The following is a 57671-nucleotide window of genomic DNA, read 5'->3' on the forward strand; positions in this document are numbered from 1 at the left end:
TGAGTCCCCTGAAGGGCCGTCGAAGACTACGACGTTGATAGGTTGGGTGTGTAAGCGCTGTGAGGCGTTGAGCTAACCAATACTAATTGCCCGTGAGGCTTGACCATATAACACCCAAGCAATTTGAGTCGAAAGGCCAGATTGCGGTGTGTGAAGACGAGATGAACCGAAAGTTCGACGCTCACAAAACACCGAAAGCTGTCACATACCCAATTTGCTGAAGCGAAGCCAACTGGCTACGACTCAGTACCCGAATTTCTTGACGACCATAGAGCATTGGAACCACCTGATCCCATCCCGAACTCAGTAGTGAAACGATGCATCGCCGATGGTAGTGTGGGGTTTCCCCATGTGAGAGTAGGTCATCGTCAAGATTAAATTCCAAAACCCCTGATTGCTAACGCAATCAGGGGTTTTGTTTTGGGCGGTCGAAAAGTGTGGGCACGCAATGTATCAAGCGTTTCCCTGTTGCAGCCTGCCACCGCCTTCAATGCTAAAGTCCATGCCTCGATTTTGCTTTTCCCAAGGAAGCCGTTATGCCGGATGCGACGTCCCTCAGCGCTGGATTCATGGTGGTTCACGGCAACCGCCTGGACGAACTGCGCAGTCTGGTAGTCAGCTGGATGCGCCGTTATCCCCTGGCTCCTCTGGAAAACGAAATTGCCTTGGTCCAGAGCAACGGCATTGCCCAATGGCTCAAGTTGGCCTTGGCAGAGGATCCGGAAGAAGATGATATGGGCGGCTGTGGCATCGCTGCGGCTATCGACGTGCAACTCCCCGGCAGCTTCATGTGGCAGCTCTATCGCATGGTCTTGGGGAAGGATGAAATCCCGCCCAAATCCCTGCTCGATAAGGCCCCGCTGACCTGGCGCTTGATGCGCTTGCTCCCGGAGCTCATCGATCAACCGCACTTCGAGCCCCTGCAGCGCTTTCTCACCGACGACACCGACCTGCGCAAACGCTATCAACTGGCCGAACGCCTGGCCGACTTGTTCGACCAATACCAGGTCTACCGCGCCGACTGGCTGGAAGATTGGGCCGCTGGCCGCCATCAACTGCGCAATGGCCGAGGCGAAGCAAAGCCCCTGAACCCGGCAAATTGCTGGCAGGCCGAACTATGGCGCGCACTGCTATTGGACGTTGGTGAAGAGGGCATGGCCGAAAGCCGTGCCGGTGTTCACCAGCGTTTCATCGAGCGGATCAACACCCTCGAAAAAGCCCCTCAGGGGCTGCCGTCCCGAGTCATCGTTTTTGGCATCTCATCCTTGCCCGCCCAAGCGCTGGAGGCACTCGCCGGCCTGGCACGCTTCAGCCAAGTCCTGCTGTGCGTACACAACCCTTGTCGCCACCACTGGTCCGACATCGTCGCCGACAAAGACCTGCTGCGTAACGAGTACAAACGCCAGGCGCGCAAAGCCGGCATGCCAGTCACCATCGACCCGCAAACCCTGCACCAGCATGCGCACCCGTTGCTGGCCGCTTGGGGCAAACAGGGCCGCGACTACATTAGCCTGCTGGACAGCTACGACGACCCCAACAGCTACCGCGCCGCCTTCCGTGATGGCCGCATCGACCTGTTCAGCGACAACGAACCCACCACGTTGCTCAACCAGTTGCAGGACGACATCCTCGAACTGCGCCCACTCAATGAAACCCGCGAACTGTGGCCGGGCGTCGATCTAAATCACGACAGCTCCATCCGCTTCCACGTCGCCCACAGCGCCCAACGCGAAGTGGAAATCCTCCATGACCAATTGCTCCAACGCTTCAGCGCCGACCCCACACTGCGCCCGCGTGACATCATCGTCATGGTCCCCGACGTCGACAGCTATGCGCCGCACATCCGCGCCGTCTTCGGCCAGCTTGAGCGAAACGACCCACGCTTCATCCCGTTCACCCTCACCGACCAAGGCCAACGCGGCCGCGATCCGCTGCTGATCGCCGTCGAACACCTGCTAAAACTTCCAGATAGCCGCTTCCCCGTCAGCGAAATCCTCGACCTGCTCGACGTCCCCGCCTTGCGCGAACGTTTTGCCATCAAGGAACGTGATCTGCCCACGCTGCACCGCTGGATCGAAGGCGCCGGCATTCGCTGGGGCCTCAACGCCGAACAGCGCGCCGGCCTCGGCCTCCCCCAGGAGCTTGAGCAAAACAGCTGGCGATTCGGCCTGCGCCGTATGTTGCTGGGTTATGCCGTGGGCACTGGAATCGCCTGTGACGGTATTGAGCCCTACGATGAAATCGGCGGGCTGGACGCCGCGTTGATCGGCCCACTGGTCGCCTTGCTCGATGCGCTAAACCACGCTCATCAAGCCTTGTCACAACCGGCAAGCCCCCCAGAATGGGGCGAGCGCCTGCAACGCCTGATGCAGCTGTTCTTCCTGCCCAGCAGCGAGCACGACGACTATCTACTCGGCCAACTCGAACAACTGCGAGAAGACTGGCTGGAAACCTGCGAGTCCGTCGGCCTGCAGGACGAGTTACCCCTTACCGTCGTCCGCGAAGCCTGGCTCGCCGGCCTCGACCAAGGCCGCCTGTCCCAGCGCTTCCTTGCTGGGGCTGTCAATTTCTGCACCCTGATGCCCATGCGCGCCATCCCGTTCAAGCTGGTCTGCCTGCTCGGCATGAACGACGGCGACTACCCGCGAGCCCAACCGCCGCTGGACTTCGACCTGATGGGCAGCGACTACCGCCCCGGCGACCGTTCACGCCGCGAAGACGATCGTTACCTGCTGCTCGAAGCGCTGCTGTCCGCCCGCGATCAGCTCTATATCAGCTGGGTAGGCCGCAGCATCCGCGACAACAGCGACCGCCCTGCCTCGGTATTGATCGGCCAATTGCGTGACCACCTCGCCAGCGGCTGGCATAACGCAGACACACAAGAACCGTTGCTGGAAGCCATGACCCAGGAGCACCCACTCCAACCCTTCAGCGCCCGCTATTTCCACGAAGGTGATGCGCTGTTCAGCTACGCCCGCGAATGGCAATTGCTCCATCAAGCACCCGTGGCCACGGCTACAGAAGAACACTTGGCAGAGCACCACCAGGAAGAACCTCTGAGCCTCGGTCAGTTGCAAGACTTTGTGCGCAACCCCGTCAAACACTTCTTCAGCCAGCGTCTGAAAGTGTTCTTCGAAGCCGCTGAAGTCCCGCTGGCCGATGAAGAACCTTTCGTTCTCGATGCCTTGCAACGCTACAGCCTCAGCGACAGCCTGCTCAATGCAGCCTTGGCCCAGCCCGATCACATAGACCAGGCCCTGAATGCCCAAGCCCTGCGCCTGCAAGGCAGTGGCCTGCTGCCCATGGTCGGTTTCGGCGAATGCCTGCGTAATGAATTGGTCGAGCCATTGCCCGATCTACTGCAGCGTTATCAACACTTACTGGCGCTCTGGCCTACGCCACAAACCGCTGCCGAACCGATCAGTTTTGAGCATCAAGGCATTGAACTCGAAGGCTGGATCAGTGGCCTGCATCGGCGCAGTGATGGCGGATTGTTAAGCGTCACCACCATCCCCAACAGCATTGGCTCGATCAAGACCCGCAAGTGGCATCGACTGATCCGCCCGTGGGTCAATCATGTGGTGGCCTGCGCCTGCGGCTTGCCACTCAGTACCGGGCTGGTCGCCAGTGACGACACCCTGCTGCTGGCCCCGCTGGAAAAAACCGTCGCCCAGGAAATACTCGGCAACCTTTTACTGGCCTGGCACACCGGCATGCGCAAACCACTGCCCGTCGCCGTGAAAACCGCCTTCGCCTGGCTCGGCCAAACCGACCCCGACAAGGCCCAGGCGGCAGCCAGCAAAGCCTACGAAGGTGACGGCCTGACCACCGACGGCGAACGCCGCGAAACCCCGGCGCTCACCCGCCAATTCCCGGATTACACCACGCTCATCGCCAGCGAAGAATTCGAAGGTTGGGCCGAGACCCTGTATCGGCCCTTGATCAACGCCCCATGGCGGTCACTCAGCAGCGAGGAGGCCAGCGCATGATCAGTAAACCTTTGGCCCTGGCCTTCCCACTCAAAGGCAGCCAGCTGATTGAAGCCAGCGCCGGCACTGGCAAGACCTTCACCATTTCCGCCCTGTACCTGCGCCTGGTGCTTGGCCACGGTGGTGAAGAATCCGGCTTTGGTCGTGAACTGCTGCCACCGCAAATCCTGGTGGTGACCTTCACCGACGCCGCCACCAAAGAGCTGCGCGAACGCATCCGCATCCGCCTCGCCGAAGCCGCGCGGTTCTTCCGCGACGAAATTGAGCAACCGGACGCCCTGATCGCCGACCTGCGTGACCAATACCTGCCCGAGCAATGGCCTGCCTGTGCCAACCGCCTGGACATCGCCGCCCAATGGATGGACGAAGCTGCCGTCTCGACCATCCACAGTTGGTGCCAGCGCATGCTGCGCGAACACGCGTTCGACAGCGGCAGCCTGTTCACCCAAACCCTGGAAACCGACCACAGCGACCTGCTCGGCGAAGTGCTGCGCGATTACTGGCGGCTGTTCTGCTACCCAATGCACGACGATGCGCTCAACTGGGTGCGCAAAAACTGGAGCGGCCCCGCCGCGCTGATGCCACGCGTGCGCGCGCTGTTCGGCAGCGAACGGCCCACCGATGAAACCCGTGAGCCGGCCGAATTGATCAACGCTTGCTTGCAAGAACGCCGCCAAGCGCTGGTCGCGCTCAAGGCGCCCTGGCAACAATGGGCCATCGAGCTGCGCGATATCTGCCTGCAAGCCGTCGCCGCCAAAGCCGTCGACGGCCGCAAGATGCAGGCGCGTTACTTCGAACCCTGGTTCGAAAAGATCAGCGCCTGGGCCGCTGACGAAACCCTCGAACAACTCGACATCGGCACCGGCTTCACCCGCCTCACGCCCGATGGCATGGCCGAAGCCTGGAAGGGCGAGCCGCCGCGTCACCCTGGCATCGACGCCATGACCAGCCTCAAGGCCAGCCTCGACGCGCTGCCAACCCCCGATGCCGCCGTGTTGCAACACGCCGCCGGTTGGGTCGGTAAACGCTTCGAAGAAGAAAAACGCCGCCGCGCCGAAATGGGCTTCGACGACATGCTCATCCGCCTCAACGCCGCCCTGCAAGCCGACGGCGGCGAGCGCCTGGCCAATGTGATCCGTGAGCAATTCCCGGTCGCCCTGATCGACGAATTCCAGGACACCGACCCGGTGCAATACAGCATCTTCGACAGCATCTACCGCATCGAAGAAAACCACCTAGACAGTGGCCTGTTCCTGATCGGCGACCCCAAACAGGCCATTTACGCCTTCCGTGGCGCCGACATCTACACCTACCTGCGCGCCCGCCAGTCCACCACCGGCCGCCATCACACCCTGGGCACCAACTTCCGTTCCAGCCACGCGATGGTCGAGGCGGTCAACCATGTGTTCCAGCGTGCCGAGACCGGCCGTGGCGCGTTCCTGTTCCGTGAGCGAAATGGCGACAACCCGGTGCCGTTCCACTCGGTGTTGTCCCAAGGCCGCAAAGAGCAGTTGCAGGTCGATGGCCAAACCTTGCCGGCGATGAACCTCTGGCACCTGCCCACCGATCAGCCGATTTCCAACGCGGTCTATCGCCAACAACTGGCGGCGGCCTGTGCTACGCAAATTGTTGAGTTGCTCAATGGCGGGCAGCAGGGCCGCGCGGGTTTCCTACAACCGGATGGCAGCTTAAAAGGCGTACTCCCGTCAGACATCGCCATCCTGGTGCGCGACGGCAAGGAAGCCCAAGCCGTGCGCGCCGAACTGGCCGCCCGTGGTGTACGCAGCGTTTATCTGTCTGACAAGGATTCGGTGTTCGCCGCCCAGGAAGCCCACGACCTGCTGGCCTGGCTCAAGGCCTGCGCCGAGCCGGACGTCGAGCGCCCACTGCGCGCCGCCCTGGCCTGCGTCACCCTGAACCTGTCACTGGCGGAACTGGAGCGTCTGAACCAGGACGAACTGGCGTGGGAAACCCGCGTGATGCAGTTCCGTGGTTATCGCGCGATCTGGCGTACCCAAGGCGTGCTGCCGATGCTGCGACGCCTGCTGCATGATTTCAAACTGCCGCAAACCCTGATCGCCCGCAGTGACGGCGAACGCGTATTGACCAACCTGTTGCACCTGAGCGAACTGCTGCAACAGGCCGCGTCAGAGCTGGATGGCGAGCAAGCATTGATTCGCCACCTGGCCGAACACCTGGCACTGTCGGGCCAGGCCGGTGAAGAACAGATTCTGCGCCTGGAAAGCGACGAACAACTGGTCAAGGTGGTGACCATCCACAAATCCAAGGGCCTGGAATACGACCTGGTCTTCCTGCCGTTTATCTGCTCGGTCAAGCCGGTGGATGGCAGCCGTTTGCCGCTGCATTACCACGACGAACAGGGCAAATCCCAAGTCAGCCTGCGGCCGACCGCCGAGTTGATTACCCAAGCCGACGACGAGCGCCTGGCCGAAGACCTGCGGTTGTTCTACGTCGCCCTCACGCGTGCCAAACACGCGTGCTGGTTGGGCATTGCCGACCTCAAACGTGGCAATAACAGCAGCTCGGTCTTGCACCTGTCCGCGCTGGGTTATCTGCTCGGTGGCGGTGCCTCGTTGGGCGAATCCGCTGGTCTGGCGCGCTGGCTGCTGGACTTGCAGGAGGGCTGCGCTGCCATCCACTACACCCACGTGCCCGACGCGCAATACAGCCTGTTCCACCCGCCGCGTAACGAGGCTACCTTGCTGGCACCGTTACTGCCCGCGCGCAAAGCCGCTGAAAACTGGTGGATCGCTTCTTACAGTGCGCTAAGAATTGGCGACAGCATGAGCGCCGCTAATCTAGAAGCACCAGAAAGCCCACAAGCCCAGAAGCTGTTCGACGACGAACGCCTCGACCCCGACGCACCGCGTGAAGTGGCAGCGTCTGGCGGCGACATTCACCGTTTCCCACGTGGCCCTAACCCCGGCACCTTTCTCCATGGTCTGTTGGAATGGGCGGGCGAGGAAGGCTTCAACGTGACGCCCGAGGCCATCGAAAAAGCCGTGGGCGCCCGCTGTAATCGGCGCAACTGGGAAGGCTGGATCGTCACCCTCAGCGGCTGGCTCGGCCATTTGCTGCAAACGCCGCTGCCGGTAGATAACGATCTAGTCGCCCTCAGCAGCCTGCAGCACTACCAGATCGAAATGGAGTTCTGGTTCGCCAGCCACAAAGTCGACGTGCTGGCCCTCGACAAGCTAGTGTGCCAGCACACCCACAACGGCGTGTCCCGAGTGGCCGCCGAACCGGTGCTGCTCAACGGTATGTTCAAGGGTTTTATCGACCTGACGTTCGAACACGACGGCCGTTATTACGTGGCCGACTACAAATCCAACTGGCTCGGCCCTGACAATTCGGCCTACACGCAGGACGCCATGGAACAGTCGATCCTCGAGCATCGGTACGACCTGCAATACGTACTTTACCTGCTGGCCCTGCACCGCCAGCTGAAGGCGCGCCTGCCGGATTACGACTACGACCGCCATGTTGGCGGTGCGCTGTACCTGTTCCTGCGGGGCACCCAGGCCACCAGCCAGGGCGCGTATTTCACCCGGCCGCCACGGGAGCTGATCGAAGGCTTGGACCTGTTGTTCCAGGGCAAACCCATACCGCCCAAGGTTGAGCCCGCCTGGGAACAAGGAGTGCTGCTATGAGCCTGTCGCCCTTACCGCTTGAGGACCTGATGCCACTCAGTCGCGCCGCCGACCTGTTGCAGTTGTTGGAACGCTGGGTTGAGCGTGGCTGGCTGCGCGCATTGGACAAAGCCTTCGTCGGTTTCCTCCACGAACTCGACCCGCAGGCCGACCCACTGGTATTGCTGGCCGCCGCATTGACCAGCCACCAATTGGGCCATGGCCACGTCTGCCTGGACTTGTTCGAAACCCTTAAAGCGCCAGACTTTGCCCTGTCATTGCCCCCCGAAGGCGACCTGCAAACCGGCGCCATGTTGCTGCCCTCGCAATTGCTCGACGGCCTTGATGGCGCCCACTGGTGCCAGGCGCTGGCCGCCAGCCACTTGGTCGCGCTGGCTGTTGATGGCACTGAATCGGCCCAAAGCCGCCCGCTGGTGCTGTCCGGCAAACGCCTGTATTTGCGCCGCTACTGGACCTACGAACGGCGCATCGACATGGCATTACGCCTGCGCCTGGCCACCCTGGAAACCGTCGCCACTGATTTGCCGCAACGCCTGAACACCTTGTTCGATCAAGCGCCGCCGGACGGCGTGATCGACTGGCAAAAACTTGCCTGCGCCCTGGCCACACGCGGTGCCTTCAGCATCGTTACCGGCGGCCCCGGCACGGGTAAAACCACCACTGTAGTGCGCTTGCTCGCGCTGCTGCAGGCCCCGGCGGTAGAGGCCAACAGCCCATTGCGCATCCGCCTCGCCGCGCCCACGGGCAAAGCCGCCGCACGCCTCACCGAATCCATCAGCCAGCAAGTGTTGTCGCTGAATGTGCCGGACAGCGTGCGGGAAAAAATCCCCACCCAGGTCACCACGGTTCACCGCCTGCTCGGCAGCCGCCCCGGCACGCGACATTTTCGACATCACCTCGGCAACCCGTTGCCATTGGACGTGCTGGTGGTGGACGAAGCCTCGATGATCGACCTGGAAATGATGGCCAACCTGCTGGACGCGTTGCCGCCCCACGCACGCCTGGTATTGCTCGGGGACAAAGACCAACTCGCCTCGGTAGAAGCTGGCGCGGTGCTCGGCGACCTCTGCCGTGATGCCGAAGCCGGCTGGTACAGCCCCGACACGCGCCAGTGGCTGCAAGCGGTCAGCGGCGAAGACCTCAGCGCCAGCGGCCTGCAGGAAGATCTCGATGGCAGTCATCCGCTCGCCCAGCAAGTGGTCATGCTGCGCTATTCGCGACGCTTCGGCGAAGGCAGTGGCATCGGCCAACTGGCGCGTTGGGTTAACCAGCAAAATGCCGAAGAGGCGCGCAGACTGCTTGCCGCGCGCAGCCACAACGACCTGTTCTGCCTCAGCCTCAAGGGCGAACACGATCACGCGCTTGAGCGCCTGGTGTTGGACGGGCAGGGCGACGACGCCCAGGGTTATCGCTATTACCTGAATCTGCTGCACAGCGCGCGGCCGGCCCTCGACACACCGCGCGAAGACGCCGCCTGGACCCACTGGGCGCAACAACTATTGCAAGCCTTCGACGCCTTCCAGCTGCTCTGCGCCGTGCGCAAAGGCCCATGGGGCGTGGAAGGTTTAAACCAGCGCATCACCGCCGCCTTGCGCAAAGTGCGGCTGATCGAAGGCGATGACCAATGGTACGAAGGCCGCCCGGTGTTGATGACGCGCAACGACTACGGCCTGGGCTTGATGAACGGCGACATCGGCATCGCCCTCAAACTGCCCGAAAGCGACGGCGGCCCACAGGTGTTGCGTGTGGCTTTCCCACGCAACGATGGCCAGGGTGGGGTGCGTTTTGTACTGCCCAGCCGTCTGAATGATGTGGAAACCGTGTACGCCATGACCGTGCACAAATCCCAGGGCTCCGAATTCACTCACACGGCGCTGATCCTGCCCGATGCGCTGAACCCGGTGCTGACCAAAGAGCTGATCTACACCGGCATCACCCGCGCCAAACGCTGGTTCAGTTTGATCGAACCGCGAGGCGGGGTGTTTGAAGAAGCGGTGCGGCGCAAGGTCAAACGCCTGAGCGGGTTGATGCTGGAGTTGGATGCCGCCCTCGATAAAACTGACTGATTGGTCATTAAATATTTCTGGTTTAGTTGTCTGATTTTTCTGAAAATATAGCGGGCTTTGATAAACCCCCAGTTCGTGGGGTTTTCCGCCGCTGTGCTATCGTTGCGGCATCACCCTGTAAAATATTTGAGAGAATTGCTGCATGAACGTGGCTGTCTCGCCCACAGAGCGCAGTTTGAGCTGGAGACGCATGTTACTGGTGGCGGTGCTATGCCTGCTCGCCCCGCGTGTATTTGCGCAGACGCCCAGCCTGGCGGATCACCGCGCCCAGGCGGTCACCCAAGTGGTACTCGGCATCCTCAGTTATGCCCGTTGGCCGGTGGAGCCTGCACAACTGCGCTTGTGCATCGTCGGCCCCACCCAATACACCGACGACCTTGTCAAAGGCACCACCCAGGCCACTGGCCGCCCGGTGGTGGTGCAGCGCCTGCTGGCCGATAATCCCGATATCGTCAGTGCCTGCGACGCCATTTACATCGGCAAACTCACCGCCGATGAACGCAGCCGCCTGTTCACCTCATTGATCGGCCACCCGGTGCTCAGCATCAGCGAAGGCGGCGACCAATGCACCGTGGGCAGCCTGTTCTGCCTGCGCGTGGGCGATGAGCAAGTGTCGTTCGAGGTCAACCTGGATTCCGTCGCCCGTAGCGGCGTGCGCATCCACCCCAGTGTGTTGCAACTGTCCCGACGTCGAGCGCCAGCGCCATGAGAACCGCTAAAGCGCGGCCGACCTTGCGTTCGGTCATTGGCCGTGGGCATTTGATCCTGGCACTGGTGGCCGTGACCCTGGCCAGTGTGTCGCTGACCCTGCTCGGTGTGCTGGCGCTGCGGGTGTATGCCGAACACAACCTGCACCTGATCGCGCGCTCCATCAACTACACCGTGGAAGCTGCGGTGGTGTTCGATGACAGTGCCGCCGCCACCGAAGCGCTGAGCCTGATTGCATCGACTGAAGAAGTGGCCCAGGCCGAAGTCTTCGACGCCAACGGCAAGCTGCTGGCGCAATGGGTACGGCCCGAAACCGGCATGCTCTCCAAGGTCGAGCTGGCGGTGGCGCACACCCTGCTCGAACAGCCTATCAGCCAGCCGGTCCTGCACCAGGGCCAGCCCGTCGGCAGCATTCACTTGGTCGGCCATGGCGGCAGCCTGCTGCGCTTTTTGCTCAGTGGCCTGGCCGGGATTCTGATTTGTACCGCGCTCAGCGCCTGGGTTGCGTTGTACCTGGCGCGGCGTCTGTTGCAAGGCATCACCCAACCGCTGCAAAGCCTTGCCGCCGTGGCCCACGCCGCCCGCAGCGAGCGCGATTTCGACCGCCGTGTGCCACCGGCGCAGATCGCCGAACTCGATAGCCTCGGCAGCGACTTCAACGCCTTGCTCGGTGAGATGGAAGCCTGGCAAAGCCACCTGCAAAGTGAAAATGAAACCCTCGCCCACCAAGCCAGCCACGACAGCCTCACCGGCTTGCCCAACCGCGCGTTCTTCGAAGGCCGCCTGATTCGCGCACTGCGCAGCGCCGCCAAGATCAATGAGAAAGTGGCGGTGTTGTTCCTCGACAGCGACCGCTTCAAAGACATCAACGACAACTTTGGCCACGCCGCCGGCGATGCCGTGCTGGTCGCCGTCGCCGAACGCGTGCGTGCGCAGCTGCGTGAGGATGACCTGGTGGCGCGCCTGGGCGGTGATGAATTCGCGATCCTGCTGGCGCCGCTGCACAAGGCCGAGGATGCCCAGCGCATCGCCGACAAGATCATTGCCAGCATGGACAAACCAATCCCGTTGCCCGGCAATACCCAGGTGCTGACCTCCCTCAGTATCGGCATCGCCATCTACCCCGATCATGGCGCCACTCCCGGCACCCTGCTTAATGCCGCCGACGCGGCCATGTACCAAGCCAAGCGGCTGTCTCAAGGCGGCCAGCAAACGGCGGAGGCGGAGCCTACCGCTGCCAACGTTCAACACAGGAGTTGATCCCTTGTTCTCGAAAACGCGTGTTCTGTTTATCACTTTACTGGTTGCCTTCCTGGCCCTCGGCGGCTGCCAGACGCCGCCGCCCAAAGGCCTGACCCCGGCCCAAGTCGCGGTCCTCAAACAACAAGGCTTTGAACTCACCGACGAAGGCTGGGCCTTCGGGTTATCCGGCAAAGTGCTGTTCGGCAGCGACGTCGAAAGCCTCAACAAAGCCAGCACCGACATCGTCGAACGCATCGGCAAAGCCCTGACGGGCGCCGGTATCGACCGCGTGCGCGTAGACGGCCACACCGACGCCTCGGGCAAAGAAACCTACAACCAGCAACTGTCCCTGCGCCGCGCAAAAAGCGTGGGCAAGGTGCTGACCAGCGTGGGCATGAAAGAAGAAAACATCCAACTGCGCGGCCTGGGCAGCAGCGAACCGGTGGCGTCAAACACCACCGTGGCAGGCCGCACCGAGAACCGGCGCGTGTCGATCGTCGTGATTGCCGACTAAGCACCTCACTCAATCCCAACGTGGCAATGCGGTCAACTGTGGGAGCTGGCTTGCCTGCGATGGCGGTATATCAGCAGTAGATAAGCTGCCTGACCCACCGCCATCGCAGGCAAGCCAGCTCCCACACTTATTTGTGCCAGACCTCCGATCGTTCCCACGCTCCGCGTGGGAATGCATCCTGTGACGCTCCGCGTCACGACTCAAGAGCAGACGCAGAGAGTCCAAGGCGGCATTCGATCTGCGATCTAGCGTTTAGCCCGTTGGCGTCATTGCTTGTGTCAGGTCATCCACCACGGCTTTGCCCATCTCACACAGGTAATGCGCGGCCCATGGGTATTGCTCTACACCCACACTCATGACGAATCTTGATGGCTAAGCTGATGAGGTTTCGCTTTTTCGCAAGTGGTGGGCTTAGTTAAATGGGCGCTCTAACTAACCACCTTAAAGAATCTCGATGATCATAAAAGGCAGTAATTTCAGCCAAGAGGTGTGCAGCCATGCAACAGCCTTGGTTGATGAACTACAAGGCACACCCACTCAACTTCCGGACAAGAAGCCGATGTCTATCAGTAATGCTGAGGTACTCGCTCTGATTTATTCCGGGGCGGATGTAACAGTTGATTCGTCTATGTTCTCGGCGTTGCAGCGCGACAGTCAGGCAATAGCGGCTCGAGATTCGAAGCGCCGCGTAACGTTCTGGAATGCAGCGATGATTGATCAGTCAGAACGGTTAGCGCTGTCGAAAAATGCACCCATGGCTGTGCATTTCGATTTTTCTTGAGTGTTGTCTCGATACCTAGAATGAGCAAGTTATCAGACATGGCCTGCTAGACATTTGAAGTGTTTTTATCTCAAAAAGAAAAAGCCGAGCCCCATGGACAACTCCGATATCGCGATCACGCTGGTCTTGATCTCTGCCTTCATGCACGCCACCTGGAACGCTGTAGTCCGCGCCGGTAGCAGTCGCTTCATGACCTTGGCCATGGTTGATGGTACCGCGCTAGTGATATGCCTGCTGGCCTTGCCATTTGTCAGAGTGCCGAGCCTGGAGGTTGGGGGCTATATCCTCGTCTCCGTGATGCTCAATACGGTCTATCGGCTATTTCTGATCAAGGCGTATGAAACGGGTGACTTCGGCCAGGTTTACCCCGTGATGCGTGGGGTACCGCCCGTATTGGTCGCGCTGTTTTCCTACTTTCTGCTGCATGAGCAGTTGTCACTCCAGGCTTTGACCGGAGTGTTGCTGATTTGTGTGGGGATTATCAGCCTGACCTTTGTGCGCAGGATGACGGCGCAGATGTTTAAACCGATCCTGATGGCGGTGTGCGCCGGCGTGTTTATTGCGTCTTACACGGTGGTGGATGCCAAAGGTGTAAGAGCGAGTGAGACGGTAATGCAGTACATCATCTACCTGACAGTGTTCCAGAGTATTCCGATCCCTGTGCTGGCGTATTCCAAAGAGCGTTCAGCCTTGGCTCAAGCAATACGTGGGCATTGGCGAGTAGGCCTGTTAGGCGGTGTTTTTTACCTGGCGTCTTACGGATTTGTGTTGTTTGCGTTATCGCTGGATGCGGTCGCCAAGGTCTCAGCGCTGCGGGAAACCAGTGTTATTATCGGCGCCATTATTGCCGCGCTGTTCTTTCATGAACGGTTCGGTTGGCGACGGATGCTGTCGGCATTCGTCATTGTTTGCGGGATCATCTTGATCAAAGTGAGCACCTGATGGCCCAGCGTCCGCCTCCCACACCCATGCTTCAAGCGTTCGTCAGCGCAGCGCAAACGGGTAGTTTTGCGCGTGCTGCCTCTGAGCTCAACCTCACCGCCAGTGCCATCAGTCATCAAATTGCGGGCCTTGAGGAGTGGTGGGGCGTGCTGTTGTTTGAGCGGCACTCGCGCGGTGTGAAGCTGACGGCAGCGGGGCAGGCCTTATTGCCGGTAACCGACGGATTTTTCAAGGCGCTGGACGGGGTGCTGCATTCGCTCAACCCCGGTAAATCCCAGCCGTTGTACCTCTCATGCACCTCTTCCCTCTGTTCGACGTGGCTGATTCCCAGAATGCACGGCTCTCACACTGAGGCCTCGTTCAACATTGACCTGGTGTTGACCAGCGCTGACATGAGCGGCGCCAGCCTGGAGGCTCATCAATACGATGTCGCGGTGGTGATGGGGTACGGCGACTACCCGGATCATCATGTTGAACTGCTGATGCGCGACGCGGTGTTCCCCGTTTGTTCGCCGGAGTTTCTGCGGTTGAAGGGTGATATTGCACAGGAAGATGTCGCCCGGTACCCGCTGATCCATCGGGTGGACGATCAGGTGTGTCCGGGGTGGGAAAGCTGGTTTGCATTTCAGGGGCTGGCGGCGCCGCCTTATCACCATGGGCCGCGATTTCCGGATTCGAGCCAGGCGATCAGTCTGGCGGTGAAGGGCACAGGGATTGCGCTGGGCAGAACTGCGTTGGTGTACGACCAATTGGAAGGCGGCACATTGGTTGCGCTGAATAGCCCAGTGATGATGTCGCCAGCGGCCTATTACATAATTTGCCGAAACGGACGACAGTCGGAGCCCGATATCGCTCGGTTAATTGTTTGGCTCAAGAGCACCGCGGGTGAGTTTTTGCGGGAAGTGCGGGCTCGGTATCCGCAAATAGCTGGGGCTGGTGCGGTTTAGAAGTGGAAGGAGCAAGCTTCCTCCCACATTCCGATCGTTCCCACGCTCCGCGTGGGAATGCATCCTGTGACGCTCCGCGTCACGACTTCAAGAGCAGACGCAGAGCGTCCAGGGCGGCATTCCCACGCAGAGCGTGGGAACGATCTGCGATCTAGCCTTTAGCTCGTAGGCGTCATCGCTTGCGTCAGGTCATCCACCACGGCTTTGCCCATCTCACACAGGTAGTGTGCGGCCCAGGCGTATTGTTCGCCGCGTACATCCATGGCGGCTTCCATGGCGAGTTTCTTGGAGTAGAACAGCAGGGTGGAGGCGTGTTCCAAGGCTTGCTCGATGGGCATGCCGGAGTTGACGCGGAACAGCGGTTTTTGGTTTTCGCCGTAGTCGCCGAAGGTGACGACGCCGAGGGTGGTGATGGATGAAAGGGGTGGATCGGGGACGATTTTGCTCATGATGATTGCTCTCTGCTGAAGTAGAGCTGCCACATCACATCGCTAAACATGAAGAGGGTGGCAGCTGTGTGCAGGTTAGCGATCCGGGCCAGAGCGCATCCCGGGTAGACTCGAAAGTCTCCCGCACACAGCCGCCATAAAACGCTAAAAGCTGACGAGAGCCAGCTGATACTGTTGGGGGCAGTGTCACGCCTGAAACCCGGATCGCTAAACCCGATCGCTGATGAGCAGCGAAGTCAGGAGGCTAGTGACCCAAACGGTAAGGCGCAATAGGGTAGAGAGTCTCTAGGAAACGTCCTGCAAATTAAAGCGAATCGTCGCTGATGGCCCTTTAATCCGCGAACCTCATCTCCCGCGTTTCCCCCATCAACAACCCCGCGTTCTGCTCCGTCACTTCCCTGATGTAATCCCACAACAGCGTAATCCGCTTCAGCTTCCGCAAATCCTCCCGGCAATACATCCAAAACTGCCGCGTTATCGCAATCTGCTCGCCCAGCACCGGCAACAACCGTGGATCCTGCGCCGCCAGAAAGCACGGCAAAATAGCCATCGACCGGCCCTGCTGCGCCGCCACGTACTGCGCGATCACGCTGGTACTGCGCAAACTCGCGCTGGCGCCGGGCACTACGTTGGCCAGGTACAACAGCTCCGAACTGAACGCCAGATCATCCACATAGCTGATAAATGGATGCTCGGCCAAATCTGCCGGTTTGCGGATCGGCGGGTGTTGGTCGAGGTAGTCCTGGGTCGCGTACAGCTGCAGCTTGTAGTCGCACAGTTTGCAGCACACATACGGCCCGTGTTCCGGGCGTTCCAGGGCGATCACTATGTCGGCTTCGCGCTTGGACAGGCTGATGAAGTGGGGCAGGGGCAAAATATCCACCGAGATTGCCGGGTAAGTGTCGACAAAGTGGCTGAGCTGCGGCGTGACAAAAAAGCTGCCGAAACCTTCGGTGCAGCCCATGCGCACATGGCCGGACAGCGCCACGCCAGAGCCGGACACCTGCTCGCAGGCCATGTGCAGCGTGCTTTCGATGGACTCCGCATACCCCAGCAAACGCTGGCCTTCGGTGGTGAGCACGAAGCCGTTGGTCCGGGATTTTTCGAACAGCAATGTGCCGAGCGACACTTCCAACGAACTGATGCGCCGCGACACGGTGGTGTAGTCCACCGCCAGGCGCTTGGCGGCGACGCTGGCCTTGCGGGTGCGGGCCACTTCGAGGAAAAACTTCAGGTCATCCCAGTTCAGGGAGCCCAATGACGTGATGTTTTTTTGCATATTGGACCGGCTTTTATGTGCGTTCTTATTAGAGATTTGCACATCTATACTCCAAAAACAGTTCGAACGCCTCATTCTTCAAGGCGATTCAACGCCTTGGTTCTCTGCACAACTATAAGATTTGGAGACCACATGAACGCTTCTGCCGATATTTCCGTGCAACAGGTCAAGTTGCTGATCAACGGTGAATGGGTCGAGTCCAAGACCACCCACTGGCAAGACATCGTCAACCCGGCCACCCAACAAGTGCTGGCCAAAGTCCCTTTCGCCACCGCCGATGAAGTCAACGCCGCCATCGACGCCGCCCATCAAGCTTTTCAAACCTGGAAGCTCACGCCGATCGGCGCACGCATGCGCATCATGCTCAAGCTGCAAGCCTTGATCCGCGAACATTCCAAGCGCATCGCCGTAGTCCTGAGCGCCGAGCAGGGTAAGACCATTGCCGACGCCGAAGGCGATATTTTCCGTGGCCTGGAAGTGGTCGAACACGCGTGCTCCATCGGCACCTTGCAGATGGGTGAGTTCGCTGAAAACGTCGCCGGTGGCGTCGACACCTACACCCTGCGTCAGCCGATCGGCGTGTGCGCAGGCATCACTCCGTTCAACTTCCCGGCGATGATTCCACTGTGGATGTTCCCGATGGCGATTGCCTGCGGTAACACTTTCGTGCTCAAACCGTCCGAACAAGACCCTCTGTCGACGATGCTGCTGGTAGAGCTGGCGCTGGAAGCCGGTGTGCCGGCCGGCGTGCTCAACGTGGTGCACGGCGGCAAGGATGTGGTGGATGCGCTGTGCACCCATAAAGATATCAAGGCAGTTTCTTTCGTCGGTTCGACCGCCGTTGGTACCCACGTGTACGACCTAGCCGGTAAACACGGCAAGCGCGTGCAGTCGATGATGGGCGCCAAGAACCACGCCGTGGTGCTGCCGGACGCCAACCGCGAACACACCTTGAATGCCCTGGTCGGTGCCGGTTTCGGCGCGGCAGGCCAGCGTTGCATGGCCACCTCGGTGGTGGTGCTGGTGGGCGCGGCCAAGCAGTGGCTGCCGGATTTGAAAGCGCTGGCGCAAAAACTCAAGGTTAACGCCGGCAGTGAAGCGGGCACGGATGTCGGCCCGGTGATCTCCAAACGCGCCAAGGCCCGCATTCTGGAACTGATCGAAAGCGGCGTGAAAGAAGGCGCCAAGCTGGAGCTGGACGGCCGCGACATCAAGGTGCCGGGCTTCGAACACGGCAACTTCGTCGGCCCGACCCTGTTCTCGGGCGTGACCACTGACATGCAGATCTACACCCAGGAAATCTTCGGCCCGGTGCTGGTGGTGCTGGAAGTTGCCACGCTGGATGAAGCCATCGCGCTGGTCAACGCCAACCCGTTCGGCAACGGCACTGGCCTGTTCACCCAAAGCGGTGCGGCAGCGCGTAAGTTCCAGAGCGAAATCGATGTAGGCCAGGTCGGCATCAACATCCCGATTCCGGTGCCAGTGCCGTTCTTCAGCTTCACCGGTTCGCGCGGTTCCAAGCTCGGCGACCTCGGCCCGTATGGCAAGCAAGTGGTGCAGTTCTACACCCAGACCAAAACCGTCACCAGCCGCTGGTTCGATGACGACACGGTCAACGATGGCGTCAACACCACCATCAACCTGCGCTGATTTGGGGAGACGACCATGAAGATTGCATTTATCGGCTTGGGCAACATGGGCGCGCCCATGGCCCGCAACCTGATCAAGGCTGGCCATGCGCTGAACCTGTTTGATTTGAACCAGACAGTGCTCAAAGAGTTGGCCGAACTGGGCGGCACCATCAGCGACTCGCCGCGTGATGCGGCCAGCGGCGCGGAGCTGGTGATTACCATGCTGCCGGCCGCTGCCCATGTGCGCAGCGTGTGGCTGAATGAAGATGGCGTGCTTGCTGGCATCGGCAAAGGCGTGCCGGCGGTGGATTGCAGCACCATCGACCCGCAAACCATTCGCGATGTGTCTGCCGCGGCGGCAAAACAAGGCGTGGTGGTGGCCGACGCACCCGTCTCCGGCGGCACGGGTGGCGCGCAAGCCGGGACGCTGACCTTCATGGTCGGCGCCACCCCGGAACTGTTCGCCACCCTGCAACCGGTGCTGGCGCAGATGGGCCGCAATATCGTGCATTGCGGCGATGTCGGCACCGGCCAGATCGCCAAGATCTGCAACAACCTGTTGCTCGGCATCAGCATGGTCGGCGTCAGCGAGGCCATGGCCCTGGGCGATGCGCTGGGCATCGACACGCAAGTGCTGGCCGGGATTATCAACAGCTCCACCGGGCGCTGCTGGAGTTCCGACACTTACAACCCATGGCCGGGCGTGATTGAAACTGCGCCGTCGTCCCGTGGCTATACCGGTGGTTTCGGCGCCGACCTGATGCTCAAGGACCTGGGGCTGGCTACCGAAGCCGCACGCCAGGCCAAGCAACCGGTGATCCTCGGCGCCGTGGCCCAGCAGTTGTATCAATCAATGAGTCAGCGTGGGGAAGGGGGTAAAGACTTCTCGGCGATCATCAACAGCTATCGCAAACCCAAGTAGGGGCGTTTCCGAGAGCCCGCGTCGGGCGGGCTCTCGGGTTTTTGCCGGTTACCACAGTGGCTTTTCGTAGCTGACGATCAAGCGTGTTTCGTCTATATCGCTTTCAAAGTTGGAGCGCATCATTGCGTTGCGTAAGCGGACTTTGACGTTTTTCAGGGTCGGATTCTGGAAGGCATAGCTCACATCGATATCCCGTTCCCACTCACGCCCGTCCGAACGGCCCGGCCCTCGGTCGACGTTGCTGCCCGATGCATAGCGCGTGAACATGGAAAGGCCGGGAACGCCCAGCGCGGTGAAGTCGTAGTCGTAGCGTACTTGCCAGGATTTTTCATCCTTATTGGCGAAGTCGCTGTACTGCAGAAAATTCACCAGTGTGGGATAGCTTCCTCTTACAGCTGCGTGGCCTGTGTTGCCTGACATGGTTTGGTAGGCACCACCCAATTTATGCGCCCCCCATGCGTAGGTCAGCATCGCACCCACTGCGGTGTTGTCGATGTTGGTTTGGCCGTTATCGAGAGAGCGCGTGTAACGCAATTCACTTTTCAGGCTTTGGTCCTCGGCAACTGCATAGGTATGTTGAAGGCTGCCCGCGTGCTGGGTGTAGAGGTTGTCCAGCGTGCTGTAGTAGTAGCTGGCGGTGAGTTGTTTGTTGACGGCGTAACTACCGCCTGCAAAGTCGAATGCATTCGATTGATTCTTCCCACGTACCACGATATTCCTGCGTGCGCCGGTGGCGACCGCCAACGCTTCATAGTTGGTTGAGTCGACCTGGTTGACGTGGGTAATTCTGCCCACGTCCAGCGTCAGGTCTTTGAGTTCCTGGGAGCGCAGGTGCGCGCCCTTGAAAAGCTGCGGCTGCAAGCGGCCGACGTTTTTTTCCAGTATCGGTAGCGCTGGTGGGGCCAGCGCACCGATTTTCAGCGTCGTTTGGGAAGCCCTGAATTTTGCCGTAAAAGCGGCTTCGCCATAGCTGTCTTCGGCTTTGCCGGATTGACGCACCGGCAATAAGCCGGAGCGGGTTCGGTCTGCACTTGAATCAAGCTTGAAGCCCGCTATGGCGAGGACATCGACGCCAACACCCACGGTGCCTTCGGTGTACCCGGACTCAATTTGCAACGCGAAACCTTGTGCCCATTCTTCGCGCTTGGACTGCGTGGCATTGGGCTCACGGTAGTCACGGTTGAAGTAAAAGTTCTTCAGCTCAAGCTTGCCGGTGCTGTCACTGATGAAGTCAGCGAGGGCAGAGGGTGCGAGAAAAACACAGATGTTTAACACACATACTTTGGTCAGGACGTTCAATTGGGCAGCCTGCGTGAGTGGGAAGACTCATCGCAGGGTGCTTTAAAGGGGCCGGACTCACGCTAGGGAAAAACTGAAGCAGGCCAAGGATTTATCTGATGCTGCTTATGCAAACACAAAATACTTACGCACGGTCTCGACCACTTCCCACGTGCCCTTCATGCCGGGTTCCACCACAAAGATATCCCCAGCGCGCAGGTGAATCGGCTCCAGGCCTTCTGGTGTGATCACGCAGTAGCCTTCCTGGAAGTGGCAATATTCCCACTTCACGTATTCCACGTACCACTTGCCTGGTGTGCAGATCCAGGTGCCCATGATCTTGCTGCCGTCTTCGCTGGTGTAGGCGTTGAGGTTGACGGTGTGCGGGTCGCCCTCGAGCTTTTCCCATTTGCAGGCATCCAGGACAGGTAGCGGGTGGGTGTCACGCAGTACGGTGATGGGCTTGGACATGATGGCTCCGAGGCTGGGAAGGGAAAGATGAACCCTAAGGCCTTGGGCGTTGTGTCAGTGGTCTGAACTCGACATCGGGATGCCCAGAAGCGCAGCCGAATGCGATCTCTCAGACGCTGTGCAGTCCATGTGGGAGCGGGCTTGCCCGCGATAGCGGAGTGTCAGGTACTGGAGATGCAGCTGTGCCGCCGTCATCGCGGGCAAGCCCGGCTCCCACAGGGAAAGGAGGCGCTCTTGAGTGATAGGTTTGTGCGGTAAAGCGCTATTTCTCCGCAGTAACTGCGAAAAATTTCCCGTGTTGCGCAGGAATTAGCAAGAAAATGCACGGCTGGCCCTCGTATCATTCACCCAAGAACGAGTGAGAGCCTTGCAATGAACCCAATAAAAACGTGGTGGGATATCAGCCCGCCCTTGAGCACGGCGACGCCGACCTGGCCGGGCGATACGCCGTTCCAGGAAGAGCGCGTGTGGCAGTTTGGCCCGGAGTGCCCGGTGAATGTGGGGCGCGTGACGTTTTCGCCGCACACTGGCGCCCATGTGGACGCGCCGCTGCATTACAGCGCCGACGGTGCGCCGATCGGCGAGGTGTCGCTGGATGTGTACATGGGCCCGTGCCGGGTGTTGCATTGCCTGGGCAGCGGCGCGCTGGTGCAGCCGCATCAGTTGCAAGGGCGTGTGGATAACTTGCCTGAGCGTGTGCTACTGCGCACTTATCCACAAGCACCGCTGACCGAGTGGGACTCGAACTTCACCGCCATCGCACCACAAACCATTGAGCTGCTCGCCAGCCTGGGCGTGCGTCTGATCGGTATCGACACACCGTCCCTGGACCCGCAACAGTCCAAGACCATGGATTCGCACAACGCCGTGGCCCGCCATGGCATGGCGATTCTCGAAGGCATCGTGCTTGATGATGTACCGGAGGGCGACTATGAGTTGATCGCGCTGCCGTTGCGTTTTGCCAACCTGGACGCCAGCCCCGTCCGTGCCATTCTCCGCCCGCTCAAGGAGCCCACGCGATGAGCCAGTGTCCCTTTTCACCTGATTACCAGCCGCCGGAAGAATGGCATAACGCCGAACTGAATTTTTCCGAGTCCATGAGCTACGGCGACTACCTGGACCTGGGCAAAGTCCTCAGCGCCCAGCACCCGCTGTCGCCCGATCACAACGAAATGCTCTTTATCATCCAGCACCAGACTTCAGAGCTGTGGATGAAACTGATGCTCCACGAACTCAAGGCCGCCCGCGAGCACGTGCGCCTGGGCGAGTTGCCGCCGGCATTCAAGATGCTGGCGCGAGTGTCACGGATCTTCGATCAACTGGTGCATGCCTGGGCCGTGCTGGCGACCATGACGCCGTCGGAGTACAAGGCGATTCGCCCGTTTCTGGGGCAGTCGTCGGGGTTCCAGTCGTTCCAGTACCGTGAGATCGAATTTATCCTTGGCAATAAAAGCGCAGCGCTGTTGCGGCCGCACGCGCATCGGCCAGAATTGTTGAACGAGTTGAAAGTGGCGATTGCCACGCCGTCGCTGTACGACGAGGCGATTAATCTGATGGTTAAAGCGGGTCTGGCGATTGACCCCAAACGCGCCGAACGCGACCCGACGGCGGCCACGGTTCATGATGAGTCGGTGGAGGCGGCGTGGCGCGAGGTGTATCGCGACCCGAGTCGGTATTGGGATTTGTATCAGTTGGCCGAGAAGTTTATCGACCTGGAAGACTCATTCCGCCAGTGGCGCTTTCGGCATGTGACTACGGTGGAGCGCATCATTGGCTTCCAGCCCGGCACCGGTGGCACCGAAGGCGTGGGTTACCTGCGCAAGATGCTCGACACGGTGCTGTTCCCCGAACTGTGGCGAGTGCGTTCCACGCTATAAAAAAAGCCCCGGAATTCCGGGGCTTTCTACATCTGGAATGCAATCAAATGTGGGAGCTGGCTTGCCTGCGATAGCGGTCTGTCAGCCAGCTCATCCACTGACTGACCCACCGCCATCGCGGGCAAGCCCGGCTCCCACAGGGATCACCGTGCGTTCACTACCGCGTTGCTTTTTCTAATCCGCAACCGGTAGGCAATGTAGATAATCCCCACCCAAACCGGCATCGCATACACCGAGTTGTTAATCCCCGGAATCGCCAGCATCACGCTGATGATCATCACCATGAACGCCAGGCACAGGTAGTTGCTGAACGGGAACCAGAAGGTCTTGAACGACGGCGTCACGCCTTGCTCGCCCATGGCCTTGCGGAACTTGATGTGGGTGAGGCTGATCAGTGCCCAGTTGATCATCAGCGAGGCAACCACCAGCGCAAACAGCAGTTCCAGCGCACTGTGCGGCGCGACGTAGTTGACCACCACGCACAGCATCGTCACCAGCGCCGAAATGGCCAGGGCGCGAATCGGCACGCCTTGTTTGTTGAGTTTCATCAGCGCTTTGGGCGCATCGCCTTGCTCGGCCAGGCCGAACAGCATGCGGCTGTTGCAGTACACGCCGCTGTTGTACACCGACAGCGCCGCGGTCAGCACCACGAAGTTGAGAATGTGCGCGGCGGTGTCGTTACCGATCAGCGAGAAGATCTGTACAAACGGGCTGCCGCTGTAGGCATCGCCCGACGCGCCGAGTGTTTGCAGCAGTTGGTCCCACGGGTACAGCGACAGCAGCACGGTCAGCGCGCCGACGTAGAAAATCAGGATGCGGTAGACCACCTGGTTGATCGCCTTGGGGATCACTTTGCGCGGCTCGCTGGCCTCGGCTGCGGTGATACCCACCAGCTCCAGGCCGCCGAACGAGAACATGATGAACGCCATCGACATCAACAGCCCCATGCCGCCATTGGGGAAGAACCCGCCGTGGCTCCACAGGTTGCTCACCGAGGCTTGCGGGCCACCGGTGCCGCTGAACAGCAGGTAACAACCGAGCACGATCATGCCGACAATCGCCACCACCTTGATGATCGCGAACCAGAACTCGGCTTCACCGAAGAACTTCACGTTGAGGGTGTTGATCAGGTTGACCGCGACAAAGAACACCAGCGCGCTGACCCAGGTCGGAATCTCCGGCCACCAGAACTGGATGTATTTGCCCACGGCTGTCAGTTCGGCCATGCCCACCAGCACGTAGAGCACCCAGTAGTTCCAGCCCGCGAGGAAACCTGCGTAACCGCCCCAGTATTTGTGGGCGAAGTGGCTGAAGGAGCCGGCCACCGGCTCTTCGACGATCATCTCGCCAAGCTGGCGCATGATCAGGAACGCGATGAAACCGGCAATCGCGTAGCCCAGGATCATGGACGGCCCCGCCGACTTGAGCACCCCGGCCGAGCCAAGGAACAACCCTGTGCCAATCGCCCCTCCCAAGGCGATCAGCTGAATGTGCCGGTTCTTCAGGCCACGCTTGAGGCCCACCGGGTTAACCATGTCATCCGCCATTAACATTCCCTTCTACTTGTTTTTCTTGAGGGTGAGTGCACGCCGCATCAGCCCCTCAGAACTGCTGAGGGTCAGATATTACTCTGCGTAAACTTTTCGTAATACAGCTGAACGCCATCAAGTGTCTGATCCGCCAGCCATTGTTGGATGGATTCGACCATTGGAGGGGGGCCGCATACGTACATATCGGCCGAACTGTCCCGCAATTCGGCCAGGTCGAAATGTTCGGTGAGGTAACCGCGTTTGCCAGGCCACTCGGGTGACGGGGCGCTGAGCACTTCGGTGTAGCGAAAGTCGGGGATTGTCGAGGTGTAGGCTTCGATGCGTTGTGCTTCGCACAAGTCCTCGGCCCCGCGCACGCCGTAATACAAGTGGACCGGCTGGTTGCAGCCGTTGGCAGCCAGCTCATCGAGCATACCCAGCAAGGCCGACAAGCCAGTGCCGCCGGCCACCAGTATCAGCGGCCGGGTGACATGCCTGAGGTAGAAGGCACCCAATGGCGCCTCCATCAGCACTTGATCACCGACCTGGCAGCGCTCGCGCAGGTAGTTGCTCATGACACCATCGGGCAGCAGGCGCACCAGAAACTGCAGTTGATTACCCGGCCGGTTGGCGAAGGAGTACGAACGCCAACTGTCGGTGCCGGGCACCGCCAGGCGGGCGTATTGGCCGGGCAGGAAGTCCAGCGGGTTGTCCAGGGTCACCTGCAAAATCGCGGTGCTGGCCGACACCTGCTGCACTTCGCTGACCTTGCCGCGCACGTGTACCGGCCCCGGCGCGTTGCACAGGCTCGAATCAAAATCGAAGTAGAACGTAGCGTCGGACTGCACCCGCGTCTGGCAACTGAGCATCTTCCGTTGCTTGAGGTCGAGGCTGGAGAGGGCTTCGTCGTCGACATAATCCTGGGTGTAATCGCCGGACTCGCAACGACCCTGGCAGGTGCCGCACACGCCTTCGCGGCAATCGAGCGGGATCTTGATGCCGTTGCGCAATGCCGCATCCAGCAGGATTTCATTCGCGCCTACCGGGAAAAACAGGGTCTTGCCGTCGGCAAAACTGAAGGCCACTTTGTGATTCATATGTTGTTCTCCGCGCGCATAACCTGTGGCGAGGGAGCTTGCTCCCGCTGCGCACTGGAGCGCCAGCCCGGTCAACCGGGAGCAAGCTCCCTCGCCACAGTGGGTGGGGTGTTGTATTAGAGGTGATAGAAATCCAGCACCGAGTTGATGGTGTCGTTGAGCAACAGTGCGTGCTTGCGGGTGATCAGCCAGCTGTCCCCATCCGGCTTGAGGTGGTAAGTGGCAGGCCCGTAAAACTGCTCTGAGGTGGCCAGGCGATAGAACAGCGTGTGCCAGTTCACCTTCACCTCCAGCGTGCCGTCTGCCTGCTCGGCGATCCGCACGTTATTGATCAAGTGCAAGGTGCGCGGCATCGGCGTGGCCGACGCCGCCTTGCCGGTGCGCAAACGGAACACGCGGTCTTCCAGGCCCGAACGGTTGGCGTAGTAGATCAGCGACATTTCGCGTTTGGGGTCGCGGGTGTACACGTGCTCCGAGTCCCATTGCGGCAAGTGAAACTCGCTCTGCGGGTCGAACAGCTGCACATAGGCGTCCCAGTCCTGGGCGTCGCACAGCTCGGATTTGCGGTAGAAGAATTGCTCGATCCGGTACTGCAATTGGGCATCCATCACTTCACCTCCCGCAGTGTCAGCGCTTGCTGGTCCAGGCCTTTGAGCAGAAATTGCTGCCAGTTGCGATGCTGGTTCACATACAGGCCTTCGTGGGTGAATTCGGTGCCGGTCATGGCCGGTTGAATGCCGATGGCTTTGCTGTTCGGCGTAGGGCCGGTTTCCCAGCGATGGCTGCCCCGTGAGATATCGCTCCAGCGTTCCAGGCGGCCCTGGAAACCGCGCTGGGCTTCGCGAAACTCCACCAGATCATCCGGCGTGCCCATGCCCGATACGTTGAAGAAATCCTCAAACTGGCGAATGCGGTTTTCGCGGTCGGCATCCGACTCGTTTTTCACGCCCAGGCACTGGCTGATGATCTCGGTCTTGTTCCACGCCACCGGGCGGATGATGCGCAGCTGCGAGCTGATCTGGTCGAGAAAGAACAGGCTCGGGTAGATGTTCAGGTTGCGCAGGCGGTGCATCATCCACTCGGCTTTCTGCTGGCCGTGTTCTTCCACCAGGCGCGGCATGATGGTGGCGTAGCCCGAGCGCACGCTGGGGTTGGGCATGTCGCTGAACAGCACGCTGTGGCCGTTGTTGAAGGCGAACCAGCCGTCATCGGTATTCGCGTCGCCGGCGCCGAGTTTGCTGTAGTCCAGTGTGCTGGCGGACGCGCTGCCGTTTTCGGTATTCACCTGCTGACGATGCTGCACCGTGGCCACGTAGTTGTAGTGCACGGTGCTGACGTGATAACCGTCCAGGCCGTTTTCGTTTTGCAGTTTCCAGTTGCCGTCGTAGGTGTAGGCGGATTTGCCCGGCAACACTTCCAGCTCACCGGTGGCCGACTGCGCGACCATCATGTCGAAGAACACTTTGGCGTCACCGAGGAAGTCTTCCAGGCTGTCGGTGCCTTGCACGTTGAGGCTGATGAACACAAAGCCCTTGTAGCTTTCGATACGGGCTTTTTTCAGGCCGCGTGTGGCTTTGTCGAAACCTTCCGGGTACTCGCCCGGCGCCTTGACCTTCACCAGCCGGCCGTCGCTCTTGTAGCACCAGGCGTGGAACGGGCAGGTAAAGGTCGATTGGTTGCCCTTGCCGACGCGGGTCAGTGTGGTGCCACGATGCTGGCAAGCGTTGATCAGCGCATTGAGTTGGCCTTCGCCGTCGCGGGTGATGATCATCGGCTGGCGCCCGGCGCGCATGGTCACGAAGTCGTGGTTATTGGCCAGTTCACTTTCGTGGCAGGCGTAGATCCAGTTTTTTTCGAAGATCAGTTCCATCTCCAGGTCGAACAGTTCGGGCTCGGTGAACATGTCGCGGGCGATGCGAAACACTTCATCCACCGGCCGAAAGTCCAGGCAACCTTCGATAAACGTTTTCCACTGCTCGACGCTTCTTGCACCACTCATGGGAGGCACCTTTTTTGATAGGGGCTAATCGGTGGGTTATTAGAGGCAGTGGGGCAGGGCGCGGGCTATCCGCTTAATGGGTGAAGGCAGGCCGCAAAATTGGGCAGCAAATACCCAGTTCAGTGCGCCCAGGTGACGCCATGCGCTACTGTCATACCAAAGGAAGGTCGCAAATGCCTGCGGCTTATCCACATAGTCGACGCTTGCTATCCACCCGGTTGCATTCAGGCGGGCGTGGCGTAGAACTTGCTGTCGATTGCCAACGACGCGCCGCCAGAGCGCGCAACCGCCTAACCGCCGTGGGTGCACCCTGATGAGTAGCCATACACGCGAGATCCATATTCAACGCTTCGACCTGGAGGGCGCCTGCAGCTGGATGTCCGGCATCTGCGGGCCGCACCGCCTGGCGACAAGCACGCCCGAGCGCCTGCGTTTTCACCACAGCGCCAATGTGTTCAAGTCCCGCGCCACCACCTTGGGCGTGATCGAGTACGGCACCGATGTGACCATTGATATCGAAGACGCCGAGCACTTCAGCAGCTACAGCCTGAGCCTGCCGTTGGTGGGCGAGCAGGAATTGAGCAAGAACGGCGAGCGCCTGAGTTCCAACCGTGACCAAGGCGTGATTTTGTCGCCTAACGAGCATCAGGTGCTGGCGATTTCCGGTGATTGTCGCAAGTTGCAGGTGGTGATTACGCGGGCGGCGATGAGTGAGTCGCTGGAAGGGTTGCTGCAACGGCCGATTGAAGCGCCACTGCGGTTTGAGTCGGTGATGGATGCGGTGGACGGTGCTTCGGCATCGTGGTGGCGCATGGCGCGCTACTTTATTGCGGAGCTTGAGTGCAGCAGCGAGTTGTATGAGCAGGCGGCGTTTACGCGGGATCTGGAAAGCTCGTTGATCAAGGGTTTGATCCTGGCCCAGCCGAACAACTATTCAGAAGAATTGCGCGACGTGCTCGGCGTGAAGCTGCCGCATTACCTGATTCGGGCGCGGCAATACATCCACGACAACGCCCGCGAGGCGATCCATTTGGAAGACCTGGAAGCGGCTGCGGGTGTGTCGCGGTTCAAGCTGTTCGATGCGTTTCGTAAATACTTTGCACTGTCGCCGATGGCGTATTTGAAGAAGTACCGACTGGGTGTCGTGCGCCAGGAAATCCTCGAGCATGGTTCAATCCGCACCATCTCCGAGATCGCGCTGGGCTGGGGCTTTACCCACTTGGGACGGTTTTCGGCGGAGTACCGCAAACTCTTCGATGAATCCCCCAGCCAGACCCTGCAGCGCAAACGCCTGCGCAGTCTCTGAACTGTATGAAGATCAAACTGTGGGAGCTGGCTTGCCTGCGATAGCGGTGGACCCGTTGGCATCCTGGTTAACTGACCCACCGCTATCGCAGGCAAGCCAGCTCCCACAGGGGAATTGCGGTGTTTGGAGGGTTTCAGATCAACTCCTCAACCAACTGCAAACAATGACTCAGCCCTGGCGACTGATCATTCACTCGCCTGCTCAGGATAATCGGCGAGGTCGCAGTGGCTTCCACAATCGGCGTGTAGCCGATATCCGCCCGGTGCAACACCTGCACCGAGGCCGGCACCAGCGTCACGCCCATTCCCGCGCCCACCAGCCCGATGGCCGTCTGCAACTCGTTGGTCCACTGCACCACCTTGAGGCTCAAGCCATGGGCGTCGAACAGCGCGATCACATGGTCGGCATAGCTGGGGCGCGGGTTGCCGGGGTAGAGCACAAACGGCTCTGCGGCCAATTGCGCGAGGGTGGCGGGCGCGCCCAGCAGCGAGTGGCCGGCGGGCAATACGGCCACCAGTCGATCTTCCACCAGCACGCGCTGGACGATGGCCGGGTCGTCGATGCGAATGCGCCCGAAACCCACATCAATGCGCCCGGCCTTGAGCGCCTCGACTTGCTGCAGGGTGGTCATCTCCGACAAGCCCAATTCCAGCTCCAGCGCCTCATGGTTGCGCAGCCGCCGTATCAACTCCGGCAGCACGCCATACAGGGTCGATGGCGCAAAGCCGATGCCCAGCCAGGTCTTTTCGCCCTGGCCGATGCGCCGCGTGGTATCGCAAACCTTGGCCAGTTGTTCCAGCAGCACATTGGCGTGCTCATAGAAAAATCGCCCGGCTTCGGTCAGCCGCAACGGGCGGCCGCGTTCCAGCAACATCACGCCCAGTTCATCTTCCAGTTGCTGGATCTGCCGGCTCAATGGCGGCTGGGCGATGTGCAGGCGTTCGGCCGCGCGGGTGAAGTTGAGGGTTTCACCCAGCACCTGGAAATAGCGAAGATGACGCAGTTCCATGACGGTTCCTTTTATACCTTGAGGGTATCGTGCGAGACCCATTCTATATTGGAAGCCTTTAAAGATACGGCACAGAATCGGCTCAAATCTATAAAGAACCCAACGGGTATAGCCATGCCGATTTGCGCCATCGAGTCGATCGAGACCATCATCGTCGACCTTCCCACCATTCGCCCGCACAAGTTGGCGATGCACACCATGCAAAACCAGACGTTGGTGATCATCCGCCTGCGCTGCGCCGACGGCATTGAAGGCATCGGCGAGTCCACCACCATCGGCGGTTTGAGCTATGGCAACGAAAGCCCGGACAGCATCAAGGTCAACATTGACCGTCACTTCGCGCCGCTGCTGATTGGCCAGGACGCGAGCAATATCAACGCCGCCATGTTGCGCCTGGAGCGCAGCATTCGCGGCAATACCTTTGCCAAATCCGGCATCGAAAGCGCCTTGCTCGATGCACTGGGCAAACGCCTGAACCTGCCGGTGAGCGAACTGCTCGGCGGGCGTGTACGTGACGCCTTGCCGGTGGCCTGGACCTTGGCCAGCGGCAACACCGAACAGGACATCGCCGAGGCCGAAAAGATGCTCGACCTGCGCCGTCATCGCCTCTTCAAGTTGAAGATCGGCGCTGGAGAGGTCGATCGCGACCTGGCCCATGTGATCGCGATCAAAAAAGCCCTGGGCGAGCGTGCCAGTGTGCGTGTCGACGTCAACCAGGCCTGGGACGAAGCCGTGGCCCTGCGCGCCTGCAAGGTGCTGGGCGATAACGGCATTGACCTGATCGAGCAGCCGATTTCGCGCAATAACCGTGGCGGCATGGCCCGGCTCAACCTGTCGAGCCCGGCGCCGATCATGGCCGATGAATCCATTGAATGTGTCGAAGACGCCTTCAACCTGGCCCGCGAAGGCGCGGCTTCGGTGTTCGCGCTCAAGATAGCCAAAAACGGCGGCCCACGGGCGGTGTTGCGCACCGCCGCGATTGCCGAGGCGGCGGGCATCGGCTTGTACGGCGGCACCATGCTCGAAGGCGGCATCGGCACATTGGCGTCGGCGCATGCCTTTCTCACGCTGAACACGCTGGTGTGGGGCACCGAACTGTTCGGCCCACTGCTGCTCACCGAAGACATTCTCACCGAACCGCCGGTTTACCGCGATTTCGAGCTGCATGTCTCCACCGCACCGGGCCTGGGCCTGGCCATTGATGAAGAACGCTTGGCGTTCTTGCGTCGTGACAAACACTAAGAGGCGCCTGCCATGTTGTTCCACGTAAAAATGACCGTGAACCTGCCGCTGGACATGAACCCCGAGCGCGCCGCCACCCTCAAGGCCGAGGAGAAAGCCCTGGCGCAGCGCCTGCAACAGGAGGGCAAATGGCGCCACTTGTGGCGAATCGCCGGGCACTACGCCAACTACAGCGTGTTCGACGTCGACAGCGTGCAAGACCTGCACGACCTGCTGATGCAACTGCCGCTTTTTCCCTACATGGCCATCGAAGTGAACGCCCTGTGCCGACACCCTTCGTCGATCCATGAGGACGACCGTTGAGCCTGTTTTGCACCCAATAATTACAAGATGAGGATTGCACCATGTCCATCCGACTGTCCCAGACTGCCCATGCCCAGGCGTTTCTCGAAGAAGCCAGCGGCAACCATAACGACGGCGGCAACCCGCGCGCCAAGGCGCTGATCTACCGGATCCTGCGCGATACGGTAAACATCATCGAAGACCTGGAAGTGACCCCGGAAGAGTTCTGGAAGGCGGTCAATTACCTCAATGAATTGGGTAAAAATCAGGAGGCGGGTTTGCTGGCTGCCGGCTTGGGCCTGGAGCATTACCTGGACTTGCTGATGGACGCTGCGGACGAAGAGGCCGGCAAATCCGGCGGTACGCCACGCACCATCGAAGGCCCGCTGTACGTGGCCGGCGCGCCGCTGAGCCAATACGAAGCGCGGCTGGACGATGGCAAGGACGACGCAGTGCCGCTGTTTATGCGCGGGCAAGTGCGCGACACCGACGGCAAGCCGTTGGCGGGTGCGATTGTGGATGTGTGGCAGGCCAACACGGGTGGCACCTATTCGTGGTTTGACCCAACGCAATCGGAGTTCAACCTGCGTCGGCGCATTGAGACCGATGCCCAGGGCAACTATCGTTTTCGTAGCATCGTGCCGTCCGGTTATGGCTGCCCGCCGACCGGGCCGACTCAACAACTGCTCGACCAGTTGGGTCGCCACGGGCAGCGGCCGGCGCATATTCACTTCTTCATCTCGGCGCCGGGGCACCGGCACCTGACCACGCAGATCAACCTGTCGGACGACCCGTACCTGCATGATGATTTTGCCTACGCGACGCGCGATGAGTTGATCGCCGAGATTCGCTTTAGTGACGATCAGCAATTGGCGCGCGAGTTTGGGGTGCAAGGGCGGTTTGCGCAGATTGATTTTGACTTTGAGTTGCAGTCGTCTGCTGCGCCGCAAGAGCAGCAACGTATGCAGCGCGTTCGTGCCCTCGAAGACTGATTAAACGCGGTCAAAAAAATGTGGGAGCTGGCTTGCCTGCGATAGCAATGGTGAATGCACCACCGCTATCGCAGGCAAGCCAGCTCCCACAGGTTTTGTAGTGTTGCGGTTATTTGCGCACCACCAGATCCAACACCTCATCCCGGTCCTTGATCTTCTGCAACACAATCTCCGAACGAATATCCATCACCCCGGCCGTGCGGTTCAGGTGGTTCACGATAAAGTCGGAAAAGTGCTTGAGGTTGCGCGCCTGCACACGCAACACATAGTTGCTTGCACCCGTAATTACATAGGCACTGGCCACCTCCGGCCAGCCTTGCACCTTCTTGATAAACGTCTCGTGCCAGTCCTCCACATCCTGGCGCAACGACAGGTGCACGATGGCCTCAAGCTCAATCCCCAGCTGCTCGGCATTCAACACGGCGCGGTAGCCGCTGATGATTCCTTCGCTCTCCAGCAGGCGCAAACGGCGCAGGCAGGCGGAGGGCGAGAGGGCGACTTTTTCCGCCAGTTCCTGGTTGCTGATGCGGCCATCCTGTTGCAAAAAATGCAGGAGGCGCAGGTCGGTGGCGTCGAGAATCATGGTTAGAATAAATCCGCGTATTTGGGGGTTAAATTCGAATTTCCTACAGCTTAATTAGCCTGTTACCCACCACTTTGCACGAAAATTCTCTAAAACTTCGTTCATTATTTGGTCCATCTTTACTTATAAAAAATCAGGACAACCCATGACCACCCGAAGCCACTGCCAAGCCCTCGATGCCCAGGACCCGCTGGCGCCACTGCGTCAGCAGTTTGCCTTGCCTGCGGGCGTGATCTACCTCGATGGCAACTCTCTGGGCGCCCGCCCGGTGGCGGCGATGGCGCGCGCCCAGCAGGTGATTGCCGAGGAGTGGGGCGATGGCTTGATTCGCAGCTGGAACAGCGCCGGTTGGGCGGATTTGTCCCAACGCCTGGGCAACCGCCTGGCGCCGCTGATCGGCGCGCGTGACGGTGAAGTGGTGATTACCGATACCACCTCGATCAACCTGTTCAAGGTGCTCAGCGCTGCCTTGAGCGTGCAGCGCCAACGCGAGCCTGCGCGCAAGGTGATTGTCAGCGAGGCGAGTAACTTTCCCACCGATTTGTACATCGCCGAAGGCCTGACCGAGTTGTTGCAACAGGGCTATTCCCTGCGGTTGGTCAACAGCCCGGACGAGCTGCCCCAAGCCATCGACCAGGACGTGGCGGTGGTGATGCTTACCCACGTCAATTACAAGACCGGCTACATGTACGACATGCAGGCGCTCACCGCCTTGAGCCACGAATGTGGCGCGCTGAGCATCTGGGACTTGGCGCATTCGGCGGGCGCGGTGCCCATCGACCTGAACAAGGCCGGTGCCGATTATGCGATTGGCTGCACCTACAAATACCTGAATGGCGGGCCGGGCTCGCAGGCGTTTGTGTGGGTCAACCCAGCGTTGGTGGATGTGGTGCGCCAGCCGCTATCGGGTTGGTTTGGCCACACGCGCCAGTTCGCCATGGAAGCTCACTACGCGCCAAGCGTCGGTATCGCGCGCTACCTGTGCGGCACACAACCGATCACGTCGTTGGCAATGGTCGAATGCGGCCTGGAGATTTTTGCCCAGACCGACATGGCCAGCCTGCGCAGCAAATCCCTGGCCTTGACCGACCTGTTTATCGCGCTGGTCGAAGCCCGTTGCGCCGCCCACGGCCTGGAGCTGATTACGCCGCGTGAGCATGCCCGGCGCGGAAGCCACGTGAGTTTCGAACACCCTGAAGGTTATGCGGTGATCCAGGCCTTGATCGCCCGTGGCGTGATCGGCGATTACCGCGAGCCGCGCATCATGCGCTTTGGGTTTACGCCGTTGTACACAAGCTTTACCGAGGTATTTGATGCTGTAGAGATTCTGGGCGAAATCCTCGATAACTCCACTTGGGACCAGCCGCAATTCAAAGTGCGCAACAGCGTCACTTAAGGACAACACCTATCAACTGTGGGAGCTGGCTTGCCTGCGATAGCAATAGTGAATGCACCACCGCCATCGCAGGCAAGCCAGCTCCCACAAGGTTCAGCGCCAGCCATAACAATCACAATAATAAAGGGGCACACCACGTGACCACGCCAGACAACGGCTTTGCAGAGATCACCCATCGCGAACTGGGCCTGAGGCGCCAGCTCACTTCCGGCCAGATGAGCATGATCGCCATCGGTGGCGCCATCGGCACGGGGCTGTTCATGGGCAGCGCCTACGCCATCGGTTATGCCGGGCCGAGTGTGCTGGTGAGTTACGCCATCGGTGCGTTGATCACCTTGCTGTTGATGGGCTGCCTGGCGGAGATGACCGTGGCGCACTCCACCTCGGGCTCGTTCGGTGCCTACGCCGAGTTCTACATCAGCCCGCTGGCCGGCTTTCTGGTGCGTTATGCCTACTGGGCGGCGATTGTGCTGGCAGTGGGCGCCGAGGTCACGGCGGTGGCGATGTACATGAAGTACTGGTTCGCCAACGTGCCGGAGTGGGTGTGGATCGTGTCGTTTTCCAGTGTGCTGATCCTGCTCAATGCCATCAGCGTAAAGACCTTCGGCAACTTCGAATACTGGTTCTCGACCATCAAGATCACCGCAATCGTCGGCTTCATCATCCTCGCGGTGTACGTGGTGTTCGGCTCCGGTAATCCTGATTATGGCGTGCAGAACTACACGGCCCACGACGGGTTTTTCCCCCATGGGCTGAGCGGCATGTGGATCGCAGTGATCGTGTCGATCTTCAGCTATCTGAGCGTAGAAATGATCGCCGTGGCCGCCGGTGAAGCCGCCGACCCGGAGCAGGCGGTGAAGAAGGCCTTTCGCGCCACCATCGTGCGGTTGGTGGTGTTCTACCTGCTGACCCTGGCATTGATGCTCGCCATCGTGCCGTGGAACCAGGCCGGCCAGACCCAGAGCCCGTTTGTTACGGTAATGCAGACCATTGGTATTCCCGGTGCCACCGGGGTGATGAATTTCGTGATCCTGATCGCCGCGTTGTCGGCGATGAACAGCCAGCTCTATATCACCACACGCATGATGTTCAGCCTGTCGCGTGCAGGTTTTGCGCCCAAGTCCATGGGCGCCTTGAGCAAGAGCGGCATTCCGCTGAACGCGTTGCTGCTGTCCAGCTCCGGCATTGCCCTGGCGACCTTGTTGAACGTGGTGTACCCGGAAAGCTCGTTCACCTTGATGATGGCGATTTCGATGTTTGGCGCGATCTTCACCTGGTTCATGATCTTCCTCACGCACCTGTTTTTTCGCCGTTATCGCAAGCGTCATGGCGGGCCGAAGCTGTCGTTCCAGCTGCGCCTGTTTCCCTACAGCACACTGCTGGGCCTGGTGCTGATGGGGGCGGTGATGATCACCACGTACTTCACCGAGGCCTTCAAGATGACGCTGGTGTTTGGCGTGCCATTCCTGATGATCCTGTCGGCGGTGTATTACGGGTTTTTCCGCAAGGGCAGGGCCAGGGCGTCGAACAAGGCTTTGGCGTAACCGGGCAATTGCTCGAAGGAGCGGGCGCATAACAGTAGTTTGCGACAGGCCCAGTCTTCGCTTAATGGCTGGGCTTTAATGCGCTTTTCTGTCGGCCAACGTTCCAATGCGGCCTGGGGCACGATGCCCAGGCCGGCGCCGCCGGCGACCATGCGGATCAACCCATCAAAACCCTCGGCGCGAATGCGTGTTTGCAGGCGAAAGCCTGCGTGCAAGGCCTGTTCTTCCAGGTATACCGAAAGCGCGCTGCTGGCGGTCAGGCCTACATAATCGTATTGCAGGCTGTCGATGAAATTCGCCGTCGCCAACGGATGATCGAGGGGCATGATCAGCACCAGTGGGTCATCGCGAAACGGCAGGGTCTGCAAGCCGTGGGTGTCCACCGCATCGGAGATAATCCCCAGGTCTGCTGTGCCCTGGCGCAAGGCTTGGGTAATGCGCAGGCTGGGCAACTCCTGCAAGTCGATATCGAGGTTGGGATGTTGGCGCAAAAAATCCGCCAGCAGTTCCGGCAGGTATTCGCTCAGGGCGGTGGTGTTGCACAGCAGGCGCACCTGGCCTTTGATGCCCTGGGCGTATTCGGCCAGGTCCTGTTGCAGGTGCTCGGCCTGTTGCAACAGCAGGCGGGCGTGGCGGGCCAGGGCTTTGCCGGCGGGTGTTGGGGTGACGCCACGGCGGCCACGTTCAAGAAACTCGATGCCCAATGACGCTTCCATCGCACGGATACGCGCGCTGGCGGCGGCCAGGGACAAATGGCTTCGGGCGGCGCCGGCAGTGATGTTGCCGGTGTCGAGGGTGTGCAGGTAGAGGCGCAGGTCGATCAGGTCAAAGTGCATGGCTGAGGTTTCTCGAGTGACTTCACTGGCCTTGTCGCAGGCAAGCCAGCTCCCACCTTTTGCTTTGTGAACACAGTCCAATGTGGGAGCTGGCTTGCCTGCGATAGCTATTTAAGCCTCATGCAAAACAAGAGGCTACCTCAGTATATGGCGAATTTTCGACCTCAACGAAATCCTGCAAAATCGCCCCATGACTACCTTCCTCGCGTTCTACCAAAACCTCGGCCCGGCCTTGACCCTGCTGGTGATCGGCACCTTCCTGCTGGCCGGCACCGTCAAGGGCGTGATCGGCCTGGGCCTGCCCACCGTCGCCATGGGTATGCTCGGCCTGGCTATGCTCCCGGCGCAGGCTGCGGCCTTGCTGATCATTCCATCCACAGTCACCAACCTCTGGCAACTGGCGTTCGGTGGCCACTTGAGCGCCTTGCTCAAGCGCCTGTGGCCAATGCTGCTGCTGATTTTTCTCGGCACCGGGCTTGGCACGTTGTGGCTGGGCACGGACGGCGGGCATTGGGTGGTTCGCGCGCTGGGTGGCGCCTTGCTGGTGTATGCGTTAAGTGGCTTGTTTTTGCCGACCTTCAAGGTGAAACCTAAAACCGAGCGCTGGCTTGGCCCGTTGTGCGGTCTGGTCACCGGCCTTATCACTTCGGCGACGGGCGTGTTCGTGATTCCGGCCGTGCCCTATCTGCAAGCCCTGGGTTTGAACCGCGATCAATTGGTGCAGGCGCTGGGGCTGGCGTTCACCGCTTCCACGTTGGCGTTGGCCGCAGCGCTGACCTGGCGTGGCACCCTGGGCGGTGGCGAAGTCAGCGCCTCGCTGTTGGCGCTGATACCCGCGTTGTTGGGGATGTGGCTGGGCCAGGTGTTGCGCCAGCGCATCAGCGCGGTGCTGTTCAAACGGGTGTTTTTCGTCGGCATGGCGCTGTTGGGGGGCCATCTACTGATCAGCGGCTGAGTGGCTGTTCACGGTGTAAGCTGTCGCGAACCGATTGAGAGGACACCCCGTGAAAGCCCGATCCGATGAGCTACAGATCTTCGTCAGCGTGATTGAGTGCGGCTCGATTTCGGCAGCCGCGGAGCAGGTCGGGCAGACGCCGTCGGCGGTCAGCCGCACCTTGTCGCGCCTGGAAGCCAAGCTCGACACCACGCTGATCAACCGCACCACGCGGCGCATGGACCTGACCGAGGAGGGCAAGTACTTTTTCGAACAGGCCAAGCTGATCCTGGCGCAGATGGACGAGCTGGAAGAGCGCCTGTCGTCGCGCCAGAAGAACCCCGCCGGGCGCCTGCGCATCAATGCGGCCGTGCCGTTCATGCTGCATGGGATCGTGCCCTACATTGCCGAGTTTCGCAGCCTCTACCCGGATATCCAGCTGGAGCTGAACAGTGACGACCTGATCATCGACCTGCTGGAGCAAAGCACCGACATTGCTATCCGCATCGGTGCCCTGGCCGACTCGACCCTGCATGCGCGCTCGTTGGGTTGCACGCCGCTGCATATCCTCGCCAGCCCCGACTACCTCAAGCAGTTCGGCACGCCGAAGACGGTGGCCGAGTTGGCCGACCATACGCTGCTGGGCTTCACCCAGACCGAAACCCTCAACCACTGGCCGTTGCGCCACGTGGAAGGCGACCGCTGGCTGATCCAGCCAAGCATTGCCGCCTCCAGCGGCGAAACCGTGCGCCAGCTGGCGCTGGAAGGCCAGGGCATTTGCTGCCTGTCGAACTTCATGACCAACGCCGACATCGATGCCGGGCGCCTGGTGCCGGTGCTGGAAGCCTTCAACAGCGGCTATCGCCAGCCGATCCACGCGGTGTTCTACCGTAACTCGCAGTTGGCGCTGCGCATCCAGTGCTTCCTGGACTTCATTCAAACCAAGCTTGCGCGGTATGCCTGCTGATTCGTGACCTGTGCGCAAGATTGAATTGGGCAGCATGGGCTTATTCGGCAGGAATGAGTCCTTGATACTGGGCCTATCACTTACCCAGTCAGGAGCAACCTCCATGAACGTATTCGTCACCGGCGCAGCAGGGTTTATCGGCGGCTCCATCGCCACCGGCCTGGTCAAGGCCGGCCACACGGTCACCGGCCTGGTGCGCAGCGCCGAGCAAGCGGCTGAAATGACCGCCCTGGGCATCACGCCCGTGATCGGCACGCTGGATGACGCCGCCGTGTTGAGCGCACAGGCTTCTAAAGCTGATGCGGTGATCAATGCCGCCAGCAGCGACCATCGCGCTGCCGTCGAAACCTTGCTGGCCGCCTTGAAAGGTTCAAACAAGCCGTTCCTGCACACCAGCGGTTCGAGCATTGTCGGTGATGCTTCGGGCGGTAAATCCAGCGATGTCATCTACGTTGAAGACAACCTGCCGGAGCCGACCGTCGACAAGGCCGCGCGCGTGGCCATCGACAACCTGATCCTGGCGGCGGCCAAAGAGGGCGTGAACTCGGCGGTGATCTGCAACACCCTGATCTACGGCCACAGCCTGGGCGTGAAGCGTGACAGCGTGCAATTGCCACGACTGCTCAAACAGGCGCGTAAGAGCGGCGTGGTGCGCCATGTGGGCACTGGCCAGAACATTTGGTCCAACGTACACATTGAAGACGTGGTGGCCCTGTATCTGCTGGCCTTGACCAAGAACGTTCCGGGCACGTTCTACTTTGTGGAAAGCAGCGAAGCGGCGTTTGTCGACATGACCACCGCGATTGCCCAAGCGCTGAACCTGGGCGAGCCGCAGGATTGGCCATTGGCTGAGGCTGAGGCTGAGTGGGGCTATGAAATGGCCAACTATGGCCTGGGTTCCAACAGCCGGGTGCGTGGCAAACATGCGCGTGAGTTGCTGGGCTGGGCGCCGACGCGCACGTCGGTGGTGGAGTGGATTCGCAACGAGATGGTGTGATGTCCGCTTAGTACCGCGGCGTTGCCATCGCAGGCAAGCCAGCTCCCACACTTGAATGTATTCGCAATTCAAAATGTGGGAGCTGGCTTGCCTGCGATGAAGGCGACTCGGTTCATGTGTTGTTACACATTACTGGCCCCACCGACCGCAATTCCGTACCATCCCCCGCCATATCCCTCGCTACTCCCTGGTACCTCATGAACCTCACCCGTCTGCGCGCCGATGCCCTGGCCGGCCTCACCACGTCTTTCGCACTGCTGCCCGAATGCATCGCCTTTGCCCTGGTGGCTCACCTCAACCCGCTGATGGGCCTCTACGGCGCCTTTATCATCTGCACGCTCACGGCCTTGTTCGGCGGCCGGCCGGGCATGGTCTCGGGCGCGGCGGGTTCGATGGCGGTGGTGATCGTGGCGCTGGTGGTGCAACACGGCGTGGAGTATTTGCTCGCGACGGTGCTGCTGGGCGGTCTGATCATGGTCGCGTTTGGCCTGTTACGGCTGGGCAAACTGGTGCGCATGGTGCCGCATTCGGTGATGCTCGGGTTCGTCAACGGCCTGGCGATTATCATTGCGCTGGCACAGCTGGAGCATTTCAAAAGCGGTGAAACCTGGCTAAGCGGCACGCCGTTGTATGTGATGAGCGGGCTGGTGGCGGCGACCATGGCGATTGTTTACCTGCTGCCACGCCTGACCCGCGCCGTGCCGCCCGCGCTGGTGGCGATTTTGGGCGTCGGCCTGGCTGTTTACCTGCTTGGCCTGCCAACCCGCACGTTGGGCGACATGGCCCACATCGCCGGCGGACTGCCAACCTTCGCGTTGCCGCAAATCCCGTGGACCCTGGAAACCCTCGGCATCATTGCGCCTTACGCGTTCCTGATGGCGATGGTCGGCCTGCTGGAAACCCTGCTGACCCTGAACCTCACCGACGAAATCACCGAAACCCGTGGCTACCCCGACCGCGAAAGCGTGGCCCTGGGCGCGGCGAATATGGTCTCGGGCCTGTTTGGCGGCATGGGCGGTTGCGCGATGATCGGGCAAACCGTGATCAACTTAAGCTCTGGCGGGCGCGGGCGTTTCTCCGGGGTGTTCGCCGGGGTGATGATCCTGTTGTTTATTCTGTTTTTGTCGCCGCTGATTGAGCGTATTCCGCTTGCGGCTTTGGTCGGCGTGATGTTCGTGGTGTCCCAGCAGACCTTTGCCTGGGCGTCGCTGCGGGTGATCAACAAGGTGCCGGTCAACGACGTGTTGGTGATTATTGCGGTAACGGTGATTACCGTGTTCACCGACCTGGCAACCGCCGTGCTCTGCGGTATCGTGATTGCGGCGCTGAACTTCGCCTGGCAACAGGCCCGTGAGTTGTATGCCGATGAGCATCTGGAAGCTGACGGCAGCAAGCTGTATCGCCTGCACGGCACGCTGTTCTTTGCCTCGACCACGCCATTTTTGAACCAGTTCGACCCGGCCAACGACCCGGCCCAGGTGACGCTTGATTGTCGTCACCTGAGCTTTGTCGACTATTCAGCGACTGCAGCGCTGATGACTTTGCGCGAGCGCTACACCAAGGCCGGCAAGCAATTGCGCGTGCTGCATTTGTCGGAGCGCTGCAAGAAGCTGCTCAAGCGCGCCCGCGTGCATCACGACTGATTACAGCGGCAGCATATTTTCCAGTTCCTGGGCGCGGGTGCGGGTCATGTCCAGCATGCAGCCGATGCCATTGACCTGATCGATGGTGCCACCAGTCGCTGAGCCGATGAAGCCGCAGTTGGCGTCTCGGTACTTGATCCACAGGCGCTGTACGTCCTGCAGTTGCTGCTTCTGTTTGCCTTCCTGAAGCGCAAGGACGTCTTTGTAGGCCTTGTTCAGGCGCGCGTCCTGGATCTTGGCTTCGGTGGCGTTGCAGCTGACCATGTCCGCCGTGGTGTTGGCGCCATCCAGGCATTTTTTCAACGCCAGGCTGTCATCGGCCCAAGCGCTGCCGCAAAAGGCCAGCAGCAGTGCGCTGGCGGCGAAAGGAACAAGCAGGGTCTTGCGCTTCATTCTTGGTTTTCCTGGTTGTGGATAAGCCTGTCATCTGAGACTCGGCCCTGGTAGCTGAGTTTCCGCACGCAAAAAACTTCATGTAAGAACACCCCCCGAATTTTCATGGGCTGGCGTTGGGCATGTCCCAAAGCGACAGCGCTTATCGGTGGGCGAAAATTACTTTCATAAAAATTGAAAATTACACCCGGTAATGATTTATGAGTTTCACAACCAATTCGACGTGACCCTTTCCAAGGAGTACCGCATGGCCGCACCACTGGGCTTTGGGCTGTTGGCATACGCTGCCATCGCCATCATTGCATTGATCGTGCTGATTGCACGCTACCGACTCAACCCGTTTATCGTCATCACGTTGGTGTCTATCGGCCTGGCCTTGATGGCCGGCATGCCGGCCGACACGATCATGGGCTCGTACGAGGCGGGCGTCGGCAAGACCCTTGGGCATATCGCCCTGGTGGTGGCGTTGGGCACCATGCTTGGCAAGATGATGGCCGAATCCGGCGGTGCCGAGCAGGTGGCGCGCACGCTGATCAACCGTTTCGGCGAGCGCAACGCGCATTGGGCGATGGTGTGTATTGCGTTCCTGGTGGGGCTGCCGCTGTTTTTCGAGGTCGGTTTTGTGTTGCTGGTGCCGATCGCCTTTACCGTGGCGCGGCGTGTGGGCGTGTCGATCCTGATGGTCGGCTTGCCAATGGTGGCCGGTCTGTCGGTGGTACACGCGCTGGTGCCGCCACACCCGGCGGCGATGATGGCGGTGCTGGCCTATAACGCGTCGGTGGGGCAGACCGTGCTGTACGCGATTCTGATCGGCATTCCCACAGCGATCATCGCCGGCCCCGTGTACGCCAAGTTCATCGTGCCGCGCATCCACTTGCCGGCGGAAAACCCGTTGGAACGCCAGTTTATCGAGCGCGAGCCGCGTACACGTTTGCCAAGTTTCGCCCTGACCATGGGCACCATCTTGCTTCCGGTGGTGCTGATGATGATCGGCGGTTGGGCCAACGTGATTTCCACTCCGGGCACTGGTTTCAACCAGTTCCTGCTGTTTATCGGCAACTCGGTGATTGCGCTGCTGGTCGCCACGCTGGTGAGCTTCTGGACCTTGGGCCTGGCCCTGGGCTTCAACCGCGAATCGATCCTCAAGTTCACCAATGAATGCCTGGCGCCGACCGCCAGCATCACCTTGCTGGTGGGCGCAGGCGGCGGTTTGAACCGCATCCTGGTGGACGCGGGCGTGACCAATGAGATTCTTGGTCTGGCGCATGCCTTCCACCTGTCGCCGCTGGTGATGGGCTGGTTGTTTGCCGCATTGATGCGCATCGCTACCGGCTCGGCCACCGTGGCCATGACCACGGCCTCCGGTGTGGTCGCGCCCGTCGCCATGGGCCTGGGTTATCCACACCCTGAATTGTTGGTGCTGGCCACTGGTGCTGGGTCGGTGATCTTTTCCCACGTCAACGACGGCGGCTTCTGGCTGATCAAGGAATACTTCAATATGACGGTGATCCAGACCTTCAAGACCTGGACCGTGTTGGAGACTTTGATTTCGGTGGTCGCGTTTGGTCTGACTTACGGCCTTTCTCTTGTTTTATAAGCCTCATTTTGTAAGCCGGAGCCGCCATGGACATCCTCTACCAGATCCGCGCCCGCCAGGATTCGTTCAGCGCCGGCGAGGGCCGTATCGCCAAGCTGATGCTCGATGATGTGGGCTTTGCCGCGTCGGCCAGCCTGGAAGCGTTGTCGCAACGGGCCGAGGTCAGCACGGCAACTTTGTCGCGTTTTGCTCGCAGTGTCGGTTGCCGCGATTTACGTGATTTGCGCCTGCAATTGGCCCAGGCCAGTGGCGTGGGCAGTCGTTTTCTGGACCCGGCCGGGTTGCCGGAGCAGTCGGCCTTTCACCGGCAGATTCTGGGGGATATCGAAGCGACGTTGCGTCAGCACCTGTCGGGGTTTAACCAGGCCAGTTTTGTTGATGCGGTCAGCCTGTTGGGCAAGGCGCGGATGATTCACGCGTTTGGCATGGGCGGCCCATCGAGCCTGTGCAGTGACGAATTGCAGGTGCGCCTGGTACGCCTGGGCTACCCGATTGCCGCCAGCCATGACCCGGTGATGATGCGGGTCACGGCGGCCACTTTAGGCCCGGAGCAGGCGCTGATCGTGTGCTCGCTCACCGGGCTGACGCCAGAACTGTTGGACGTCGTGAAGCTTGCGCGTAGCTACGATGCCCCCATCATCGCCATCACCCTGGCCGACTCACCCCTGGCCGAATTGGCGGATGTATTACTGCCGCTGCAACCGGCCGAAACCAGTTTTATCTACAAGCCCACCGCGGCGCGCTACGGCATGCTGTTGGCCATCGACCTGCTCGCCACCGAACTGGCGCTGGCCCTGCCGGACGACAACCAGGAACGCCTGCGCCGGATCAAGCTGGCCCTCGACGATTATCGCGGCGGCCCCGACAGCCTGCCGCTTGGAGACTGATATGAAGTACGACACGTTGATCCGCCAGGCGCTGATCATTGATGGCAGCAACACGCCGGGCTATGTCGCCGATGTGGGGCTGCGCGCCGGGCGCATCGAGACGATCGGCGACTTGTCGAGCGCAACCGGCGAGCATGAAGTCGACGCCAGTGGCCGCGTGTTGGCGCCGGGTTTTATCGACGTGCACACCCACGATGACACGGTGGTGATCCGCCACCCGCAGATGCTGCCCAAGCTCAGCCAGGGCGTGACCACAGTGATTGTCGGCAACTGCGGCATCAGCGCATCGCCGGTGAGTTTACGTAGCGACCCACCGGACCCGATGAACCTGCTGGGGGCGCGTGAGGCATTCGCTTATCCACGTTTTGCCGACTATCGTGCTGCCGTGGAAAGTGCTCATCCGGCAGTCAACGTTGCCGCTTTGATCGGCCACACCGCCTTGCGCAGCAACCATATGGACGACCTGCACCGCACCGCCACGCCCAGTGAAATTGCCGCCATGCGTGTGCAGTTGCAGGAGAGTCTGCAGGCGGGTGCCCTCGGTTTATCCACAGGCCTGGCCTACGCCAGCGCGTTCAATGCCGAGACCGATGAAGTGCTGCAGCTCAGTGAAGAACTCACGGCGTTTGGTGCGGTGTACACCACGCATTTGCGCAGCGAATTCGAACCGGTACTGGAGGCGATGGACGAGGCGTTTGTGATTGGCCGACATGCGCAGGCACCGGTGATCATTTCCCACCTCAAGTGCGCCGGTGCGGGCAATTGGGGGCGCAGTCCGCAACTGTTGGCATCGTTGGAATTGGCAGCGCAAACCCATCCGGTCGGGTGTGATTGCTATCCCTATGCCGCCAGCTCGTCGACGCTGGATTTGAAGCAGGTCACCGACGCGTTTCGTATCACTATTACCTGGTCAACACCGCACCCGGAGGTCGGCGGGCGCGACTTGCAGGACATCGCGGCGCAGTGGGAGGTTTCGCTGATGGATGCGGCACGTCGCCTGCAACCGGCAGGGGCCGTGTACTACGGGATGGATGAGGCGGATGTACGGCGTATTCTTGCGCATCCGTTGTCGATGGTGGGTTCGGATGGTTTGCCGGAAGACCCGTTTCCCCATCCACGTTTGTGGGGCGCATTTCCACGGGTGCTGGGGCACTTCAGCCGGGATGTGGGGTTGTTTCCACTGCACACGGCGGTGCACAAGATGACCGGGTTGTCGGCGGCGCGTTTTGGGCTGGCCGAGCGTGGAGAAATTCGTGAAGGGCACTGGGCCGACCTGGTGTTGTTCGACCCGTTGCGCGTGCGTGATGTGGCGGATTTCAAAGAACCGCAACGCGCTGCCGAGGGGATTGATGGCGTGTGGGTCAATGGCGTGCTGAGCTATAGCGATGGGCAGGCCAATGGGCAACGGCCGGGGCTGTTCCTCGCGCGCAATGGGGATTTGCGTGGCGGGTTTTCGTCCCTATAGTGGGCGCATTCATACACGGAGCAGTTGCCATGCACTTAGGAAAAGTCACCCCGATTTTGCGGATCTTCGACGAGGCCAAGGCGTTGGAGTTCTACGTCGACTTCCTGGGGTTCAAGGTTGACTGGCAGCACCGTTTCGAGGCGAATTTCCCGTTGTATCTGCAAGTGTCGCTGGGCGAGTGCGTGCTGCATTTGTCCGAGCACCATGGCGATGCTTCGCCGGGCTCGGCGGTGCGGATTCAGGCGCAAGGCGTGGACGGCTACCAGCAGCAGTTGCTGGCCAAGGACTACCGGTATGCCAAGCCTGGGGTTGAAGAAACGCCTTGGGGCTCGCGGGAGATGAGCATCAAGGACCCGTTTGGGAATCGACTGGTGTTTGTTGAGGAAGGCGAGGGCTGAGAGCCAAGGGACTCAAGGCAAGCCGAGTATGTCCAAGTTTGCCTGTGGCGAGGGAGCTTGCTCCCGTTGGGCTGCGCAGCAGCCCCAAGGCATTCACTGCGCTCCCAACTTAAAATATCGATCAACTTCAGTAGGGGCCGCTGCGCGACCCAGCGGGAGCAAGCTCCCTCGCCACAGAGTTTGTGCGTAGTCAGCGTTGGGTTTTTACACCCGGAAATGACTGACCATCTGCTGCAACTGGCTGCCCAAACGCGCCAGTTCCACGCTCGATTTAGCCGTCTCATCGCTCGCAGTAGCCGTTTGCTCCGACACATCGCGCACGTTCACAATGCTGCGGCTGATCTCTTCAGCCACGGCGCTCTGCTGCTCGGCGGCCGCTGCAATCTGCTGGTTCATCGACTGGATATTCGACACGGTACGCGTGATGTTCTCCAGCGACACACCGGCCTTGCGCGTCAGCTCGACGCTGCTGTCGGTAAGGCTGCGGCTGTTATTCATCACCGTGGCCACTTGCTGGGTGCCGTTCTGCAAACCGGCGACCAGGCCTTCGATTTCTTCGGTGGATTTTTGTGTGCGCTGGGCCAGGCCCCGCACTTCGTCAGCCACCACGGCAAAACCACGACCGGCTTCACCGGCACGCGCCGCTTCAATCGCCGCGTTGAGCGCCAACAGGTTGGTCTGCTCGGCCACGGCCTTGATCACGTCCATCACGCTGCCGATCTTGTTGCTCTCTTGTTGCAGGTGCGTCATTGCGTCAGTAGAGCGCGCCACTTCGGCGGCCAGGCGCTCGATCTGGGCGATGGCCTCGGCCACCACTTTGTCGCCGGCGCGGGCTTGGCCATCGGCATCGGCGGCGGCCAGCGACGCTTGCTCGGCGTTGCGCGCGACTTCCTGCACGGTGGCGGTCATCTCATGCATCGCGGTGGCGACTTGATCGGTTTCGATTTTCTGGCTGTTCACGCCGGCACTGGTCTGCTCGGTCACGGCCGAGAGTTCTTCGGCGGCGCTGGCGATCTGGGTTACGCCGTCACGAATGCCGCTGATCAGCTCGCGCAGGGTGGTGCCCATGCGCTGGATACCTTGCTGCAATACGCCGAGTTCATCGCGGCGGGTCACCTGGATGTTGTGGCTCAGGTCACCGGAAGCGATGCGTTCCACCACGGCCAGGGTGTCCTGGATCGGGCGAGTGATCTGGCGGGTAATGACCAGCGCCGCGATGATGCCGACCAACAACGCCAGCAAGGTGCTGATCAATTGCAGGCTGCGGGCCTGGGTGCTTTCGGCGTCGCGGCGATCGAGCTGGATGTCGTAAAGCTTGTCGCTGATGGTGACGATGTCGGCGCCCTGGGTGGTCATTTCGGCACGGGCGCTGACGATGTTGGCGTTGGCGGCCTTGTAGCTCTGTACGGCGCTGCGATAGGCACCGAGTGCGGTTTCCAGCGACGTCAGTGCGCTTTGTTGGCTGGTGCCAAACGCGGCGCTGAGGCTTTTCAAACCGGCGATGGCTTTTTCGATTTGTGCAGCGGCGCGGGCTTCGGTTTCTGCGCTGGGGGAGTTGGTGTAGCCGCGTACTTCATAGCGCGCCAGGTGGAACTCTTCCTTGGCGTGCGTCACGGCCTGGTACTGGGTGAAGCGTTCCGGGCTGTCGGGCGCTTGCTGCACGCCGGTCTCCAGTGCGTCGATCTGCCCGTTGGCGATATCGGCCTTGTCGCCCATCACTTGGCGCGCGGCATTGCCGTTACGGTAGGCCTCACGCATTTTGTTCAGCGACTGCTGGTAAGCCGTGATGACGGCTTTCTGCTCGGTGAGCAGCTTGCGGTTTTCCGGGCTCTTGAAGCTGTCCAGCAGTTTCTGTTGCTGGGCGGCGAAGGCGTCGAGGCTGGTCTGGACGTTCTGTGCCACGGCTTCGTCGCCATTGGCGAGCATGTATTGCAGGCGCACGATGCGCAGCTTGGTCAGGGACGCGTTGAGCTGGGTGATGTCGCTCATCCAGTTGCTACGGTCAATCAAGCCGCCCAGGCTGGTCCAGCCAGTCAGGGCCAGGATCGAGGTGAGGACCAGCACCAGGCCAAAGCCCAGGCCGAGTTTGAGGTTGACGCTGATGTTGCCGAACCAGCTATTCATCGAATGCTCCGCAAGAATGATGTGTGTCTGCTGGACGGTGTTGTTGTTTGAGCCAGCCAAAGTTTGTACGGGGGTATCGGCGGCAGGCGATGATTCTGAAATACATTTCTTACGGGTGCGACGAAGGGTCGCTGTTGCCTGGCAGCAACGGCGGCCCCGCAGGCTCTCAGCAGGCTCCCAGCTGGCTTATAGTGCGGTAGCGGGCACCACGGTGAGTCTGAGGCAAGACGCGGCACCCGCGCTCAGGTGCACAGTGTTGCGTGCCACCCTTGAATGGTGGGCCTGGCCAGAAGGCTCACCACTGTTGGGGTTCACGTCAAACCTGGGGAAGTTGCTGCTGGCGATATCCAGGCGAAGTCGATGGCCGCGCTTGAACAGGTTGCAGGTGGCGAAGGGCTCGATCGTGACCTTTACCCGTTTACCCGGTGTCAGTGCCGTCGGCTGCTCCCAGGAGTCTCGATAGCGACAACGGCGGATGCCGTCGGTGATGTTCATCGCAAAACCATCGGGGTAGTCGGCACTGGGCGGGTACAGGTCGATCAGCTTGGCGGTGAAGTCGGTGTCGGGTGCATCGCTGTCTATCCATAACTCGATCTGTACATCACCTGCGACAATCAAGTCTTCAATGAGCGGCTCGGTAAGGAAGCTCAGCACATCTTTGCGCTCGCTCAGAGGGCGGTTGTCGCCACGGGTGCCGAAGAAGTCGGCACGCTCACGTTGGTCGAAAGCGCCGCCCACGAAGATGGGGGCGCCGGAGGTCAGCGCACCGCCGAGGGTCGGGACCGGACAGGCCGGGTCGGCGAGGTAGCTCAAGCACGCGTCGGTTGCGTCTGGTGCAGTGCCGCTCAGTTGCCCTTGAGCCGTCAAGTAGAGCGTCTGCACCCGGCTGCCTGGCAGCGGCCATTGCGTCGATTGCAACCAGCGTCCGCCGTGTTGCAGTCGGCCGTCAGGGTCACGTTGGCCGCTGCCGCCCCCCATCAGAAATACCTGCACGCTGGCCTTGGGCGCGTGAGGCGAGGGTTTGAGCGATTGTTCGAACCACGCCAGGCGACAGCTCAGCCAGTTCTGATCGACCTGGCCATCGAATGCTGCCTGCGGCCCGAACTCGACGTCGCCGCTGTGGCTGATATTGCGGTCACCGTGCAGCCATGGCCCCATCACCAGCCGCTGGTGGGCCGAGGTGTTTTGCCTGAAGGCGCTGTAGTTGGCCAGGGTGGAGCTGACATAGGCGTCATACCAACTGGACATGAACAACACTGGAATGTCGGGCAGTTGCCGATAGTAGCCCTCGGCATAGATGCCGGACGTGCGCCAATACTCACTGAATGTGCCCTTGGCCCACTGCTCCAGCACGTAGGCCTCGTATTCCGGCACATGGCGCAAAGGTGACTGGCCGGGTTGCCAGGGCATCCGCGTAAACCAATGATGGATATCTTCCTGCTCCAGTGCTTGGCGAACCTGTGGATCGGCCAAGGCTGCTGGGCTTTCCTTGGCCTGGCGAAAGGCCCAGGTGGCCTGCTTGAGTTCGAACGCGCCACCCTGGCGAATCCCGCACTGATAGGCGTTGGCGAAGCCGCCGCTGTCGAGCACCATGCTGCTCAAGCCCGGTGGGTGCAGACAGGCCATCGCCAGTTGGGTATGCGCGGCGTAAGACAGGCCCATGCTGCCGATCTTGCCGTTGCACCACGGCTGGCGGACGATCCAGGCAAGCGTGTCGAAACCGTCCTCGCCCTCAGCGGTGTATTTGGTAAACACGCCTTCAGAGGCATAGCGGCCCCGGCAGTCCTGAAAGATTGCGACAAAGCCTTGGTCGGTAAAGCGTGCCGCCATCTGTTCTCGAGAGATGTGCTGGCCGTCGAGTTGTTTTTCCGAGCGAGAGGGTTTGCTCTTGTCGTAGGGCGTGCGTTCAATGACCACCGGGAAAGGGCCGCAGCTGCCTGTCGGCAAATAGATATCGGTGGCCAGGTGGATGCCGTCGCGCATCGGGATCATGTGGTTGTGCAGGGTTTGCATGGGGAAAACACTCATTGACTCAGTACCCGCTCGTGACCGCGATAGCCAGCAACACCATCGCCAGTACGGCGTAGATCAGAAACAGCGGCAGGATGTAGCGCGCCCATTGGCCCCAACCGACATTGGCGGTGGCCAGCAACACCAGCAGGCCACTGGAGGTTGGGGTGATCATGTTGGTCAGGCCATTGCCCATCAGAAACGCGAATACAGTGGTCTGCGGGCTGACGCCGGAGAGTTGGCCCAGCGGGCCGAAGATCGGCATGGTCACCGCCGCCTGGCCCGAGGTGGACGGGATCAACACGTCCAGCCCCAGTTGTGCGAAGAACATGCCGTAGGCCGACACAATCGGGCCGTGGTCGCCTACCAGGTTGGCCAGGGTGTGGACGATGGTGTCGAGCACTTGGCCGGTACTGAGGATGATTTCCACGGCGGTGGCCAGGCCGATCAGCACGCCGGCAATCAGCACCTTCTTCATGCCATCGACAAAGGCACTGGCGGCGACACTCGCACCTAGCCCGGCAATCACACTGAACGCCACCGTCAGCAACAGGTAAAACGCCGACAGCTCATGGTACTTCCAGCCCCAGCGGTTGGAGGCGTAGACCAGAAAACCGATGCCGCTCAGCAGCACAGTCAGGTTGATCAAGTGGCGCGTGGGCAAGGGTTTATGTTCGAACGTAATCTGCGCTGTCGCATCAAAACCGTGCTTGCGGATACTCCACAGCACGAAGGCAATCCCCACCAGCAGAAAGCTGCAGTAAGCCAGTACGCGCATGCTTAAACCGCTGAATATCGGCAGCCCGACCATCGGCTGAGCGACGGACAGCGCCACGGGATTAGAGATTGAGGCGAGGTAGCCGATCTTCACCGAGATCGCGACGATAGCCAGCCCGATCAGGTTCGACAGCCCCAGCCGGTTGGCCATGGCGACCATCAGCGGCACGATCAGAATAAACTCCTTGGCCAGGCCCATGAACGTGCTGCCCGCCGAGAACACCAGCATCAGGCTCGGCACCAGCACGTAGATGTTGCCGCGGGTCAGGCCCAGTAAACGCTCCAGTCCGGCGTCGATCACCCCGGCCTTGTTCAGTACGCCAAACATGCCGCCGATGAACAGCACCATGAAGATCAGCGCTGCACGTTTCTCGATGCCTTGGGGGATGGCCATGAAACCTTCGACCAGTGACACCGGGCGGGCCACGGTATCGCCAGCCTTGCGTGGCTCCAGCGCGAACAATTGGCCCAGGCTGTCGTGTTTCTCCAGCACCTGATAAGAGCCGGGCACTACCAGCCCGTTCTGGCGCTCGAACTTGCCCGAGTTCACCGCATAGGTGAAGGCCACGGCGAGCAAGACGATGCTCAGCAGGATGATGGCCGGATTGATCTGTTTGCGTTGCGTGGGTTTTTCCACCGCCGCCGCTGTGGAGAAATTCTGTGATTCGCTCATGCTGGCTGCCCCGGCGTTTGCCGTTGTTGTTATGGGGGAGTGACGCGTGTGGAGCGGACACTAGGGCAAAGTTTTGGCGGCGACAACGTTATGCGCAGGGTGGGTCGGGCTATGCGTTTTGTGCGTTCAAGCGCTGCTTGAGATGCTCGGCAAACGCTGTGACCACCTGTGGGCGTGGCTCATTGGCGCGATAGGCCAGGCCGAAAGTGTAAGGCAGTGCAGGGCGAAAAGGCCGGGTCACGATCGGCAGGTGCAGGAAGTGGCTGGCGAGCAAACCGTTGACGATCGACACCCCCAGGCCTTCGGCGACAAAGCTGCATGCCGCGCCTACCGAATGCACTTCGACCCGCACTTGCGGCGTGAGGTTGGCAGCGCGAAACACCTGGTTCAACTCAGCCCGTAAAGCCCGTTGTCGGCCGAGCATCACCAACGGCACATTGCGCAAGTGCTGCACCTCGATACAGGCGTGGCGAGTCAGTGGGTGGTCGGCGGGCATCACGCACACGCCTTCGGTTTGCAGCACGGGCTCGATGTCGAAGTCGGGAATTTCCGTTGGCAGGCGCACAAAACCCAGGTCGGCGGACCGGTCGAGTACGGCGCGCTCGATCATGTCGTAAGAGCCGGTCAGCAACTCGACCACGATGTCGTCATGGCTCTTGAGAAACTCCGCGACGATCCGTGGCAAAAGCTCTTGGGTCATGCTGGTGGGCACCCCGACCTTGAGCAGGCTTTTGCGCGAGCGGCCCACGCGCATTTCGTCTGCCAGGCGTTGGATACGCTGCATGCCGTCTACCAGGCCGGCGACTTCGGTCAGTAACTCTTCCGCTTCTGCGGTGGCCATCAGGCGACCTTTTTTGCGCAGAAACAATACGAAACCCAACGCCTCCTCCAGCTGACTCAACAGGCGGCTGACGGCCGATTGCGACAGGCCCATGCGTGTTGCTGCGCCGATGGTCGAACCGGTGGACATGATCGCCTTGAAGGCTTCGAGCTGCTTGAGATTCACCGTGATTTTCCTGTCGGTTGCGAGGGGCTGGCGGTGCTTTGCGCATAGCCTGATGCGCATCTCGCATAACGTTGTGGGGCTTTCGACGAGCCGTTAGTGTCCGCTCCAACGCGAGGTGCCGTCCAGTGTGTCGCGCGATGGAACTGCCCATAAAAAAACGACAATAAGGCATAGAGGAAACAGCGATGCATAAACTTTTCAATCGAGGAAAATTGGCCTCGGCGTGCCTGCTGGCAGGTGTGTCGCCTGTACTCCTGGCCCAGGGGTTCTGGGAGGATTCAAAGGCTCGCCTGACCTTGCGTAATTTCTACTTCAACGACGATTACCGCGACGGCGGCGAGGATCGCAAAGAGTGGGCGCAAGGTTTTTTACTCAACCTGCAGTCAGGCTATACCGAAGGCACGCTAGGGTTTGGTCTGGACGCGTTGGGGTTGGCGGGGCTGCGGCTCGACTCCAGCCCGACTCACGCCGGCACGGGTTTATTGCCGGTGCATGACGATGGCCATGCCGCCAGTGAATTCTCCAGCCTGGGCGTCACCGCAAAGATGCGCTGGGGCGATGCCGTGGTGAAAACCGGCACCTTGCTGCCGAAGATTCCAGTGCTGGTGCATAACGACGGACGCCTGCTGCCGCAGACTTTTCAAGGCACTCAGGTGGAGTACAGCGGTATTCGCAACCTGTACCTGCATGCCGGGCATCTGGATAAATTCAAGCAGCGAAACTCCACCGACAGCGTGGCTATTTATCCCCAGGGCTACAGCGGCAAACAGGGCAGCGATTTCGATTTTGCCGGCGCCTCTTATGCCTTCACGCCGCAGCTCAGTGGCACTTGGTATTACGGCGAAATGCGTGAGTTCTATCGTCAGCAGTTTTTTGGCCTTGTGCATAAACAGCCGGTGGGTAACGGCACGCTGACCAGTGATTTGCGTTATTTCATCAGCAGCGATGCGGGTGAGGCGCGCAACGGCAAAGTGGACAGCGACATGTTCAGCGGGTTGTTCACCTATCGCCTGGGCGCACAGGCGCTGGGCGTCGGTTATCAGAAGGTCAACGGCGACACTGCGCTGCCTTATGCCAGTGTCTCGACGGTGTATTCCTTCACTAACGCCGGTGTGGGCAAGTTCATCCAGGCCGGTGAGCAAACCTGGATGCTGCGCTACGACTATGATTTTGAAGCCGTGCTGCCGGGCCTGAGTTTCATGACCCGCTATTACAAAGGGCGCAACGGTGATTACAGAGGGCGTGAGGCGCGGGAGTGGGAGTCGGACACTAACCTGCGCTATGTCATCCAGAACGGTACCGTCAAAGGCTTGGGTGTGGAGTTGCGCAAAGCGACCTATCGTTCCACCTACGCCAGCGACCGCGATAACTATCGGCTGTATCTGACCTACGACCTGGCGCTTTGGTAGTGGGGCAGGGGGCTGATCAGAGGCGGGTCTTGTGTGCTAGTCTGCGGGCCCTTTTAGTTTTGGATGGCGCGGGAAACCGTGCTGTCCTACAGCGGAGCCTCTTCATGTCCGAAGTTAATCTGTCCACCGACGAAACCCGCGTCAGCTACGGTATCGGCCGTCAGTTGGGCGACCAACTGCGCGACAACCCGCCACCGGGCGTGAGCATCGACGCCATCCTGGCCGGCCTGACCGACGCGTTCGACGGCAAAGCAAGCCGCGTTGACCAAGAGCAAATGGCGGCGAGCTTCAAAGTGATCCGTGAAATCATGCAAGCCGAAGCGGCTGCCAAGGCAGAAGCGGCTGCTGGCGCTGGCCTGGCGTTCCTGGCTGAAAACGCCAAGCGTGATGGCATCACCACCCTGGCTTCCGGCCTGCAATTTGAAGTGCTGACTGCAGGTGACGGCGCCAAGCCGACCCGTGAAGACCAAGTGCGTACTCACTACCACGGCACCCTGATCGACGGCACTGTGTTCGACAGCTCCTACGAGCGCGGCCAGCCTGCAGAATTCCCGGTTGGCGGCGTGATCGCCGGCTGGACCGAAGCCCTGCAACTGATGAATGCCGGCAGCAAATGGCGTCTGTACGTGCCGAGCGAACTGGCTTACGGCGCTCAAGGCGTTGGCAGCATTCCGCCGCACAGCGTTCTGGTGTTCGACGTTGAGTTGCTCGACGTTCTGTAAGACCTGTTGATGGTTGCGCCGGGTCCTATGTGGGAGCCGGGATTGATGTGGCGAGCAAGCTTGCTTGCGCTGGGGTGCGAAGCGCCCCTAAAGGCCTGCGACTGCTGCGCAGCCGAGCGGGAGCAAGCTCCCTCGCCACAACAAATCCAGCTCCCACATAGAGCCGGTGCATTCAGGTTTTGCGCGGTGGTTCATGGATGGAACTTGCCATTGAGCTCTGTCGCCGGGCGCAACGCTCGGGCATAGCAGAACAGAAACAGATTACGCACCACCTCCTTCAGCACCCCAGGCTCACTGGAACTCAGACCGTTGACGTCCAGGTCGCCTTGATCCTGCAGTTCATTCAGCGCTTCTTCTTCCAACACCGCACAGACTTCGCCGGTTTCCCGATGCAGGATCCGCAGGTATGGGTGTGGGCGGTCCAGCCAGGCATCTATCAAATAAGTCATGGTCGTTCTCCTTGATGGGTTTCAATGAGAATAATTCTTATTCGTGGAATAGCAAGTGCCTATTGGCGGTTTCCTGGTTTTTCTGTGTGGATGTTGAGGCAGGTCAGCGCAGAGGGCAAAACGCCATCCCGCGGCTGGCGCGGGATGGAAGCAGCAGGTTCAGACTTTGCGCACGAACTCGGACTTGAGTTTCATCGGGCCGATACCGTCGATCTTGCAATCGATATCGTGATCGCCGTCGCACAGGCGGATGTTCTTGACCTTGGTGCCGACCTTGACCACCAGGGACGTGCCCTTGACCTTGAGGTCCTTGATCACGGTGATGGTGTCGCCGTCTTGCAGGACATTGCCCACAGAGTCTTTCTTCACGGTTTCGTCGCCCGCCACTTCGGCCTCGCCATTGGCGGACCACTCATGGGCGCATTCCGGGCAGATCAGCTGGGCGCCGTCTTCGTAGGTGTACTCGGAATTGCATTTCGGGCAGGGTGGCAACGTGCTCACTAAAGCTCCTTGAAAGTCAGGATGGCTAAAAGTCGCACATTATATAGGGTTTATTGCAGGTTGGGGTGGGCGCCTCGGAACCTTGTGGGAGCCGGGCTTTCCCGCGATGCAGGCACCGTGGTGTGTCAGCTATACCGAGGTGATGCTATCGCAGGCAAGCCAGCTCCCACACAAGCCAGCTCCCACACAAGCCTGCGCTCGCAGATATTGCTCAGTGCGTGCGGGCTACCGCAAACTCACTCAGCTCAACCAGGGCATCCCGGTACTCGCTGGGTGGCAGGGCTTCCAGGCACTGGATGGCACGGGCCGCATAGTCACGCGCCAACTGCGCGGTGTACTCCAGGGAACCCGAGGCTTCTACCGCTGCACGGATAGCTTCGAGGTCTTCAATCCCGCCTTTCTGGATCGCCTTGCGCACCAGAGCGGCCTGTTCCGGCGTGCCTTCGCGCATGGTGTAGATCAACGGCAAGGTCGGCTTGCCCTCGGCCAGGTCGTCACCGACGTTCTTGCCCAGGGTTTCGGCGTCGCCACGGTAGTCGAGCAGGTCGTCCACCAGTTGGAACGCCACGCCCAGGTGATCACCAAAGGTGCGCAGGGCTTCGGCCTGTTCGGTCGTTGCGCCACACAGGACGGCGGCGCTGTGGGTCGAGGCTTCGAAGAGCATCGCGGTTTTGCCGCGAATCACTTCCATGTAGGTTTCTTCAGTGGTGCTGGCGTCGCGGACCTTGGACAGCTGCAGTACTTCGCCTTCGGCGATGATGCGCGTGGCTTGTGAAAGAATCTTCATCACCGGCATCGAGCCCAGTTCGACCATCATTTCAAACGAGCGCGAATACAGGAAGTCGCCCACCAATACGCTGGGGGCATTGCCCCACATCGCATTGGCCGTCTCGCGGCCACGGCGCATGCCGGACATGTCGACCACGTCGTCATGCAGCAGGGTAGCGGTGTGCAGGAATTCGATGGTCGCGGCCAGCAGGCGCAGGTCATCGCCTTCGCGGCCCAGAGCCTTGCCACACAGCAACACTAATAAAGGTCGCAGGCGTTTACCGCCCGCCGACGTAATGTAGTCGCCAATTTTGGAGACCAGCGGCACTTTAGACGTGAGCTGCTGCTTGATGATGCCGTCGACGGCGCTAAAATCGTCCGCGACCGCGCGGTAGAAAGCTTGGGGTTGCATCAGCGACAGTCGCTCCAGAAGGGTTGCGCGGCATGCTAGGACCCTGACCCGGCAGTGTCAAGGCGCGATAGACGGCCCCTTGCATCACCCATTTACCTTGCGTACAATCGCGCACCCTGAACTTCCTGGGCAGCACCTGCCTTACGCAATTGCATTCGGGACGTCCATCCCATGCAGCCATGCCAGCCAATACCTTTTCTTATAAAGCGCTGGGTGAGCAGGATTATCGGAGAAATACCATGTCGTACGCAGTAATTGTTACTGGTGGCAAGCAATACAAGGTCGCCCCAGGTGAATACCTGAAGATCGAAAAACTGGAAGTCGCTACTGGCGAATCCGTTACCTTTGATCGCGTTCTGTTGGTCGCTAATGGCGATGACGTGAACATCGGCGCTCCAGTTGTTGCTGGCGCTACCGTTGTGGCTGAAGTGATCTCCCAAGGTCGTCACGATAAAGTCCGCATCATCAAGTTCCGTCGTCGTAAGCACCACATGAAGCGTATGGGCCACCGCCAGTGGTACACCGAGATCAAAATCACCGGTATTCAGGCTTAATTTCAGCCTAATTCCTCACTAGGAGAATTGACTCATGGCACACAAAAAAGCTGGTGGTAGTACCCGTAACGGTCGCGACTCAGAAGCCAAACGCCTTGGCGTTAAGATGTATGGCGGCCAGAAAATCATTCCGGGCAACATCATCGTGCGTCAGCGCGGCACCCAATTCCACGCCGGTTACGGTGTTGGCATGGGTAAAGATCACACCCTCTTCGCTAAAATCGAAGGCGTGATCAAGTTTGAAGTAAAAGGCGCGTTCAACCGCCGTTACGTGAGCGTTGTCGCCGCTTAATTGCGCGATCGCTGGAAAAGCCCTGTCTCGCGACGGGGCTTTTTCGTTTGTGGAGTGAGTCTCTTGCAAAGCTGTTTGTGATGGGCTCAGGCGCTGGATGTGCGGTCGTTT

At 60.3% G+C, this 57671-nt stretch carries 50 protein-coding genes, 2 rRNA genes and 2 pseudogenes; 33 read left to right on the forward strand and 21 right to left on the reverse strand.

The window, feature by feature from the left end:
• The 8 genes from GIW28_RS05400 to GIW28_RS05435 all read left to right on the forward strand — a co-directional run.
• Positions 1-107 (forward strand): 23S ribosomal RNA (locus GIW28_RS05400); the annotation flags it as partial.
• 151 nt (positions 108-258) lie between these two features.
• Positions 259-374, forward strand: a 5S ribosomal RNA gene (rrf, locus tag GIW28_RS05405).
• Between the two features lie 162 nt (positions 375-536).
• The gene (gene recC / locus GIW28_RS05410; RefSeq protein WP_099549474.1) at positions 537-3989 is read left to right on the forward strand and encodes an exodeoxyribonuclease V subunit gamma; all 3453 of its coding nucleotides are present in this window, start codon (positions 537-539) and stop codon (positions 3987-3989) included.
• Positions 3986-7660, forward strand: a complete 3675-nt coding sequence (gene recB, locus GIW28_RS05415) for an exodeoxyribonuclease V subunit beta (protein ID WP_176992532.1) — start codon at positions 3986-3988, stop codon at positions 7658-7660. The genes recC and recB overlap by 4 nt, the downstream gene beginning before the upstream one ends.
• Positions 7657-9726, forward strand: a complete 2070-nt coding sequence (gene recD, locus GIW28_RS05420; RefSeq protein ID WP_236447534.1) for an exodeoxyribonuclease V subunit alpha — start codon at positions 7657-7659, stop codon at positions 9724-9726. Before recB ends, recD begins: the two co-directional genes overlap by 4 nt.
• Before the next feature lie 142 nt (positions 9727-9868).
• A complete protein-coding gene (locus GIW28_RS05425) occupies positions 9869-10435 on the forward strand; it encodes a YfiR family protein (RefSeq protein ID WP_099549471.1) in 567 nt (188 codons plus the stop codon).
• Positions 10432-11694, forward strand: coding sequence for a diguanylate cyclase domain-containing protein (locus GIW28_RS05430; RefSeq protein WP_017137979.1), 1263 nt, complete (start codon positions 10432-10434; stop codon positions 11692-11694). The genes GIW28_RS05425 and GIW28_RS05430 overlap by 4 nt, the downstream gene beginning before the upstream one ends.
• A gap of 4 nt (positions 11695-11698) precedes the next feature.
• On the forward strand, positions 11699-12190 hold the full coding sequence (locus tag GIW28_RS05435) for an OmpA family protein (protein WP_017137978.1): 492 nt from the start codon (positions 11699-11701) through the stop codon (positions 12188-12190).
• A 252-nt stretch (positions 12191-12442) separates the two neighbouring features.
• On the opposite strand, the pseudogene GIW28_RS05440 reads toward GIW28_RS05435, so the two are convergent.
• Positions 12443-12547, reverse strand: a pseudogene (locus GIW28_RS05440) (DUF3077 domain-containing protein); the annotation flags it as partial.
• Between the two features lie 97 nt (positions 12548-12644).
• Here GIW28_RS05440 and GIW28_RS05445 point away from each other — a divergent pair.
• The 3 genes from GIW28_RS05445 to GIW28_RS05455 all read left to right on the forward strand — a co-directional run bounded on the left by GIW28_RS05445 (position 12645) and on the right by GIW28_RS05455 (position 14860).
• Entirely contained in the window at positions 12645-12971 is a 327-nt protein-coding gene (locus GIW28_RS05445; RefSeq protein ID WP_017137977.1) for a hypothetical protein, read from the forward strand.
• Between the two features lie 93 nt (positions 12972-13064).
• On the forward strand, positions 13065-13913 hold the full coding sequence (locus GIW28_RS05450; protein ID WP_099549420.1) for an EamA family transporter: 849 nt from the start codon (positions 13065-13067) through the stop codon (positions 13911-13913).
• A complete protein-coding gene (locus GIW28_RS05455; RefSeq protein WP_017137975.1) occupies positions 13913-14860 on the forward strand; it encodes a LysR substrate-binding domain-containing protein in 948 nt (315 codons plus the stop codon). Before GIW28_RS05450 ends, GIW28_RS05455 begins: the two co-directional genes overlap by 1 nt.
• A gap of 158 nt (positions 14861-15018) precedes the next feature.
• Here the strand turns inward: GIW28_RS05455 and GIW28_RS05460 are convergent, their stop codons facing one another.
• Together GIW28_RS05460 and GIW28_RS05465 are read right to left on the reverse strand one after the other, a co-directional pair.
• The gene (locus GIW28_RS05460) at positions 15019-15309 is read right to left on the reverse strand and encodes a DUF3077 domain-containing protein (RefSeq protein ID WP_017137974.1); all 291 of its coding nucleotides are present in this window, start codon (positions 15307-15309) and stop codon (positions 15019-15021) included.
• A 331-nt stretch (positions 15310-15640) separates the two neighbouring features.
• Positions 15641-16588: a LysR family transcriptional regulator gene (locus GIW28_RS05465; RefSeq protein WP_017137973.1), complete on the reverse strand. Its 948-nt coding sequence runs from the start codon at positions 16586-16588 to the stop codon at positions 15641-15643.
• 132 nt (positions 16589-16720) lie between these two features.
• Between GIW28_RS05465 and GIW28_RS05470 the strand changes: the two genes are divergently transcribed.
• Both GIW28_RS05470 and mmsB read left to right on the forward strand, forming a co-directional pair.
• Positions 16721-18238, forward strand: a complete 1518-nt coding sequence (locus GIW28_RS05470) for a CoA-acylating methylmalonate-semialdehyde dehydrogenase (RefSeq protein ID WP_236458949.1) — start codon at positions 16721-16723, stop codon at positions 18236-18238.
• Between the two features lie 15 nt (positions 18239-18253).
• Positions 18254-19141, forward strand: a complete 888-nt coding sequence (mmsB, locus tag GIW28_RS05475) for a 3-hydroxyisobutyrate dehydrogenase (protein ID WP_169988469.1) — start codon at positions 18254-18256, stop codon at positions 19139-19141.
• A gap of 48 nt (positions 19142-19189) precedes the next feature.
• Here the strand turns inward: mmsB and GIW28_RS05480 are convergent, their stop codons facing one another.
• The gene (locus tag GIW28_RS05480; protein ID WP_236447451.1) at positions 19190-20440 is read right to left on the reverse strand and encodes an OprD family porin; all 1251 of its coding nucleotides are present in this window, start codon (positions 20438-20440) and stop codon (positions 19190-19192) included.
• Between the two features lie 105 nt (positions 20441-20545).
• Entirely contained in the window at positions 20546-20890 is a 345-nt protein-coding gene (locus tag GIW28_RS05485) for a cupin domain-containing protein (protein WP_010566207.1), read from the reverse strand.
• Between the two features lie 372 nt (positions 20891-21262).
• Between GIW28_RS05485 and kynB the strand changes: the two genes are divergently transcribed.
• Together kynB and kynA are read left to right on the forward strand one after the other, a co-directional pair.
• On the forward strand, positions 21263-21913 hold the full coding sequence (kynB, locus tag GIW28_RS05490; protein ID WP_017137969.1) for an arylformamidase: 651 nt from the start codon (positions 21263-21265) through the stop codon (positions 21911-21913).
• Positions 21910-22767 (forward strand): tryptophan 2,3-dioxygenase, encoded by an 858-nt coding sequence (gene kynA / locus GIW28_RS05495; protein WP_017137968.1) that lies wholly within the window; start codon positions 21910-21912, stop codon positions 22765-22767. The genes kynB and kynA overlap by 4 nt, the downstream gene beginning before the upstream one ends.
• Positions 22768-22910: 143 nt before the next feature.
• Here kynA and GIW28_RS05500 read toward each other — a convergent pair whose 3' ends face one another.
• From GIW28_RS05500 to antA, 4 genes are all read right to left on the reverse strand, one after another.
• Positions 22911-24314: an amino acid permease gene (locus tag GIW28_RS05500; protein ID WP_017137967.1), complete on the reverse strand. Its 1404-nt coding sequence runs from the start codon at positions 24312-24314 to the stop codon at positions 22911-22913.
• Between the two features lie 71 nt (positions 24315-24385).
• Positions 24386-25393: an anthranilate 1,2-dioxygenase electron transfer component AntC gene (gene antC, locus GIW28_RS05505; protein ID WP_169988467.1), complete on the reverse strand. Its 1008-nt coding sequence runs from the start codon at positions 25391-25393 to the stop codon at positions 24386-24388.
• 116 nt (positions 25394-25509) lie between these two features.
• Complete coding sequence (antB, locus tag GIW28_RS05510) at positions 25510-26001, reverse strand: anthranilate 1,2-dioxygenase small subunit (RefSeq protein WP_236447452.1); 492 nt, start codon at positions 25999-26001, stop codon at positions 25510-25512.
• Positions 26001-27392: an anthranilate 1,2-dioxygenase large subunit gene (gene antA / locus GIW28_RS05515; RefSeq protein WP_170040483.1), complete on the reverse strand. Its 1392-nt coding sequence runs from the start codon at positions 27390-27392 to the stop codon at positions 26001-26003. Before antA ends, antB begins: the two co-directional genes overlap by 1 nt.
• A gap of 313 nt (positions 27393-27705) precedes the next feature.
• Between antA and GIW28_RS05520 the strand changes: the two genes are divergently transcribed.
• On the forward strand, positions 27706-28698 hold the full coding sequence (locus GIW28_RS05520) for an AraC family transcriptional regulator (RefSeq protein ID WP_017137963.1): 993 nt from the start codon (positions 27706-27708) through the stop codon (positions 28696-28698).
• Between the two features lie 133 nt (positions 28699-28831).
• Here GIW28_RS05520 and GIW28_RS05525 read toward each other — a convergent pair whose 3' ends face one another.
• Positions 28832-29707, reverse strand: coding sequence for a LysR family transcriptional regulator (locus tag GIW28_RS05525; RefSeq protein ID WP_017137962.1), 876 nt, complete (start codon positions 29705-29707; stop codon positions 28832-28834).
• Positions 29708-29821: 114 nt separating this feature from the next.
• Here GIW28_RS05525 and GIW28_RS05530 point away from each other — a divergent pair, with 114 nt between their 5' ends.
• From GIW28_RS05530 to catA, 3 genes are read left to right on the forward strand one after another with little or no spacing between them, the layout of a single operon-like run.
• On the forward strand, positions 29822-30949 hold the full coding sequence (locus tag GIW28_RS05530) for a muconate cycloisomerase family protein (protein ID WP_236447453.1): 1128 nt from the start codon (positions 29822-29824) through the stop codon (positions 30947-30949).
• Between the two features lie 12 nt (positions 30950-30961).
• Positions 30962-31252, forward strand: a complete 291-nt coding sequence (gene catC / locus GIW28_RS05535; RefSeq protein ID WP_017137960.1) for a muconolactone Delta-isomerase — start codon at positions 30962-30964, stop codon at positions 31250-31252.
• A 41-nt stretch (positions 31253-31293) separates the two neighbouring features.
• Complete coding sequence (gene catA / locus GIW28_RS05540) at positions 31294-32223, forward strand: catechol 1,2-dioxygenase (RefSeq protein WP_236447454.1); 930 nt, start codon at positions 31294-31296, stop codon at positions 32221-32223.
• Between the two features lie 109 nt (positions 32224-32332).
• On the opposite strand, the gene GIW28_RS05545 is transcribed toward catA, so the two are convergent.
• Complete coding sequence (locus GIW28_RS05545) at positions 32333-32806, reverse strand: Lrp/AsnC family transcriptional regulator (protein ID WP_003176072.1); 474 nt, start codon at positions 32804-32806, stop codon at positions 32333-32335.
• Between the two features lie 145 nt (positions 32807-32951).
• Here GIW28_RS05545 and kynU point away from each other — a divergent pair, with 145 nt between their 5' ends.
• Together kynU and GIW28_RS05555 are read left to right on the forward strand one after the other, a co-directional pair.
• A complete protein-coding gene (gene kynU, locus GIW28_RS05550; protein ID WP_236447455.1) occupies positions 32952-34202 on the forward strand; it encodes a kynureninase in 1251 nt (416 codons plus the stop codon).
• A 137-nt stretch (positions 34203-34339) separates the two neighbouring features.
• The gene (locus GIW28_RS05555; RefSeq protein ID WP_017137956.1) at positions 34340-35746 is read left to right on the forward strand and encodes an amino acid permease; all 1407 of its coding nucleotides are present in this window, start codon (positions 34340-34342) and stop codon (positions 35744-35746) included.
• Here the strand turns inward: GIW28_RS05555 and GIW28_RS05560 are convergent.
• Positions 35692-36582, reverse strand: coding sequence for a LysR substrate-binding domain-containing protein (locus tag GIW28_RS05560; protein WP_099549430.1), 891 nt, complete (start codon positions 36580-36582; stop codon positions 35692-35694). The genes GIW28_RS05555 and GIW28_RS05560 overlap by 55 nt on opposite strands.
• Positions 36583-36772: 190 nt before the next feature.
• Here GIW28_RS05560 and GIW28_RS05565 point away from each other — a divergent pair, with 190 nt between their 5' ends.
• The 4 genes from GIW28_RS05565 to GIW28_RS05580 all read left to right on the forward strand — a co-directional run bounded on the left by GIW28_RS05565 (position 36773) and on the right by GIW28_RS05580 (position 41123).
• A complete protein-coding gene (locus tag GIW28_RS05565) occupies positions 36773-37537 on the forward strand; it encodes a sulfite exporter TauE/SafE family protein (RefSeq protein ID WP_017137954.1) in 765 nt (254 codons plus the stop codon).
• Between the two features lie 49 nt (positions 37538-37586).
• Complete coding sequence (locus GIW28_RS05570) at positions 37587-38483, forward strand: LysR family transcriptional regulator (RefSeq protein ID WP_169988453.1); 897 nt, start codon at positions 37587-37589, stop codon at positions 38481-38483.
• A gap of 103 nt (positions 38484-38586) precedes the next feature.
• Positions 38587-39480, forward strand: a complete 894-nt coding sequence (locus GIW28_RS05575) for an NAD-dependent epimerase/dehydratase family protein (protein ID WP_099549433.1) — start codon at positions 38587-38589, stop codon at positions 39478-39480.
• A gap of 197 nt (positions 39481-39677) precedes the next feature.
• Positions 39678-41123 carry a SulP family inorganic anion transporter gene (locus GIW28_RS05580; protein ID WP_236447464.1) on the forward strand — a complete coding sequence of 482 codons (1446 nt, stop codon included), beginning with the start codon at positions 39678-39680 and terminating at the stop codon, positions 41121-41123.
• Here the strand turns inward: GIW28_RS05580 and GIW28_RS05585 are convergent, their stop codons facing one another.
• Entirely contained in the window at positions 41124-41516 is a 393-nt protein-coding gene (locus GIW28_RS05585) for a lysozyme inhibitor LprI family protein (RefSeq protein WP_236447463.1), read from the reverse strand.
• Between the two features lie 247 nt (positions 41517-41763).
• On the opposite strand from GIW28_RS05585, the gene GIW28_RS05590 reads away from it, so the two are divergent.
• Genes GIW28_RS05590 through GIW28_RS05605 form a run of 4 tightly spaced genes read left to right on the forward strand, consistent with a single transcriptional unit; the run spans position 41764 to position 45863 of the window.
• Positions 41764-43113, forward strand: coding sequence for a GntT/GntP/DsdX family permease (locus GIW28_RS05590; RefSeq protein WP_236447462.1), 1350 nt, complete (start codon positions 41764-41766; stop codon positions 43111-43113).
• Positions 43114-43139: 26 nt separating this feature from the next.
• Positions 43140-44000 carry a MurR/RpiR family transcriptional regulator gene (locus GIW28_RS05595; RefSeq protein WP_017137948.1) on the forward strand — a complete coding sequence of 287 codons (861 nt, stop codon included), beginning with the start codon at positions 43140-43142 and terminating at the stop codon, positions 43998-44000.
• 1 nt (position 44001) lies between these two features.
• Positions 44002-45465: an N-acyl-D-amino-acid deacylase family protein gene (locus GIW28_RS05600; RefSeq protein ID WP_099549437.1), complete on the forward strand. Its 1464-nt coding sequence runs from the start codon at positions 44002-44004 to the stop codon at positions 45463-45465.
• Between the two features lie 29 nt (positions 45466-45494).
• Positions 45495-45863 carry a glyoxalase superfamily protein gene (locus GIW28_RS05605; RefSeq protein ID WP_017137946.1) on the forward strand — a complete coding sequence of 123 codons (369 nt, stop codon included), beginning with the start codon at positions 45495-45497 and terminating at the stop codon, positions 45861-45863.
• Positions 45864-46067: 204 nt separating this feature from the next.
• Here the strand turns inward: GIW28_RS05605 and GIW28_RS30725 are convergent, their stop codons facing one another.
• From GIW28_RS30725 to GIW28_RS05625, 5 genes and pseudogenes are all read right to left on the reverse strand, one after another.
• Positions 46068-46931: a methyl-accepting chemotaxis protein gene (locus GIW28_RS30725; RefSeq protein WP_371317720.1), complete on the reverse strand. Its 864-nt coding sequence runs from the start codon at positions 46929-46931 to the stop codon at positions 46068-46070.
• A gap of 39 nt (positions 46932-46970) precedes the next feature.
• A pseudogene (locus GIW28_RS30730) lies at positions 46971-47987 on the reverse strand (methyl-accepting chemotaxis protein); the annotation flags it as partial.
• 186 nt (positions 47988-48173) lie between these two features.
• Positions 48174-50000, reverse strand: coding sequence for a CocE/NonD family hydrolase (locus GIW28_RS05615; protein ID WP_138451941.1), 1827 nt, complete (start codon positions 49998-50000; stop codon positions 48174-48176).
• A 19-nt stretch (positions 50001-50019) separates the two neighbouring features.
• Positions 50020-51447, reverse strand: a complete 1428-nt coding sequence (locus tag GIW28_RS05620; RefSeq protein ID WP_236447460.1) for a YfcC family protein — start codon at positions 51445-51447, stop codon at positions 50020-50022.
• 109 nt (positions 51448-51556) lie between these two features.
• Positions 51557-52453, reverse strand: coding sequence for a LysR family transcriptional regulator (locus GIW28_RS05625; RefSeq protein WP_170040502.1), 897 nt, complete (start codon positions 52451-52453; stop codon positions 51557-51559).
• 185 nt (positions 52454-52638) lie between these two features.
• On the opposite strand from GIW28_RS05625, the gene GIW28_RS05630 reads away from it, so the two are divergent.
• Together GIW28_RS05630 and GIW28_RS05635 are read left to right on the forward strand one after the other, a co-directional pair.
• Complete coding sequence (locus GIW28_RS05630; protein WP_170040504.1) at positions 52639-53862, forward strand: OprD family porin; 1224 nt, start codon at positions 52639-52641, stop codon at positions 53860-53862.
• A gap of 104 nt (positions 53863-53966) precedes the next feature.
• The gene (locus GIW28_RS05635; protein ID WP_017137944.1) at positions 53967-54584 is read left to right on the forward strand and encodes an FKBP-type peptidyl-prolyl cis-trans isomerase; all 618 of its coding nucleotides are present in this window, start codon (positions 53967-53969) and stop codon (positions 54582-54584) included.
• 191 nt (positions 54585-54775) lie between these two features.
• Here the strand turns inward: GIW28_RS05635 and GIW28_RS05640 are convergent, their stop codons facing one another.
• The 3 genes from GIW28_RS05640 to GIW28_RS05650 all read right to left on the reverse strand — a co-directional run bounded on the left by GIW28_RS05640 (position 54776) and on the right by GIW28_RS05650 (position 56714).
• Positions 54776-55033, reverse strand: coding sequence for a PA4570 family protein (locus GIW28_RS05640; protein WP_003194088.1), 258 nt, complete (start codon positions 55031-55033; stop codon positions 54776-54778).
• Positions 55034-55192: 159 nt separating this feature from the next.
• On the reverse strand, positions 55193-55534 hold the full coding sequence (locus GIW28_RS05645; protein WP_003230858.1) for a zinc ribbon domain-containing protein YjdM: 342 nt from the start codon (positions 55532-55534) through the stop codon (positions 55193-55195).
• A gap of 211 nt (positions 55535-55745) precedes the next feature.
• Positions 55746-56714 carry a polyprenyl synthetase family protein gene (locus GIW28_RS05650; RefSeq protein WP_099549439.1) on the reverse strand — a complete coding sequence of 323 codons (969 nt, stop codon included), beginning with the start codon at positions 56712-56714 and terminating at the stop codon, positions 55746-55748.
• A 239-nt stretch (positions 56715-56953) separates the two neighbouring features.
• Here GIW28_RS05650 and rplU point away from each other — a divergent pair, with 239 nt between their 5' ends.
• Complete coding sequence (gene rplU / locus GIW28_RS05655; RefSeq protein ID WP_007950961.1) at positions 56954-57268, forward strand: 50S ribosomal protein L21; 315 nt, start codon at positions 56954-56956, stop codon at positions 57266-57268.
• A gap of 34 nt (positions 57269-57302) precedes the next feature.
• Positions 57303-57560: a 50S ribosomal protein L27 gene (gene rpmA / locus GIW28_RS05660; RefSeq protein ID WP_003176049.1), complete on the forward strand. Its 258-nt coding sequence runs from the start codon at positions 57303-57305 to the stop codon at positions 57558-57560.
• Positions 57561-57671 lie beyond the last annotated feature (111 nt).

Origin of the sequence: Pseudomonas sp. PA-5-4B (genome assembly GCF_021606215.1) — a bacterium.
GTDB classification, from domain to species: domain Bacteria; phylum Pseudomonadota; class Gammaproteobacteria; order Pseudomonadales; family Pseudomonadaceae; genus Aquipseudomonas; species Aquipseudomonas edaphica.

Bases quoted from the DNA above. Each gene is read 5' to 3' on its own strand.
- catA (WP_236447454.1), top strand. From the start codon at position 31,294: ATGTCCATCCGACTGTCCCAGACTGCCCATGCCCAGGCGTTTCTCGAA.
- GIW28_RS05595 (WP_017137948.1), top strand. From the start codon at position 43,140: ATGGACATCCTCTACCAGATCCGCGCCCGCCAGGATTCGTTCAGCGCC.
- GIW28_RS05460 (WP_017137974.1), bottom strand. From the start codon at position 15,309: ATGAGCAAAATCGTCCCCGATCCACCCCTTTCATCCATCACCACCCTC.
- kynU (WP_236447455.1), top strand. From the start codon at position 32,952: ATGACCACCCGAAGCCACTGCCAAGCCCTCGATGCCCAGGACCCGCTG.
- GIW28_RS05545 (WP_003176072.1), bottom strand. From the start codon at position 32,806: ATGATTCTCGACGCCACCGACCTGCGCCTCCTGCATTTTTTGCAACAG.
- rpmA (WP_003176049.1), top strand. From the start codon at position 57,303: ATGGCACACAAAAAAGCTGGTGGTAGTACCCGTAACGGTCGCGACTCA.
- GIW28_RS05650 (WP_099549439.1), bottom strand. From the start codon at position 56,714: ATGCAACCCCAAGCTTTCTACCGCGCGGTCGCGGACGATTTTAGCGCC.
- kynB (WP_017137969.1), top strand. From the start codon at position 21,263: ATGAACCCAATAAAAACGTGGTGGGATATCAGCCCGCCCTTGAGCACG.
- GIW28_RS05600 (WP_099549437.1), top strand. From the start codon at position 44,002: ATGAAGTACGACACGTTGATCCGCCAGGCGCTGATCATTGATGGCAGC.
- GIW28_RS05530 (WP_236447453.1), top strand. From the start codon at position 29,822: ATGCCGATTTGCGCCATCGAGTCGATCGAGACCATCATCGTCGACCTT.
- GIW28_RS05470 (WP_236458949.1), top strand. From the start codon at position 16,721: ATGAACGCTTCTGCCGATATTTCCGTGCAACAGGTCAAGTTGCTGATC.
- GIW28_RS05565 (WP_017137954.1), top strand. From the start codon at position 36,773: ATGACTACCTTCCTCGCGTTCTACCAAAACCTCGGCCCGGCCTTGACC.
- antC (WP_169988467.1), bottom strand. From the start codon at position 25,393: ATGAATCACAAAGTGGCCTTCAGTTTTGCCGACGGCAAGACCCTGTTT.
- GIW28_RS05575 (WP_099549433.1), top strand. From the start codon at position 38,587: ATGAACGTATTCGTCACCGGCGCAGCAGGGTTTATCGGCGGCTCCATC.
- GIW28_RS05590 (WP_236447462.1), top strand. From the start codon at position 41,764: ATGGCCGCACCACTGGGCTTTGGGCTGTTGGCATACGCTGCCATCGCC.
- GIW28_RS05430 (WP_017137979.1), top strand. From the start codon at position 10,432: ATGAGAACCGCTAAAGCGCGGCCGACCTTGCGTTCGGTCATTGGCCGT.
- mmsB (WP_169988469.1), top strand. From the start codon at position 18,254: ATGAAGATTGCATTTATCGGCTTGGGCAACATGGGCGCGCCCATGGCC.
- GIW28_RS05455 (WP_017137975.1), top strand. From the start codon at position 13,913: ATGGCCCAGCGTCCGCCTCCCACACCCATGCTTCAAGCGTTCGTCAGC.
- GIW28_RS05605 (WP_017137946.1), top strand. From the start codon at position 45,495: ATGCACTTAGGAAAAGTCACCCCGATTTTGCGGATCTTCGACGAGGCC.
- GIW28_RS05560 (WP_099549430.1), bottom strand. From the start codon at position 36,582: ATGCACTTTGACCTGATCGACCTGCGCCTCTACCTGCACACCCTCGAC.
- recD (WP_236447534.1), top strand. From the start codon at position 7,657: ATGAGCCTGTCGCCCTTACCGCTTGAGGACCTGATGCCACTCAGTCGC.
- kynA (WP_017137968.1), top strand. From the start codon at position 21,910: ATGAGCCAGTGTCCCTTTTCACCTGATTACCAGCCGCCGGAAGAATGG.
- antA (WP_170040483.1), bottom strand. From the start codon at position 27,392: ATGAGTGGTGCAAGAAGCGTCGAGCAGTGGAAAACGTTTATCGAAGGT.
- GIW28_RS05580 (WP_236447464.1), top strand. From the start codon at position 39,678: ATGAACCTCACCCGTCTGCGCGCCGATGCCCTGGCCGGCCTCACCACG.
- GIW28_RS05425 (WP_099549471.1), top strand. From the start codon at position 9,869: ATGAACGTGGCTGTCTCGCCCACAGAGCGCAGTTTGAGCTGGAGACGC.
- GIW28_RS05630 (WP_170040504.1), top strand. From the start codon at position 52,639: ATGCATAAACTTTTCAATCGAGGAAAATTGGCCTCGGCGTGCCTGCTG.
- GIW28_RS05640 (WP_003194088.1), bottom strand. From the start codon at position 55,033: ATGACTTATTTGATAGATGCCTGGCTGGACCGCCCACACCCATACCTG.
- GIW28_RS05615 (WP_138451941.1), bottom strand. From the start codon at position 50,000: ATGCAAACCCTGCACAACCACATGATCCCGATGCGCGACGGCATCCAC.
- antB (WP_236447452.1), bottom strand. From the start codon at position 26,001: ATGGATGCCCAATTGCAGTACCGGATCGAGCAATTCTTCTACCGCAAA.
- rplU (WP_007950961.1), top strand. From the start codon at position 56,954: ATGTCGTACGCAGTAATTGTTACTGGTGGCAAGCAATACAAGGTCGCC.
- GIW28_RS05620 (WP_236447460.1), bottom strand. From the start codon at position 51,447: ATGAGCGAATCACAGAATTTCTCCACAGCGGCGGCGGTGGAAAAACCC.
- GIW28_RS05445 (WP_017137977.1), top strand. From the start codon at position 12,645: ATGATCATAAAAGGCAGTAATTTCAGCCAAGAGGTGTGCAGCCATGCA.
- catC (WP_017137960.1), top strand. From the start codon at position 30,962: ATGTTGTTCCACGTAAAAATGACCGTGAACCTGCCGCTGGACATGAAC.
- recB (WP_176992532.1), top strand. From the start codon at position 3,986: ATGATCAGTAAACCTTTGGCCCTGGCCTTCCCACTCAAAGGCAGCCAG.
- GIW28_RS05485 (WP_010566207.1), bottom strand. From the start codon at position 20,890: ATGTCCAAGCCCATCACCGTACTGCGTGACACCCACCCGCTACCTGTC.
- GIW28_RS05635 (WP_017137944.1), top strand. From the start codon at position 53,967: ATGTCCGAAGTTAATCTGTCCACCGACGAAACCCGCGTCAGCTACGGT.
- GIW28_RS05465 (WP_017137973.1), bottom strand. From the start codon at position 16,588: ATGCAAAAAAACATCACGTCATTGGGCTCCCTGAACTGGGATGACCTG.
- GIW28_RS05500 (WP_017137967.1), bottom strand. From the start codon at position 24,314: ATGGCGGATGACATGGTTAACCCGGTGGGCCTCAAGCGTGGCCTGAAG.
- GIW28_RS30725 (WP_371317720.1), bottom strand. From the start codon at position 46,931: ATGGGCACCACCCTGCGCGAGCTGATCAGCGGCATTCGTGACGGCGTA.
- recC (WP_099549474.1), top strand. From the start codon at position 537: ATGCCGGATGCGACGTCCCTCAGCGCTGGATTCATGGTGGTTCACGGC.
- GIW28_RS05520 (WP_017137963.1), top strand. From the start codon at position 27,706: ATGAGTAGCCATACACGCGAGATCCATATTCAACGCTTCGACCTGGAG.
- GIW28_RS05525 (WP_017137962.1), bottom strand. From the start codon at position 29,707: ATGGAACTGCGTCATCTTCGCTATTTCCAGGTGCTGGGTGAAACCCTC.
- GIW28_RS05450 (WP_099549420.1), top strand. From the start codon at position 13,065: ATGGACAACTCCGATATCGCGATCACGCTGGTCTTGATCTCTGCCTTC.
- GIW28_RS05585 (WP_236447463.1), bottom strand. From the start codon at position 41,516: ATGAAGCGCAAGACCCTGCTTGTTCCTTTCGCCGCCAGCGCACTGCTG.